Raw genomic sequence first — 42423 nt, forward strand, 5'->3', positions numbered from 1 at the left:
GGGGGGGGGCTTTCCGGGGCCCGCCACCCCCCCCCACTGGCCGCGGCCCCGGTGGGGCCCGGGGGGCCGCGCCGGGGGGCGGGGGCCCCCCGGGCCGCACGCCGCCGCACCAGCGGTGCTCACAGCCGGTCGACGAGCTGCCGCACCTGGTTGGACGGGATCGCGAAGCCGATGCCCACGCTGCCCGCCTCGCCGCCGTCCGACGCGGGCGAGTAGATCGCCGAGTTGATGCCGATCACCCGGCCCGCCGAGTCGACCAGCGGCCCGCCCGAGTTGCCGGGGTTGATCGACGCGTCGGTCTGGATCGCCTGGTAGCTGACCGTCGAGGAGCCGCGGCGGCCGGTCGACGTGCCCGGCACGGTGACCTCGCGGTCGAGCGCGCTGACGATCCCGGACGTCACGGTGCCCTGGAGGCCCTCCGGCGAACCGATCGCCACGACCTCGTCACCGATCTTCACCTGATCGGAGTCGCCGAACGTCGCCGGCGTCAGCCCGCTCACGCCCGACGCCTGCACGACCGCCAGGTCGCTCGACGCGTCGGCGCCCACCACGGTGGCGTCCACGGTCCGCCCGTCGCTCAACGTCACCGTCACCTTCTGCGCGCCCGCGACCACGTGGTTGTTGGTCAGGATCCGCCCGTCCGGGGTCAGCACCACCCCGGAACCGAGGCCCTGCCCCTGCGCCGACACCACGTTCACCTGCACCACGCTCGGCAGCACGCGCGCCGCGACGCCCGAGACGTCCAAAGCGGACGACGCGTTCCGCGCGACCTGGCCGCCGCTCACCGGCGCCTGCGCGGTGGACGAGGCGTTCAGCGCGCCGACCACCCCGCCGGTGGCGCCACCGACCAGGGCGGCGACCAGCGCCGCCGAGGTCACGACCGCACCGGTCCGACGCCGCCAGAACGGCGCCCGCTCCTGCAACGACCCGCTCACGGCGGGGAAGTCCTCTGTCGTCATGGCCCCAGGCTCGTCCCCGACCCTATGCGCAGCCTGAGCGCCGGGTCAGGACTTGCCAAGAATCCCGCGGACGTCGTCGGCCGTCAGCAACGCCGACCCGAACAGCGGACCCTGCGCGCCCGTCACGCCCAGCTCCACCAGCCGCCGCGCCTCGAACTCCGTGCGCACGCCCGCCGCGTACAGCGGCAGCCCCAACGTGCGCGACCACGTGAGCAGCGCCACGGCCGCGCTCTCCTCGATCCGGCCCGCGCCCTCCGCCAGCCCGTACACCGGCGAGCCCTGGAACTTCACCGCGGTCAGCGGTATCCGCCGCAGCCGGTCGATCGGCACGTTGCCGCCGCCGACCTGGTCGAGCACCAGCCGCACGCCGTCCTCGGCCAGGTACGTCAGCTCGTCGACCTGGTCGTCGTTGATCAGCGCGGGCAGCTGCTCGCCCAGCTCGAACTGCAGCAGCCGCGCGGGCAGCCCGCCGTCGCGCAACGCCCGCCGCACGGTCGCCACCAGCTCCGGCTCCTGGCACTCCCGGGCGGTCAGGTCCATGCTCAGCACGGGCGCGGCGTCGCCGAACTCGGCGTGCCAGCGGCCCGCGTCGGCGCACGCCCGCGCGATGGCCCACTGGCCCAGCCGGGCCGCCATCCCGGTGCACGTCGACAGCGACACCAGCTCCTGCGGGTCGAGCACGCCCTCCGTCGGGTGGTCCCACCGCAACCGCGCCTCGACGGCCAGCAGCGCGCCGTCGGCCAGCGAGTGCACCGGCTCGTAGTCGACCCGGAACTCGCCCTGCTCCAGCCCGCCCGCGATGGACGCCGCCAACCGCATCCGGGCCCGTTCCCGCTGGTCGCGCTCCTTGTCGTAGAGCGCCCACTGCGCCTTGCCGTCGTCCTTGGCCCACCGCACGGTCAGGTCGACGCACCGCAGCAGCTCGGCCGCGTCCGCACCGCGCGCGGGCCGCACCACGATGCCGACGCTGGCGGTCACGCCGATGCCGTCGTCGCCCACCCACACGGGTTCGGCGAACCGCTCGACGGCGGACTCGGCGAGCGTCACCACCGTGCGCACGTCCGCGGGGTCGCGGATCAGCACGGCGAACTCGTCCGGCCCGATCCGGGCCAGCTGCCCGACCCCGTCGAACACCGACCGCAGGTGCCCGGCGACCGCGGTGAGGATCCGGTTGCCGACCTCGTGCCCGTAGGCGTCGTTGACCACCCGGAAGCCGTCGAGGTCGAACACGACCAGCGCGAGCGTCGCGGGGCCGCGGGAGCCGACCGCGCCCTCCAGCCAGCCGACGAACTGCGACCGGTTCGCCAGGCCGGTCTGCATGTCGTGCAGGCTCTGCCGCACCAGTTGGGACTGCAGCGCCCGGACCTCGTCCAGGCTCTCGATCATCGTGACGTAGAAGGCGGGCGCGCCGTCGTCGTCGCGCAGCAGGGCGAGGGCGATGAGGACGTTGACCAGCTCGCCGTCGGCGCGGACCAGCCGGGTCTCGCTGCGCACGTGCTCGTGCCCCGCGTGTAAGAGCTGGGCGGCGCGGGAGATCACCTCGCGCTCGTCCGGGTGGACCAGGTCGCGGCCGAGCGTCCCGATCAGCTCCTCGGCGGTGCGGTCCACCATCGCGAGCATGGCGTCGTTGCAGTCGAGGATCACGCCTTCGGCGTCGGAGACCGCGATGGCCAACGCCGAGGTCCGGAACACGGCGCGGAACTTCGCCTCACTCGCCCGGACCGCGGATTCGGTCGACCGGGTGGATCTCAGCTCGTGGTGCTGTTCCTGCTCGTCCAGCGTGCGTTGGCACAGGGCGTCGGTGAACCCGGCGGCGAGCGCGCCCAGGGCGGCCATCAGGCGGCCGGGCTCGACGTCGGCGGCCAGGTGTTCGCCGACGAACGCGAGCGTGCGCTCCAGCGTCTCGGAGGTCGCCAGGCCGTGCTCGACCAGCCCGCGGCCGACCTCGCGCGCCGTCGCGGTCGACCCGTCGTCGCGGACGGCGGCGCGCAGGGTGGCGGTGAGCCCGGTGAGGAGGTCTTCCAGCCGTTCGTCGGGCCACTCGTCGGGAGCGCCGGAGGACGCGTCGGACGGGACCGCGGACGGCGCGATGGCGGCGGCCCACTCGCGTGCGAAGGCGACCCGGGGTTGGCCGGGCTCGTCACCGAGTCTCGCCGCGTCTGCCGTCGTCATTCGGCTCTGGGTGCCATTCGTCGCTCCGACATGCGAATTCCCCGACTATTGTCACTCGAATGGGTTAATGCGGACCGTGGGTCCCGGTCAGCTTACTTCCCACCGGTCGGCGTTCGGCAAGACGATCAGCGCTTCTCTTCAGCGGGGCGTGATCTCGGGGTCGGCTTGACCTCTAGTAAACCTGAGGTTTTAGCGTCGGGTCCATGGCTGTCACTGTGTTGGGCTTGGGGGAGATGGGGAGCGCGCTCGCGGCGGCGTTCCTCGACGGCGGGCAGCGGACCACGGTGTGGAACCGCTCTCCGGGCAAGGCGGACGCGCTCGTCGCCAAGGGCGCGGTGGGCGCGTCGACGGCGGCGGAGGCCGTGGCCGGTGGTGATCTCGTCGTGGTGAACGTGAAGGGCAACGACGCGGCGCGGTCGATCCTGGCGTCGGCCGGGTCGTTGGCGGGGCGGGTCGTGGTGAACCTGACCGACGGGACGTCCGGTGAGGCGCGTGAAGTGGCTTCGTGGGCCGTGGAACGCGGTGCGGAGTACGTCCACGGGCAGATCATGACCATCGCGCCGGCGATCGGTCACCCGGATTCGGTGTTGTTCTTCGGCGGTGACGAGGGCGCTTATAAGCGCTACCGCGACGTGTTGTCGTTGTTGGGTGGCGGCGGGAAATTCCTCGGGGACGATGCGGGCGCGCCGGCGCTGTTCGGGCTGGCGATGAACGGCACGATGTGGGGCACGCTCAACGGGTTCCTGCACGCGGCGGCGTTGTTGTCGAGCCAGGGCGTGGAGGTGAAGCGGTTCGTGGAGGAGGCGGCGGCGTCGTTGACCGGGCTGCTCGGCTACCTGCCGTCGTTGGCGGAGGAGGTGGACCGGGGTGAGTACGCGGTGCCGTTCGGCGCGTTGAAGCACCACCTGCCGGCCGTGGACGACCTGGTGCGGGAGAGCCGGGAGCGGGGGATCGACGTGGAGTTCCCGTCGTACACGCAGCAGTTGCTGCGTGCCGTGGTCGAGGACGGGCACGGTGACGACAGCTACTCGCGGGTGGTGGAGCGGTTCCGGGCCGGGTCGACCGCGTCCTGAGCGTTGGACTCGGGGTCCTGAGCGTCGGACACGCGAGGACCTGAGCGTGGGGCACGCGGGGCCTGGAGGTTCGACACGCGGGGCCTGGAGGTGGGCTCACGGGGGTGAGTCCGCAGTCCAGGCCCCGCGTGCGGTCAGGAGACGGTGGAGAGGACCGAGGCGATCCGGGTGGCGATGCGGTCGTTGTCGGTCGGGGCGAGGCTGAGCCAGCCGTCCTCGTGGACCATCAGGTAGCGGCCCTGGGGGGTGTCGAACCACGTGATCAGGGCGCCGGCCCGCTCACGGCGGTAGCCGCCGCCCACGCTGACCCCGAACTGGCCGCCCGCGACCCGGCTCGCGGCCAGCTCGCTGACCGCGGTCGCGTCCTCGCGCGAGAGCCCGGCCTTCTGCAGAGCCTCCCGCTCGTCCAGCTCGCCGCTGCCCCACGGGTCGTCGCCGTCGTCGTCCGCCTGCTCGTCCTGCAGCGCGACGGCCGCGTTCAAGGTCTCCAGCCGCAGCGACAACGCGCTGCCCGGCCCCGCGGACCCGTCCGGCAGCACCTCGACGATCGACCTGGCCAACGCCGTCGGCCGGATCTCCAAGACCCCGATGGAGCCGCTGTCGATCACCGCCAACGCCGCCCGCTGCCCGTCGGACACGGCCACCGCCCGCACCGACCGGTCCACGTGGGCGATCGCGTCGACGGCCACCTCGTGGTCGCCGAGCAGCCGGAGCAGCGCCACCAGGCGCGGGTCGGGCTCGCCGTACGCGGCGAGCACCTCCTCCCGCAACCGCTTGCGCTCCTCCTCGGAGTCGCCGAGGCTCGGCACGTCCAGCGGGTAGGGCAGCCGGCCGAGGTCGAGGTGGTGCCACAGCACGTCCAGCTCTCGCGGCGTGAGCACGAACTCGGGGTCGATCACGGCTGGTCGCCCTTCTTCTTGGGCTTGGCGCCACCGATCACCGACGGGGGCAGGTTCTCACCCGGCACCTCGAAGATGTCCTCGCCGCGGATGTACGCCGCGGCGCGGTGCTCCTTGTCCTCGCCGCCCTGACCGCCCGCGCCGGCGCCGCCCATCGGCGCGCCACCGGCCATCGGGGTCCCCGCCGCCGCGCCGCCGGGACCGAAGCCGCCGACGGGCATCGGGCCGCGCGGGCCCGCGTTGCCGATCGCGCCGGTCGAGCCGCCCGCGGCCAGCGAGCCGCCGCCACCCGCGCCGCCGGAACCGGTCGGGCCGAAGCCACCGGCGCCACCACCGCCGCCGAAGCCGCCGGGGGGCATGCCACCGCCGGGCATCCGCGCGCCGGGCACGCCGCCACCGCCGCCACCGCCACCGCCGCCGGGCATGCCGGGCAGCGGGGGCGTGCCGGGGCTGCCGGCCGGGACGTAGGTCGGCGGCTTCACGCCGGGCGGCAGGGTGCCGCCACCCTGGCGGGGCGCGGTGTTCGGGTTGGCCGGCTGGTACGGCGGCACGTACCCGCTGCCGCCGGGCGGGGTGTAGCCGCTGTTGGCCGGCGGCGTGTAGGTGTAGTTGCCACCACCGGACGGCGGGGTGTACGGGTTCGCCACCGGCACCTGGGCCGCCGCCGCGGCGGCCGTCGTGCCCTCGGGCCGGTACATCGGCTGCGGGCTCGACGGCATCGACGGAGCCGTCGGCGCCGACGCGCCGCTGGCGTACGTGCCGCTGCCGTACGACCCGGGGGCCGTCTGGTAGGACGCCGCGGCGGGCGAGTACCCGCCCGGCTGCGTGGCGGGCGTCGACTGCGACGGCTGGTAGGCCTGCGCCGGCTCCATCGGCCGCAACGCCTGCATCTGCTGCGCCGGCTGCGTCGCCGTGTACGCCGAGGGGGCCGTGGCGCCGCCCGCGCCGCCGACGCTGTCCGCCGCCGCGCCCGCCAACGTGGCGGTCGACGTGGCCCGCATCAGCGCGACCTGCGGCTCCTCGGTGCGGCCGGTGACCGGGTTGAACGGCGCGCTGAACTGCGGCGTGGTCTGGTCGACCGCCTGCGACTCGCGCTCCATCGTGCTCATGACCGTCACGGCGTGCTCGTGCAGCGCCCGCGCGTGCTCGTTGGCCGCCTGCACGTCCGCGGCGGAGCTGGCCAGGCCCTGGATGCCGCCCGCGGTGAACACGCCGGTGGCCTGGTCCCAGTTGAACTCGACCGGCTCGGGCATGCTGGCCCGCGCGTTCTCCATGATCTGGCTCTCGTCCTGCACCCGCTTGCCGACCTCGACCGCGGTCTCGGCGGTGTGCGTGACCCAGTCGGCCAGGCCCTTGATCGCCAGTCGCGCCGCGTCGGCCGCGTCGCCCGTCCAGCCGGACTCGCTGACCGCGACCCGCTCGTTGATCAGCCGCGCGGCCTCGGTGAGCTCGGTGCCGAACTGGCCCCACTCCGCGCCGATCTCGCCCGTCTGACCGGGGTCGTTGTTGTTGTGCACCGCCTCGTACAGCTCGCGGTGCGACCGGGACGCCCAGTTCTGGGTGTCGGTCAGGACCAGGTCGATCTCCCGCTCTTCCCGGGCCAACCGCCTCGCCTCGTCGGCCCGCAGTTCCACGCGCTCCGTCGCCATCGTCGCCAGCCCCCTAGTTCCCGCTCAGCTTGCGCAGCTCGACGCTGCTCTCGTCGTCGACGGCGGTGAAGTTGCGGATCGCGTTCTGCACCGAGTCGTGCGTCTGCTGGAGCACCTCGCGGTAGGCCGTCATCACGGCCACGAACGACCGAGGGTCGCCGTCCGCGCGGGCTTCGAACTTCTGCGCCAGCCGGTCGCCGACGGGGTTGCGGCCGATGGGCGCGGGACGGGCCAGCCGGCCGGCGCGCTCCAGCCACGAGTCGACCTGGTCCATCTGCTCCAGGAGCATCTTGCGCAGTTCCTCGCCGGTGGCGGGATCGAGCGACACCCGGCCGGAGTTCACGGTCTCCTGGAGGGCCACGACCTGACCGTTGACGGTCGGGACCTCCTGGGGCGGGGCCACTTCACCCCCGTTTTCGGCGATGTACATCGGTATCCCTCGCGAAGGCAGCCTGCTGGACGAAACCGACCGTTCACCGGTGCTCCAACGCCCGGCCAACGCGCGCCCAACGCGGCCCGCCGGAGTGCGGTGACGACTGTGGGAAACTCTTCGACTACACGGTGACAACGCCGAAAGGGCTTGCGGATGCGGGTGAACCTGCTTGGCCCCGTCGAGCTGGTTTCCGCAGGTGGGGAAGCCGTTCGGCTGGGCGCGGCCAAGCGGCGGACGGTCCTGGCGGCGCTCGCGCTGGAGCTCAACCGCGTGGTGTCCGGCGACCGGCTGCTGGAGCTGGTGTGGGACGGCTCACCACCGCCTCAGGCCAAAGCCGCCCTCCAAGGACATATCGCCCAACTCCGCAAGGTCCTCGCCGGCGGTGTAGCGCTCGTCACCCGCGCGCCCGGCTACGTCCTGACCGCCGAGCGCGCGGCCGTCGACGTGTTCCGGTTCGAGGACCTGCTGGTGAGCGCGCGCGAGGCGACGGACGCCGACGCCGTGCGGCTGCTGCGGGAGGCGTTGGCGCTGTGGCGCGGCCCGGTGCTGGCCGACGTGCCCGGCGACCAGCTGCGGGAGGCGGTGTCGGCGCGGCTGGAGGAGCTGCGGCTGGTGGCCGTGCAGGAGCTGGCGACCCGGCTGTCGCGGCTGGACCGGGCGGCCGAGGCGGTGTCCGGGCTGCGCGACGCGGTGGACGCCAACCCGTTGCGCGAGGCGCTGGTGTCGCGGTTGGTGCTGGCGCTGCACTGGACCGGTCGGCAGGCCGAGGCGCTGGCGCTGTTCCACCGGACGCGGGAGCGGCTGGCCGACGAGCTCGGCGTCGACCCGGGGCCGGAGCTGCGCGAGGCCTACCAGACCGTGCTGGCGGGCGACACCGCGCCGTCGACGCCGGTGGACCGCGCGCCCGCCCAGCTGCCGCGCGAGCACCGGGGGTTCGTCGGGCGTGAGGAGGAGCTGTCGGACCTCGGCGCGGCGCTGAGCGGGCAGGACTCGGCGATCGGGCTGCTGGTCGGTCCGGCCGGCGTCGGCAAGACGGCGCTGGCGCTGCGCTGGGCGCACCGGGTGGCGGGCGACTTCCCGGACGGGCAGCTGTTCGTGAACCTGCGCGGGTTCGACGAGACCGAGCCGCTCGACCCGCGCACGGCGCTGGTCGGGTTCCTGCGGGCGTTGGGGCTGACCGACTCGCAGATCGCGGTGGACCTGGAGGACCAGGCCGCGCAGTACCGGTCGCTGCTGGCCGGGCGGCGGGTGCTGGTGTTCCTGGACAACGCGCGGTCGGCCGAGCAGGTCCGTCCGCTGCTGCCCGGCTCGTCGCGGTGCCTGGTGCTGGTCACGAGCAGGCACCGGCTGGACGACCTGGTGGTGACGGAGGGCGCGTCGTCGCTGCCCGTGCCGACGCTGCCGGAGTCGAGCGCCGAGGACCTGCTGACCGCGGTGCTGGGCCGGCAGCGGATCGAGCAGGAGCCGGACGCGGTGGCGGAGCTGGTGGAGCTGTGCGACCGGCTGCCGCTGGCGCTGCGGATCGCGGGCGCCCGGTTGGCGTCCCGGCCGCGGTGGACGATCCAGTCGCTGGTGGACGAGCTGCGCGACGAGCAGGGGCGGTTGTCGGCGTTGTCGCTGCCGGAGGCGGGGCGCGGGGTGCACGCGGCGCTGGCGGTGAGCTACCGGGAGCTGCCGGAGGGCGCGGCGCGGCTGTTCCGGCGACTGGGCCTGCACCCCGGGACGGACCTGGACAGCTACACGGCGGCGGCGCTGCTGGACATCAACGTGGTCAGCGCGCGGACGCACCTGCGAACGCTGGCCTACGCGAACCTGCTGCACGAGTCGACGCCCGACCGGTACTCGCGGCACGACCTGGTGCGGCTGTTCACCCACCACCTGGCGGCCACGGAGTCCGAAGTGGACAACCAGGTGGCGACGAACCGGCTGCTGGACTACTACCTGCACGTCGCGGACCGGGCGCGGGCCCACCTGTCGGACCACGTGCGGCCGTTCGGACCGGCGGAGCACCGGCCGGCGTCGTTCCCGGAGCTGTCCTCGCACGCGGCGGCGCTGGACTGGTTCACGCTGGAGGAGGCGAACCTCGGGCTCGCGCTGGACATCGCGGTGAACGGTGGGCAGCGGGAGCGCACGTGGCAGCTCGCGCTGTGCCTGGACGCGTTCCACTTCCGGCGCGGCAACCGGCTGGACCGCTTGGCGTTGTGCCGGATCGGGTTGGCGGCGACGCGGTCGCTGGGCGATCGGCACGCCGAGGCGACGTTCCTGCTGCGGTTGGGCTCGACGTTGGCCGACCTGGAGCGGATCGACGAGGCGATCGAGGCGTGCACGCGCGCGGCGGCGCTGGCGGACGGCGACCGCCACCTGGAGCTGGCGGCGTTGGCGAACCTCGGGTACTGCCTGATGGCCGACGACCAGCTGGACCGGGCGCAGGAGACGATCCTGGACGCGCTGGAGGTGGCGCGGGAGGTCGGCGACAACCGGTCGCAGGCGAGCATCCAGAACAACCTGGCCAACGTGCTGCTGCGCAAGCACCAGCCGGAGGAGGCGCTGCGGCACGCGACGGAGGCGCTGGGCCTGTTCCCGGCGGCGCCGTCCAAGGCGCACACGGCGACGCTGCACACCGTGGGCGCCGCGTCCCAGCAGCTGGGCCGTGCCGACGAGGCCCTGGAGTCCTACCGCGCGGGGCTGGCGCTGGCGGCCCGCCTGGGCGACCGCTACCAGGAGGCGTTGTGCCACCGGGCGATCGGGGACGTCCTGGAGCAGTCCGAGGGCCCGGCCGCCGCCCGACCGCACTGGCTGGCCGCCCTGCACCTGTACCGCGACCTGCGCCTGGCCGACGCCGACGACCTGGCCCGCAAGCTGGACCTGACCACCTGCCCGACCCTCTGAAACACCAACGGGCGAATCCGCCCTTCTACGTACCCGGTCGGATGACCGCGCCCCTACATTGGTCCACTACGTCGAGGGGCGGCGATGGTGAACGACGAACCCACCTCCCGGAACGCGGTGGACCGGTCCACCGTCGACACGGTGGTGCAGGCCGGTGTGGTGCACGGCGGCGTCCACGTCGCCAAGCGCGGCCTCCGCTGGTGGCACGCGCTGGTCGCGGTGGCGGCGGTCGGGCTGGTGGTCGGTGGCGCGGCCTTCTACGGGTACTGGTCGCGCGAGCCCGACCTCACGGCCACCGCCGCCTACCAGCCGGACGTCGACCTGCCCGCCGCCGTGCTCGGGGAGGACCTGGGGCCGCAGGACTTCCCGAACGACAAGAGCTGCCGGTCGGTCGTCCGGTGGGCGGTCGAGCGGGGCGGCGCCTACGCGAGCGGCACGGTGGTCCGGCTCAACCTGCACAACCAGGGCGGCACGGCCGTGGTGAACCGCATCGTCGTGCGGGTCACCGAGCGACTGGCGCCGCCGACCGGCACGGCGTTCGGCTGCGACTCGTCCGGCTCGCCCGACCGCGTCGTGGTGGACCTCGACGAGGACAGCCCGATCGTGCGCCACCAGACCCGCGACGGCGGTGCGGGCGCCCCTTACGCGTCGGACACCGTGCAGGAGCTGCCGCACGACGCCACCAAGACCATCGACATCACCCCGATCACCACGAAGTGCCTGTGCCGCTGGCAGATCGACGTCGAGTACACCAGCCGCGGCAAGCCGCGCACCGAGACCGTGACCGGTCCGGATGGCGACTTCGCCACCGCCGCCACGACGGGTGTCGCGCACTCGTACTCGTCGATCGGCACGGGGTGGTCGGGCCGCTAGCCCGACCCGCCGGTCAGCACCCGGTGCGGAACCCCGGCGAACCGGGCTCGGTGCACCAGGCGAAGGTCTCGTCGAGGTCGTAGGTGCGCTGAGCCGCCTCGGTCACGAACGCCTGTCCGTCGCCGTCCCGGTCGAGGACCTTGGTGCGCGGCACGCCGTCCGCGGTGTAGTCGACCTCGACCTGCCACTGGTGGACGTTGTCCATCGCGACGACCGTGCCCACCACCCACCACACGTCGCTGCGGTCCGCGGTCACGGTCTGCGGCAGGGCGTCGCCGTCCCGGAGCGGCTCGTGCACCTCGGCCTCGTGCGCGTGGACCTCGAAGTCGGTCCGCCACCCGCCGCTGTCCAGGGGTTGCTTGCACAGGTACAGGTATCGCGGCTGGTCGCCGACCCAGCGGACGTCCAGGCGGCGGATCCGCAGCGCGGTGACGGTGACGGTCTTGAACGACCTGGGTATCACGGTGATCCGGAGGTCGGTCCGGTGCGCGTCGACGCCGCCGGCCGCACGTGCGGCGCGGTAGGGCGGCGCGCAGTCACCGGCGCCCGCGCGTGAGTCCATCGGAGGTCCGCCGACCTCGGGCAGCCCGTCCGGCCGGGTCCTGATCACCTGCGCCCACGACCCGGGGACGCGCCCGGCGTAGAAGTCGGCGGGCTCGTCCGGTGCGGGGTCGATCCGGCGGTCCGGCTCGGTCGACGTCGAGGGCGACGTCGGTGGCGCGGACGGCACCGCCCCGGTCGCGGGCGGGTCGGCGGTGAGGCGGTAGCCGAACCACGCGGCGGCCACGAGCACCACCACCGCCACCACCGCGACCGCCACCCGCCGTGCCCACGTCATCGACCGAACGTAGCGGCCGGTCCGGCGCGGCGGTCCGCAGTTCTGCCTACTCGAACGGGTGGCGCGCCCTCAGCCGGTCGCTTCCGCGGCGGCGCGGCCCGCCACCCGGCCGGAGAACAGGCAGCCGCCCAGGAACGTGCCCTCCAGCGCGCGGTAGCCGTGGACGCCGCCCCCGCCGAAACCGGACGCCTCACCGGCCGCGTAGACGCCGTCGAGCGGGGTGCCGTCGGCCTTCAGGACGCGGGCCGACAGGTCGGTGTGCAGGCCGCCCAACGTCTTGCGGGTGAGGACGGACAGCCGCACGGCGATCAGCGGCCCGGCCTTCGGGTCCAGCAGCGGGTGCGGCTCGACCACCCGGATCAGCTTGTCAGTGATGAATTTGCGCGCCTCGCGCATGGCGTTGACCTGCATGTCCTTGCCCAGCCCCGAGATCACCTGCCGGTCGCGCTGCACGATGGTCCGCCGCAACGCGGCCGCGTCGATCAACGACGTGCCGGTCAGCTTGTTCATGCCGGCCGCCAGCTCCTCGGGCGTGCGGCCGAAGATGAACTCGTCCGACCGCTTCGCGAACTCCTCCACCGGCGCGACCGCGCCCGGCATCGCCCGCCTCAGCACCGCGCGCACGTCCTTGCCGGTCAGGTCGGGGTTCTGCTCCGACCCGGACAGCGCGAACTCCTTGCCGATGATCTTGGAGTTGAGCACGAACCACGAGTAGCCGTGCCCGGTCTTGACGATGTGCTCCAACGCGCCGAGCGCGTCGAACCCCGGGAACAGCGGGATCGGCAGCCGCGAGCCGGTCGCGTCCAGCCACAGCGACGACGGCCCGGGCAGGATGCGGATGCCGTGCCTGCTCCAGACCGGCGCGTAGTTGGCGATCCCCTCGGGGTAGTGCCACATCCGGTCCTCGTTGATGATCTCGCCGCCGGAGTCCTGCACGACCTTGAGCATCTCGCCGTCCACGTGGTCCGGCACGCCCGACAGCATGTGCTCCGGCGGCGTGCCCAGGCGGGCCGGCCAGTTGCGGCGCACCATCTCGTGGTTCGCGCCGATGCCGCCCGAAGTCACGACCACGGCCTGCGCGCGCAGGTCGAACTCGCCGGACACGGTCCGCGAGCTCGGCTCGCCCCGACCGGCCGTGCTGACCTCCAGCACCTCGCCGCGCACGCCGTCCACCGCGCCGCCGGTCGTGGTCAGCCCGGTCACGCGGTGCCGGAACTTCAGCTGCACCAGGCCGCGCGCCACGCCCTCGCGCACCCGCCGCTCGAACGGCGCCACGATGCCGGGCCCGGTGCCCCACGTCACGTGGAAGCGCGGCACGGAGTTGCCGTGCCCGTCGGCCAGGTACCCGCCGCGCTCCGCCCACTGCACGAGCGGGAACCAGCGCACGCCCATCTCGTGCAGCCAGGCCCGCTTCTCGCCCGCCGCGAAGTTCACGTACGCCTCGGCCCACCGACGCGGCCAGTGGTCGGCGTCGCGGTCGAACGCGGCCGAGCCGAGCCAGTCCTGCAGCGCGAGCTCCGCCGAGTCCTTGACCTTCAACCGCCGCTGCTCCGGGCTGTCCACCAGGAACAACCCGCCGAACGACCAGAACGCCTGACCTCCGAACGAGGCCTCCGGCTCCTGGTCGAGCAGGATGACCTTGCGACCGGCGTCGGCCAGTTCGGCGGTGGCGACCAGGCCCGCCAGGCCGGCGCCGACGACGATGACATCAGCGTCATGGGGCATCGGGCGAGTCTAGATCGAACCGCGGCGGCGGACGAGAGTTGAACATAATTCACTTTTGGAGGGGTTGGGTGTCGTACACAGGGGACGTCGGCGAGGTCAGCGCGGTGTGGCGGCCGGTGGCGGAGGTGCCGACCATCGACCGGCCGCTGACCCAGGCCAGGCTGGTCGGCACCGGCGACGTCACGCGCAAGCAGTTCGGATTGTTCGAGTGGCGGATGGCGCCGCACGCCGGCGGTCCGGCGGCGCACTTCCACAAGACGTTCTCGGAGTCGTTCTACGTGATCTCGGGAACGGTCCGGTTGTTCAACGGCGAGACGTGGGTGAACGCGGTCGCGGGCGATTTCCTCTACGTGCCGGAGGGTGGCGTGCACGCTTTCCGCAACGACGCCGACGAGCCCGCGTCCATGTTGATCCTTTTCGCGCCCGCGCCGCCGCGCGAGGAGTACTTCCGGGAACTGGCCGAGATCGGGGAGTCGGGGCGGCAGTTGAGCCCGCAGGAGTGGACCGAGCTGTACGCCCGTCATGACCAGTACATGGTCTGAGCTGCGGGTTCGTCGGAAGTAAAGGCCGTCGGCCGTCCGGTGGGGGGAACCGTTCGGCCGACGGCGGTCGGGCGTGCGTGGGCGCACCTGCAACGTCTCGGGGAGAGGTGCCGCGCGGGCCTGGGGGGAGGTGCCTCGCGGGCCTGACGTCCGGTGCGGCGTCCACGTGCCGACCAGCAGTAGAACGGGCGGTGACCTGCGGGTGTTCCCCGGATGGCCCGGGGGTGTCGGGGGTCACGGGGAGTATCGGCGAGGCCGGGCGCGAGGCTGCGCGGGGGACGTGTGAAGGGCCTGTGCGGGGGCTGTCGACGGGCTGTCCGGGGGCTGTCGGCGAGCTGGGTGGAGGCCTGTGGGGAGCTGGGTGGAGGGCTCGCGGAGAGTTGGGTCGAGGGATGTGCCGGGGGCAGGTGCGGGGTGTCGGGGGGCTGTGCGGTGCTGTGCGTGCGCCGAGTGTCAGGCGTCACCCCGGAGTTCGGTCATCCGGGCTTCCGCGCCCGCGAGCTTGTCCCGCGCGGTCTCGGCGCGGCGCTTCGCCTTGGCCAGCCTGGTCGACGCCTCCTGCTCCGCCTGCTGCGCCCGGCGCAGTTCGGCGCGCAGCGCGGCGGTGTGCTCCTCGCGCTCGGTCAGGGCCTGCTCGGCCTCCGTGACGGCCGCGTCCGCCTTCCGCACGTCCGCCTGAGCCGTGCCGATGTCCTCACGCGCCCGTTCGAGCTGACGTTCCCGCCGTTGCTCGCGGCGCGGCGCCAGGTCGTCGCGCACCGGGGTCGCGGTCTCGCTCAACGGGCCGAAGCCGGACTGCTCGACCGGCTTGACCAGCCGACCCGCCCGGATCCGCGCGCCGAGCACGGCGTCGGCCAGCGCCGCGGTCAACGTCGTCCGCACCTGCTGCACGGCGTCCGGCCCGAGCGGCTGGCCGGCGTCGCCCGCCAACGTCTCCACCCGCCGCACGAGCGCGCTCAGCACGGCCCGCCGACGCGCGCTCAGCTGCCGCAGCGCGCCCCCGCGCAACTCCTCCTGCGCGGTACGCAGCTCGTCACCCAGAGCGAGCGCCTCGGCCAGGTCGGACGCGTCCCGGCGGGCCAGCAGGTTCAGCGCCCAGGCCGACGAGGTGGGCTTGCGCAGGGCCGAGACCTGCTTGGCCAACGCCTTGTCGCCGCGGTCGGCGGCCAGCCGGGCGTGGGCGTCCCTGGCCGCGACGAACTCCGCCGGCGGCAGGGCGTAGAGCTCGTCGGCTATCCGGTCGATCGGCGCGGTGTCCACGATGCCGACCAGTGTGCTCGCCATCGCGTTGATGTGCGATTTGTTACGGATTTCCACGCTTGGCGGGTGGTTCACCGTTGACAGTGTTTGACATTCGGGCCGGTCGGCTCTTGACTGGAGCTGTCGCGGCCGTTCCGGTGTTCTGCGGCACTTCTCGCGTGTTCGCGCAATAGACCGTTCAGTCCAATGTGGACTTTTCTATTGGTCTGTTCGTCCGATTGTTACCCGGGTGCCGGGGAGATGTGCTTGCGCCAATCTTTCCCCACGAAGGGTTTTGCGCCGTGATCAACTCAGGAAGCCGGTGGAGACACCGCACCAGTGCGGCCTTGCTGGCCGCCGTGCTGGGCACCACTGGGTTCGGCTTCGCCGCCGGCTCGGCCGTCGCGCAGGAAGCGCCCTCCGCGCCTGCGCCCGCGGACAAGCAGCTCGACAAGCAGGACCGGGAGCGCATCGCCCAGGCCGAGCAGGCCGGCCAAGCGAACGTCACCCTCCTCGTCGCCGCCGAAGAGGGCAAGCTGGACTCCGCCGCCAACGACCTCAAGGCCCTCGGCGGCGTGGTCGAGTCCACCGAGCGCGACGTCGACTACCTCAAGGTCTCGGTGCCGCGCGACTCCGCCGAGAAGGCCGCCAAGCTCGCGTCCGTGAACTCGGTGGACGTCGACGGCCTCGTCGTCCTGGACAACCCGCGCCCGGACGGCGCGACGACCCCGCTGCCGCAGACGGCGCCGGGCAAGTCGACGCCCAAGAAGAACCCGTACATGCCGACGCAGGACACCAAGGCGGCGCAGTTCACCGACGAGCACCCCAAGTGGGACGGCCGCGGCACGACGATCGCCATCATGGACTCCGGCATCGACCTGGACCACCCGGCGCTGGCGACCACCTCGACCGGTGAGCGCAAGATCGTCGACTGGTACAACGCCAACGCCACCAACTCCGGTGACGGCACCTGGCTGCAGGTCTCCGGCCGCTACAACGGCAAGTTCACCGTGAGCGGCGCGAGCTACACCGCGCCCGCGGCCGGTGGCCCGTTCAGCTTCGGCCTGTTCCGCGAGACCGCGGGCGACCTGGCCGCGGCCAACAGCGAGACCGGCGGCGACATCAACCGCGACGGCGACCGCGTGGACTCCTTCGGCGTGCTGCAGGACATCACGACCAAGGAAGTCCGGGTCGACACCGACGGCGACGGTGACTTCACCGACCAGACCGCGATGATCGACTACAAGTACAAGAAGGACGTCGGCCACTTCGGCGCGGACAACCCGGCCACGCCGGTGCTGGACACCGTGGCGTTCGTGGTGCAGACCGACAAGTCGAACTACGACGCGGCCGGCACGGCGTGGGTCAACCTCGGCATCTCCGCCGCCGCCCACGGCTCGCACGTCGCGGGCATCACCGCGGCGAACAAGATGTTCGGCGGCAAGATGGCCGGCGCCGCGCCCGGCGCGAAGCTGATGGCCGTCAAGGTCTGCCTGTCCACCCCGTCGTGCACCAACAGCGGCCTGATCGACGGCCTGCTGTACGCGGCGCGCAACGGCGCGGACGTCGTCAACATCTCCATCGGCGGCCTGCCGGCGCTCAACGACGGCAACAACGCGCGTGCGGAGCTCTACAACCGCACCATCGCCGAGTACAACGTGCAGGTGTTCATCTCCGCGGGCAACAGCGGCGCGGGCGCGAACACGGTCGGCGACCCGTCGGTGTCCACGGACGCGATGAGCGTCGGCTCCTACATCACCGCCGACACCTGGCTGTCCAACTACGGCTCGAAGACCACGCAGAAGGAAGGCCTGCACGGCTTCTCGTCGCGCGGTCCGCGTGAGGACGGCGGCTTCAAGCCGAACATCGTCGCGCCCGGCTCGGCGATCTCCACCGTGCCGCAGTGGCAGGTGCCCGGCCCGGTGGCGGGCACCTACGAGCTGCCCGCCGGCTACGCCATGTTCAACGGCACGTCGATGGCCGCGCCCCAGGCGACCGGCGCCGCCGCGCTGCTGATCAGCGCGTACAAGGCCGAGCACAACGGCGAGCGCCCGCCGGTCGCGGCGCTGCGCAACGCGATCCAGTCCGGCGCCAAGTGGGTCTCCACCCTCCAGGCGTACGAGCAGGGCGCGGGCCTGTTCGACACCAAGCGCGCGTGGACGCAGCTCAACGCGCACCCGGAGACGCAGGCGGTCGGCACCTCGGTGACCGTGAACACCGCGCTGTCCGGCCTGCTGGCCACCCCGAACACCGGTGTCGGCATCCACGACCGCGAGGGCGTCGTCGTGGGCAAGGAGTACACCCGCACCTACACCCTGACCCGCACCACGGGCCCGGACCGCAACCAGCAGTTCCTGGTGAACTGGCAGGGCAACGACGGCACGTTCTCGTCGAAGTCCCTGGTCAGCCTGCCGCTGAACAAGCCGGTGACGTTCGACGTCAAGGTCAAGCCGACCAAGGCCGGCGCGCACTCGGCCGTGCTGCGGCTCGACAACCCGGGCACCCGCGGCATCGACGTGTTCACCCTGAACACCGTGTTCGCGGCGGACGAGTTCACCGCGGCGGGCAAGTACGCGGTGACCAAGACCGGCACGATCGCGCGCAACCAGTCGAAGAGCTTCTTCGTGAAGGTGCCCGCGGGCACCAGCGCGCTGAAGGTCGACATGGCGGCGGGCGGCGCCGAGGCGGGCAAGGGCCAGGTCCGGTTCCTGCGCTACGACCCGTACGGCGTGCCGTTCGACACCACGTCCTCGACCAACTGCTACAACCCCGACGCGGGCGCCGGCTGTGCCGGTGGCTCGCCGACCAGCCGCACCGTCAGCAACCCGCTGCCGGGCGTGTGGGAGATCGTGGTCGAGGCCCGGCGCACCTCCGACGCCGACGCCGCGCCGTACTCGGTGACCGCGTCGGTGCTGGGCACGACGGTCAGCCCGAACCCGGACACCATCGAGTCGGCCGTCATCGGCACGCCGGTCAACCGCGAGTACACGGTGACGAACTCGCTGGCCGCGTTCACCGGCAAGCTCGTGGGCGGTTCGCTGTCCAGCGCCCGGATCGACCGGCCGACCATCGCGAACGCGGCGGTCCAGCAGTACGACCTGACCGTGGCTCCGGGCTCGACGTCGCTGCGCGCGACGATCGGCAAGACGAGTGACGTGTCGGCCGACCTCGACCTGTTCGTCTACAACTGCACCACCGGCACCTGCGTGCTGGCCGGTCAGGCGGCGGACGGCGACTCCGAGGAGTCGGTGACGATCAACAACCCCGCCGCCGGCGCGTGGCGGGTGGTGGTCGACGGCTACGAGGTGCCCGCGGGCACCACGGAGTACGACTACATCGACCTGTTCGCCGCCGCGGGCCTCGGCTCCGTCGTGGCGACCGACACCGACTCCGACCGCACCGCCGGCGAGACCTGGACGGTCCCCGCCACGGTGACGGCCGGTGGCCAGGCCGGCGCCGGCCGGGTGCTGCGCGGTGAGCTGACCGTGCAGACCTCGGAAGGCGCGATCGTCGGCCGCGGCGCGGTGATCCTGCGGAACGTGGCCTGACGCCACCCGCCTGAAGACCTCAGGGCCATTCCCGCTCGGCGCGGGGGTGGCCCTGAGCTTTTGGCGGGTGCGGTGACCTCTACCCGCGTTCGGTCAGGGTGTGGGGTCGATGTTGGAGAGCGGCTCGTCCACGTCGACCCGGCTGACGCCCTCGACGGAGGTGACCTCCTCGGCCAGTTCGACCGGGACGGTGAGGCGGACGTAGCCGATGGTGGCGTCGGTGGTCTCCACGGTCCCGCCGAGCCGGTCCACGGCGGCGGCCACCTCGTCGGCCTTGCCGGGCTCGGTGGAGACGGTCAGCCCGACGGTCCGCGCGCCGTCGCGCCTGGCCTGCTCCAACGCGGTCTTGGCCCGGGGGCTGAGCTTGGGCGGCGGCACGGGCAGCGACGATACGCCGACGGGGGTGGTGATCGGTTCCGTGCCGAACGAACCGGTGTCCGCGGGTTGCCGCGCGCAGCCCGCCAGCACCAGTCCGGCCAGTACCAGCCCGGTCATCTCGACGAGTCTTCGCATGCGTCCTCCTGCGGCGGATCCTGCCACCAGGACGGAGCGGGAGGTCAGTGCGGTTGCACGGGGTCAGCGCGGCTGGGCGGGTGTCGACTGCTCCGGGCCGCTGAACGCCTGCACGCGCTCCTGGCCGTCCGCGCTCTCGCCGAAGACCCGGTTGTCCGATGAGCCGTTGGCCGCCGGTGCGGGCGCGGTGGTCGTGGCGCGCGGCAGGTCGCGCACCCTGACCTGGGGCAGCGCGCCGGGGTGCCGGGCACGCAGCCAGCCGACCAGGTGCTCGCGCGCGACGCACCGCAGGTCCCACAGCCGCCCGGCGTCCGAAGCGCTCACCAGCGCGCGGACTCGCACGAACGACCCGACCGCGTCGGTCACCTGGAGCACGCACACCCGGCCGTCCCAGAGGTCGCTCGTCTCCAGCGCCTGCCGCAGCTCCTGCCGCAGTTCCTCCACCGGCACGGTCCAGTCGAGGTCCAGCTCCACCGTGCCGAGCAGCGCCGACTGGGTCCGCGTCCAGTTCTCGAACGGCGTCTTGAGGAAGTAGGCGGTGGGCAGGATCAGCCGCCGGTCGTCCCACAGGTGCACGACCACGTAGGTGAGGGTGATGTCCTCGACGCGGCCCCACTGGTCCTCCACGACCACGACGTCGTCCAGCCGCAACGCGTCGCTGAACGCGATCTGCACGCCCGCGAACACGTTGCCCAGCAACGACTGCGCCGCGAGCGCGGCGATGGCGCCGATCACACCGGCGGAGGCCAGCAGGCTCGTCCCGGCCGCACGGGCGGCGGGGAACGTCATCAGCACGGTCGCCGCCGCCAGCACGCCCACCACGACCACGGTGACGCGGCGGACCAGCGTGATCTGCGTGTGCACGCGGCGGGCGTGCCGGTTGTCCGACACGTCGACCCGGATGCGCGCCAGCGTCGCGTCCTCGATCACCACCAGCAGGGCGGCCAGCAGCCACGCGCCGGCCAGGATCAGCGCTATCCCGGTCGCGTGCAGGGCGACCGGCCGCCAGTCGCCGCGCGCCACCACGCCGAGGGAGAACTGCACCGCCACCAGCACCGCCACCGCCAGCGCGGGCCGGTGGGCGTGCCGCGCCAGCCCGGCGAACAGGGCGGAGCGGCGTCCGATGCGGCGGACCACGCGGTGGACGAGGGTGACGGCGAGCAGTGCGACCAGCAGCGAGCCGGCGAACGTGAGCACGGCGACCAGCACGGACGGGCACCTCCCAGTGGTTGAGGTTTCCAGCGTCAGTTTTCAAGCGTCGGGTTTCCAGGGGTTTCCAGCGACGTTCCGGGTTCGAGGGGTGTGCAGCGGCGTTCCGAGGTGCGTACCCACTGGTGCGCCGGTTCAGCCGTCCGAGCGAAATGTGGGACGTTCGCCACTCGCCGCTCCGCCCGTCGGCAGCAGGTGCGCGACCTGGCCGACGAACGCGACCAGCCGGTCCGGCGTGAACCGCTCCTGGTCGGTGATCACCAGCCGGCCGGCCATCTCGGCCAGCGCGAGCATGGTGTGGCCGAGCAGTTCGGCGTCCAGCCCGGTGCTGCCCAACGCCTTCAGCCCCAGCTCGGCCAGCGCGTTGACGTGCGCCAACACCTGCGCCCGCACGACGGCGACCTGCTGCCGGAACTCGACCGGCGTGCCCTCGGGCGGCAGCAGCACGAGCCGCCACCGCTGCGGTGACGCCACGACCGCGTTGATGAACGCGCGCACGGTGTCGGTGTAGACGTCCTCCGGCGAGCGGTCGCCGAAGTCCGCGGTCGGCATCGCGCCGAGCACCTGCGCGGTGGCCCGTTCGGCCTCGCGGTCCAGCAGCGCGGCGATCACCTCGGCCCGGTTCGCGTACAGCTCGTAGACCACCGGCTTGGTCACGCCCGACCGCCGGGCCACGGCCTCCATGGTCAGCGCGTCGAAACCGCCGCAGGCGATGAGGTCGAGCGCGCCGTCCAGCAACTGGTCGCGCCGCTGCCCCGGTGGCAGCCGGGGTGCGTACTTGCGGCGCGTTGTGCTCACCGCCCCATATTGCTACGGTGGCGTAGCTTTCACAAAGCTACGCAGGCGTAGTAAAGCGCTCTCGGAGGCAACGGTGATCGTGGAGTCCGGAGACGTGCGGCTCGCTGTGTTCGAGGAGGGGGACCGGTCCGCGCCGACCGTCGTCCTGGTGCACGGCTACCCGGACACGCACCGGGTGTGGGACGACCTCGTGCCGTTGCTGGCCGAGGAGTTCCACGTGGTCACGTACGACGTGCGCGGGGCGGGCGCGTCGTCCGCGCCACGCGGCCTGGCCGCCTACCGGCTGCCGGAGCTGGCGCGCGACCTGTTCGCGGTGATCGCGGCGGTCAGCCCGGACGCGCCGGTGCACGTCGTCGGGCACGACTGGGGTTCGATCCAGTCGTGGGAGGCGGTCACCACGCCCGGCGCGCCGATCGCCTCGTACACGTCGATCTCGGGGCCCTGCCTGGACCACGTCGGCCACTGGATGCGCCGCCGGCCCACCGGCAGGCACCTCAAGCAGCTGCTGCACTCGTGGTACATCCTGGTGTTCCACCTGCCGTTCGTCGCGCCGTTGTTGTGGAAGCACGTGATCGGCCCGCGTTGGCAGGCGATCGCGCACCGCCTGGAGGGCGTGACGCCGCACGTGTCGCCGACCATCGTGCGCGACGGCGAGCGGGGCATCGCGTTGTACCGGGCCAACTTCGTGCCGCGGCTGCGCTCACCCCGCGCGCGGCGGACCGAGGTGCCGGTGCAGGTGGTGCAGCCGTTGCGGGACAAGTACGTCACCGCCGGCGTGAGCGAGGACGTGGAGCGGTGGGCGTCGGACGTGCGGCGGCGTGCGATCGACGCCGGGCACTGGGTGCAGATCACCCACGCCGACGAGGTGGCGCGCCTGGTGACCGACCACATCACGGCTCACAGTCGCCCTGTTTGAGCTGCGGGAGCACGTCCCGGGCCTGCTGACGGCCGAGGTTCCACGAGCGCCAGTCGTCGTTGTCCACGTAGTAGAACTGCAGGGCGCAGGCGCGCAGGTCGGCCGGGAGTTCGGCGAGGGCGGGCACCACGTCGGGGGAGAGCCGGGCGAGGTACCGGATGTCGATCTTCTGGGTGGCCTGGTAGCGGTCGACGTTGCGCTCGGCGATGAACCGCTCCGGGTTGAGCGCGGCGAGCCCGACCAGCGCGGCGAACCCCGTGCCCAGGACGGCGCGGGCCAGCCACGCGGCTTCGAGCTTCACCCCGGCCGCCAGGACCAGCAGGTAGACGACGCCGAGCCACAGTTCGCAGGCGGAGACGAGGACCCGCAGCACGGTGAAGCCGTAGGCCTGCTGGTAGAGCCACATGCGGGCGAGGGCGGAGGCGACGATCACCAGCGTGAGCACGCTGAGCGAGCCGAGCAGGCCGCGCAGCCAGCGGCGGTCGGTCGGTGAGTCGAGCCGGGCCAGGCGTGCGACGACCGCGATCACGCCGAGGGTGAGCACGGTGACGGCGAGCAGCTGCCAGAAGCCGCTGCGGGCGTAGTCGGCGTAGGTGAGGTCGGGGGTGACGAGGACGTGCTCGTCGCCGGCGAAGAGAGTGTTGATCTGGACGGCCACGAACGCGGCGAAGAGCAGCACCAACGCGCCGACGGGCAGCACCCAGTCACGTCGCGCGACCGTGCGGGGCAGGTCGCCCCGCTCGTCCGGTTGCCGTGGGGAGACGAGGAGGTAGGCCGCGCCGACCGTGCCGAGGCCGACGGCCAGGAACAGCACGATCGGTTGGCCGGAGGACTCGTCGGGGGTGACCGAGTTGAGGATTGCCGCGAACTGGGCGTCGGCGCCGGCGAGGAGCGGGACGAACACCAGCAGGAGGGCGGCGGTCACCAGGACCGGGCGGGCCAGGCGAGGCGTGCCGACTTCTTTGACGCCTCTCGCGACCCACGGCAGGGCCCTGATCGCGGCGACCGGCACCGCGGCCGAGCCGAACACGAGGCCGCGCGCGGTCCACCCCCCGGCGATCGCGAGCGACCCGGCGGCGCAGCCGGCGATGGCGCAGAGCGTGAAGAGCCAGGGGGCGGAGATGAACGCGCCCACGCCGAAGAGTGCGACGGAGAGGACGGCCCAGCCCGGTTTGACCTTGCGCAGCAGGGCGAAGACGAGGATCGCGGTCAGGGACCAGCCGAGGCCGGGTTTGTCGAGGGGCAGCAGGACGGCCGCGCCCAGGCCGGCTGCGGCGCCGGTGAGAAGTACGCGGTTCGGGGTCATGGTGTGGGGCCTCCAGGGCGTGCGTCATTGCCCCGCGGGTTCGGGGTTCGAGGTTCGGGGTTTGTGGCGGGGGTGAAGGGACTTAAAAGATTTAAAGAGTCCTCGCCGGACGGGCAGATCAGCAGGATGACGGGCCGGTGGGTGGTTCGGCGCCGGGTCCGTTGTTGGTCGGGTTTCGTGTCATCCCACCGACCTCCCTACGGGCTACCACACGTATCAAGGGGGGCGACATCAGTGGACGGTGCGGGCATCGGTGAACAGCGCCCCCCTTGACACGCGCGGTAGGGCGGAGCCAGGTCGGCGGGATGACACGAAGCCCTTCTGTTGGGGAAAGGCGTGTCAGTGGACGGGTGGGGGTGAAGGGCTGAGGGTCAGGTGGGGGAGGTGGTTGCTTGAGCTGGTGGGCAGGTGGCGGGGAGGGTGGCGCGGATTCGGCAGCCGGAGCCGTCGACCACGGCGATGGTGCCGCCGTGCAGGTCCACTACCCAGCGCGCGATGTTGAGCCCCAGGCCGGTGCCGCCGCCGCCCGCTCGTTCGCCTCTCGTGAAGCGTTCGAAGACCCGTTCGCGGTCCTGTGGGGCGATGCCCGGGCCGTCGTCGGCGACTTCCAGCACCAAGTCGGCGCCCACGGTGGCCGAGACCCTCACCTCGCCGCCGGCCGGGCCGTGGCGGACGGCGTTGTCCAGCAGGTTGGCGACGACTTGGGCCAGCCGTGCCTCGTCGGCGTAGACGGTGGCTGATGGTGGTGAGACGTCGACGGTGAACCGCACCCCTCGAGCGGCTACCGAAGCCTCGGCGACGACCTCCATCAGCAACGGTTCCAAGGCGAATTCGGCCTTGTCCAACTTGTGCGCCCCGGCGTCGATCCGGGACAGGTCCAGCAGTTCGGTCACCAGGCGGCCGAGTCGTTCGGTCTGCGCCAGAGCCGTTCGCATCGTTGCCGCGTCCGGCTGCGCCACGCCGTCGACGACGTTCTCCAGCACGTTCTGCAAAGCGGTGATCGGGGTCTTCAACTCGTGCGAGACGTTCGCGATCAGCTCACGCCGCTGCTGGTCCGCCGCACCGAGGTCGGCCGCCATCTGGTTGAACGCACCGGCCAGCTCGCCGACCTCGTCACGCGCCGTCGCACGCACCCGTTGGCTGTAGTCACCGGCCCGCATCGCCCGCACCGCCGCCGTCATCTCCCGCAACGGGCGCGTCATCCCGTGCGCGAGGATCTGCGACGTGACCAGGACGATCGCGATCGTGCCGAACGTGGTGCCCGGCGCCAGCCACTGGATGCGGTACCAGAAGTAGGTGAACCCGGCCGCCATCGCGGACACCAGCAGGATCCCGAGCTTCAACTTGATCGACCGCACCGGGTCCAACGGGCGCGGCAGCAGTTCCAGGGTCGTGTCGAACGCCGACCGCAAGGTCACCGCGGCACCTCCAACGCGTACCCGATCCCGTGCACGGTCCGGATCAGGTCCGTGCCCAGCTTCCGCCGCAACGCCTTGATGTGGCTGTCGACCGTGCGCGTGCCCGTGCCGTCGGCCCAGCCCCACACCTCGCTGAGCAGCCGCTCCCGCGACTGCACGGCCCGCGGCCGTTCGGCGAGGTGCACCAGCAGCTCGAACTCGGTCGGCGTCAGGTGCGCCTCCGCCCCCGCGCGCACGACCCGCCGCTCGGCCAGGTCGATCTCCAGGTCGGCCACGGTGATCCGGTGCGCCGCCGCCGACGCCGCCCGCTCCACCCGTCGCAGCAACGCGTGCACGCGCGCGGCCAGCTCGCGGATCGAGAAGGGCTTGGTCAGGTAGTCGTCCGCGCCGACCGCGAGGCCGACCAGCAGGTCCGTCTCGTCGCCCCGGGCGGTCAGCATGAGCACCGGCACGGGGCGCTCGGCCTGGATCCGCCGGCACACCTCCAGCCCGTCGAACCCCGGCAGCATCACGTCCAGCACGACGAGGTCGGGCCGCACGTCACGGGCACGCGAGACGGCCGACGGGCCGTCGTGCGCCAGCTCGACCTCGAACCCCTCGGCCCGCAGCCTCGCGGCCACGGACTCGGCGATGGTGAGGTCGTCCTCGACCACCAGAATCCGGCGTGTCATGCGGCCGACTCTATGTGGAAGCCGTGGAGGTGACCGGCGCGACTTGTGAACGTCCTGTGGAGACCGCGCTGGGGTGGGTAGAGGGCCGAACGGGGGATTCTGGGAGCGCTCCCAGTCGCTGGTTGGTCAGCTGGTGGCGGGCGGGACTCAGGAGGACTGGTCATGCGACGGACGTGGGGCGCTGTGCCGGCGCTCGTTTCGGTGATCTCGGCAGTGCCGGCGGCGGCCGGGACCGGGTACGTGGAACTCGCCGTGCTGCCCGGCGGCACGACGGGGTCGGCGGTCGACGTGAACGACTCCGGCGTGGTCGTCGGTCGCTCCACCAACGCGGAGGGCAGGTCGCGGCCGGTGCGCTGGGACGCCGGAGGCCGGCTCACCGAGCTGACGCCGCCGGCGGGCGCCACTCCCGGGAAGGTCTTCGGGGTCGACGCGGACGGCGCGGCGTACGGCAACACCAGCACGGCCGACCGCAACTCGCAGGCGACCCGGTGGAACCCGGACGGCTCCACGACCGTCTTCGACATCCCGCCCGGCGACACCTGCAGCTTCGCCGTCGCGGTGAACGACAGCGGCACGGTCGTCGGTTACAGCGGCGACTACGCCACCGGCGTCCGCCGTGCCGTCCGGTGGGATCGCGACGGGACGGCCACCGCCCTGCCGGGCCTCGCACCGGCGACCGAGGCGACCGCGATCGACGAGGCGGGCGCCATCGCGGGCACCGCCACCACGGCCGACGACCTCGTCCACTACGTCCGGTGGGACGACGGGGCGCTCACCGTCCTGGGCGTGGTGCCCGACGCCACGTACTCCTCCGTGGCGGACGTGAACGGGCGGTACGTCGTCGCGGAGCTCAACGACCGCGGCGCGGCCGCCGGCACGGCGATCAGCCGGTACAACCGGCCGATCCGCTGGTCGCCGTCGGGTGAGGTGGCGCTGCTGCCGGTGCCGTCCGGGACCTACGACTTCGCCCAGGGCATCAACGACCGCGGCGTGGTCGTGGGCGAGTACGGGGGCCGGCCGGTGCTCTGGCCCTGATCGCCGGCCGTCGGTGGCACGTCCTAGGGTGACCCGGTGGCTGACGCGGTCCTGGAAGCGGTGCTGGAGCGGATCACGTTCGCCAACGAGGAGACCGGCTACACGGTCGCCCGCGTCGACCCCGGCCGCGGCGGCGACCTGGTCACCGTGGTCGGGTCGCTGCTCGGCGCGCAGCCGGGTGAGTCGATCCGGATGCGCGGTCGGTGGGGCTCGCACCCGCAGTACGGCAAGCAGTTCGTGGTCGAGGACTACACGACCGTGCTGCCGGCCACGATCCAGGGCATCCGCCGCTACCTCGGCTCCGGCCTGATCAAGGGCATCGGACCGGTGCTGGCCGACCGGATCGTCACGCACTTCGGCGTGGACGCGCTGGAGGTCATCGAGCACGAGCCGCAGCGCCTGATCGAGGTGCCCAAGCTCGGTCCCAAGCGCACCAAGCTGATCGCCGACGCGTGGGAGGAGCAGAAGGCGATCAAGGAGGTCATGGTCTTCCTCCAGGGCGTCGGCGTGTCGACGTCCCTGGCCGTGCGGATCTACAAGCAGTACCACGACAAGGCGATCGAGGTCGTCCGCGAGGAGCCCTACCGGCTGGCCAACGACGTGTGGGGCATCGGGTTCCGCACCGCCGACCTGATCGCGAAGGCCGTCGGCATCCCGCACGACAGCCCGCAGCGGGTGAAGGCCGGGCTGCAGTTCACGCTGTCCGAGGCGACCAACGACGGCAACTGCTACCTGCCCGAGAACGAGCTCATCGGTGACGCGATCAAGATCCTCCAGGTCGACGCGGGCCTGGTGATCGAGTGCCTGGCCGAGCTGGTGGCGGAGGAGGGCGTGGTCCGCGAGGTCATGCCGGACGGCGAGCCGGGCATCTACCTGGTGGCGTTTTACCGGGCGGAGATCTCGTTGGCGAGCCAGCTGCTTCGGCTGCTCAGGACCGACGAGGAGCGGATGCCGGCGTTCCAGCAGGTCGACTGGGAGCGCGCGTTCGGGTGGCTCGGGGCGTCGCTGGAGGACAAGCAGCGCGACGCGGTCCGGTTGGCGTTGAGCCGGAAGGTGGCCGTGCTGACGGGTGGTCCGGGGTGCGGCAAGAGCTTCACCGTGCGGTCGATCGTGAAGCTGGCGGTGGCCAAGGGCGCGAAGGTGGTGCTGGCCGCGCCGACCGGCCGGGCGGCCAAGCGGCTGACCGAGCTGACCGGGCACGAGGCGCGCACCGTGCACCGGCTGCTGGAGCTCAAGCCCGGCGGTGACGCGGCCTACGACCGCGACCGGCCGCTCGACGCGGACCTGGTGGTCGTGGACGAGGCGTCGATGCTGGACCTGCTCCTGGCGAACAAGCTGGTCAAGGCCGTCGCGCCGGGCGCGCACCTGCTCCTGGTCGGCGACGTGGACCAGTTGCCGTCCGTCGGCGCGGGCGAGGTGCTGCGGGACGTGCTGTCCGCCGAGAGCCCCATCCCGAACGTCCGGCTCACGCACATCTTCCGGCAGGCGCAGCAGTCCGGCGTGGTGACCAACGCGCACCGGATCAACAACGGCGACTACCCCGTCGTGCAGGGGATGCCGGACTTCTTCCTGTTCCCGGTGGAGGAGGCGGAGGAGGCGGCGGCGCTGGTGGTCGACGTCGTCGCCAACCGCATCCCGCGCAAGTTCGGCCTCAAACCGCGCACGGACGTGCAGGTGCTCGCGCCGATGCACCGGGGCCCGGCGGGCGCGGGCGGGCTGAACGCGTTGCTGCAGGAGGCCCTGACACCGTCCACACCGGACCTGCCGGAACGCCGGTTCGGCGGCCGGGTGTTCCGGGTCGGCGACAAGGTCACGCAGATGCGCAACAACTACGACAAGAACGTCTTCAACGGCACGCTCGGCATCGTCACGGCGATCGACGTGGTGGAGCAGAAGCTGACCGTGCGGACCGACGAGGACGAGGACGTCGACTACGAGTTCGGCGAGCTGGACGAGCTGACCCACGCCTACGCCATGACGATCCACCGCTCGCAGGGCAGCGAGTACCCGTGCGTGGTCATCCCGATCACGACCAGCGCGTGGATGATGCTGCAGCGCAACCTGCTCTACACGGCGGTCACGCGGGCGAAGAAGCTGGTCGTGCTGGTCGGGTCGCGCAAGGCGATCGGGCAGGCGGTCCGCACGGTGGGCGCGGGTCGTCGGCACACGGCGCTGGACCACCGGCTGGCGCGGCTGGTGTGAGGCGGCCGGCCCGGAGCGGCGCCGCACGCCGCGGTGCAGGCGGGAGGCGAGGACCGCGCGGGTGGGCGGGTTCCCGCGCGGTCGGGCCGGGTCGTCAGCGCATCGGGAAGGCGATGTCGCAGACCTCGTCGTCGGGGCCGGCGGCGTCGAAGTCCGTGAAGTAGACCTCGCGGGGCGCGTCGTGGACCTCGAAGCCGTTCTCCTTGATCCACGCGGCGACGGCGTCGTAGGCCGACAGGATCTGCGGGAAGACCACCTGCGCCTTGGTCAGCCGCGCGTACGCCTCCCGGTGCGCGGGCTCCACCCGGGCGGCCGACCCGGTCGGCGGCTCGGCCGCGCCGATCGGCACGCACGACTCGACCGGGCCGTCGCTGTCGTCGTTCACCTCGCCGTGGTAGATCACGAACGTCGGGCCGGACACGCCGCCGAAGGCCTCGGCCGCCTGGTGCAGCCGTCCCAGCGAGTCGCCGATCCACGGCGCCAGCGCCGGTTGCAGCACGTGCCGCTGCTCGGTCAAGACCACCTGTTCGGGTACTTCTCGCTGCTTGACCTCGTACATCTCCACCAAACCCCTTCCTCCGGACAACACGACGCGGAGGTGGGCGGCCAGGCCTCGCTGCACGGCCATCCGGTGCTCGACCTCGGCCCAGTACGCGGCGAGCAGGTCGGCGCGCTCGTCCTCGGGCGCGGCGACGATCCGGGCCACGACCGCGAGCGGCATGTCCAGCCTGCGCAGCAACGCCACCAGGCGGGCCGGGACGAGCTGGTCCTCCCGGTAGCGCCGGTAGCCGTTGCCCGCCTCGACCACGGCCGGCCGGAGCAGGCCCTGGCGTTCGTACAACCGCAGTGCCTTCACCGACAGCCGCGACCGGCGGGCGAACTCGCCGATCCCCAGTAGCCGTGCCACCGCCACATCCTCCATGGCGACGACCCTGCGGGCTGCCCCAAGGGACGAGTCAACGCCCGCCGCCGACTACTGGCGGTAACCCTCCACGGTGCGGGGGTCGCGGGGCTCGGCGCCGTCCGGGTCCATGCCCGCCGCCCGGCGCGCGCGGCGTTGGCGCAGGAGGTCCCAGGTCTGGTCCAGGGCCACTTCGAGGTCGCGCAGCCGTCGGGCGTCGCCCTCGCTCAGGCCCTCGCCGATCCGCGATCCCTCCAACCGGTGCTCTTCCTCGACCAGTCGGGTGATCCGCTCGACCAGTTCTTCGTCCGTCACGACTCCTCCTCCATCCGGACCAAGCGCCGGGGTACCTCACCCGCTTCCGTCAAAACCCCTTGTCATCACGCTGAGCAATGGCCGATTGGCGGGTGTGCAAGGGGGTGGTCCGTCCCTCATCCTCCTGCTCAACCCTGCCTAGGAGGAACAACCGTGAAGTCGACCAGACGTTCACTGCTGACACTGGCCGTGGCCGGTGTCGCGGCGGCGGCGGTGGTCACCGGGGGCGTGCCCGGAACCGCCGGTCCCGCACCCGAGACCGTCGCCGTCCAAGCCGGTCCGACCTACGTCTACAAGGTCCACGCGCCGCTCGGCGCCGCCGCCCAGAACCTGCTCGGGCGCGGCTTCGACGTGCTGGAGGACCGTGACGGCGACTACCTGTTCGTGCTCGGTGACGCGAGCACCGGCGGCGGCCTGAAGCAGGCCGGTTTCACCGCCGTCATCGACGAGGTGCTGCCCGCGCCCGAGTGGCAGCCACCCGCGAAGAAGTCGCAGTCCCCGACGTTCGACGCCGCCGACATCAACGAGACCTACTACGGCGGCTACCGCACGATCAACGCCCACTGGTCGCACCTGGACCTGGTCGGGCAGCAGTACCCCGCGCTGACCACGCTGGTCGACTACGGCGACTCGTGGAAGAAGACGCAGGGCGCCGGCGGCTACGACCTGCGCGCCATCTGCATCACCAAGAAGAACGCGGGCGACTGCGCGCTGAACCCGTCCGCGCCGAAGCCCCGCTTCTTCGTGATGGGCCAGCTGCACGCCCGCGAGCTGACCACCGGTGACACGGCGTGGAAGTGGATCGACCACCTGACCACCGGTTACGGGGTCGACGCGGAGGTCACCGCGCTGCTGGACACGACCGAGGTGTGGGTCGTGCCGATCGCGAACCCGGACGGCGTGAACATCGTGCAGCAGGGCGGCAACTCGCCGCGCTACCAGCGCAAGAACGCCAACACCACGAACGGGTCGAACTGCTCCGGCACGTCGTCGTCGCAGATCGGCATCGACCTCAACCGCAACACCGACTCGCACTGGGGCGGCGCGGGCACGTCGTCCAACCCGTGCGACCAAACCTACAAGGGGCCGTCGGCGAACTCCGAGGTCGAGACGAGGGCGTTGCAGGCGCTGTGGCGCAACCTGTACCGCGACCGCCGCGGCACCGGCACCACCGACGCCGCGCCCGCCGACACGACCGGTGTCGTGATCTCCATGCACAGCTACTCGAACCTGGTGCTGTTCCCGTGGGGCTGGACGACGCAGTACAAGACGGGCAACGACGCGCCGATGCGGGCCATGGCGAAGGACATGGCGACGTTGGCCGGCGGGTGGCAGTACGGGCAGCCGGGCGAGGTGCTCTACAACGCGGCCGGCGCGACGGACGACTGGGTGTACGACGACCTGGGCGTGGCGTCGTTCGTGTGGGAGATCGGGCCGTCGTCGGGGTCGTGCTCCGGGTTCTTCCCGACGTACTCCTGCCAGGCGTCGACGTTCTGGCCGAAGACGAAGCCGATGCTGATGTACGCGGCCAAGAAGGCGGCCAACCCCTACGGCGGTGGCGGCAACCCGCCGGTCGGGTGCGCCAAGTCGACCAACGACGCCGACGTCGCCATCCCGGACAACGGGGCGGCGGTCACCAGCACGATCACCATCGCCGGCTGCGAGGGCACCGCTTCGGCGACGTCGCAGGTGGAGGTGCACATCGTGCACACCTACCGGGGTGACCTGGTGATCGACCTGGTCGCGCCGGACGGCACGGCGTACCGCCTGAAGGCGTCGAACAACGACTCGGGCGACAACATCGACACCACGTACACCGCGAACGTCTCGTCGGAGGCGCGCAACGGCGCGTGGCAGCTCCGCGTCCAGGACGTGTACTCGGCCGACACCGGGTACATCAACTCGTGGAGCCTGACCGTCTAGTCACCGGTCCGGGGCCCGCTTGCTTCCGGCACGCGGGCCCCGTCACGGCCCGGGCTCGGGCGCGCTCAGCGCCTCCCGCAGCGCGTCCTTGATGTACCGATCGGCTTTGGCCAGGAGGAAGTCGTGCAGGTGAGCGGGGGGAAGCCCGTCCGCGACCGCTCCCCTGGGGTAGGAGTGCAACGGTTTGCCGCCGACGTCGATCGTCTCCGTGCCCCGGCGCCCGCCGGACATCCAGTCCAGTTCGAGCCGCCACCGCACCTCGCCCGCCGAGCTGCGGCCCACGACGGAGAACCTCTCGGGGTCACCGGCCGTGACGGTGAACGGGAACTTCCCGCTCCACCCGCCACACGGCTCGACCTCGAGCTTCCGGCCGGGGGCGAGGACCACCTGGAAGTCACGCGTGTGCATCCGTGTCGACGCGAGCACGGGATCGACCTTCGGCACCGCGTACGCGGTACGTGGCTCCCTGTCGGTCACCACGACCGCCCGCAGCGCCAGGAGGATGACCGCCTGGGACCCTCGCCCTTCGACGTAGAACAGGAGCTCGTCGTCCACGTTGAGTAGCCGTGGGCGCTTCCCGTCCAGGACGACGAGGTCGTACTCGTCGGCCCAAAGGCGTGGAGAGTCGTGGAAGGCGGTGATGATCAGCGGTGTTCCGATCGCCGCGACGTCCTGGGGGACGTTGATGGTGACATCACCGTGGATCGCTCCCGCCTGGATCACGTGCCCTGCCGCACCCGAGAGGTGGTTGGCCACCCCCTGAGCCTGAACCCCGTCCGGCTCGTCGGTCCTGTCGTCCACGTCGCGCCTCCCCTCCCGAGAATTCATTCAACCGCGTTGGGGCGGGGAACGGCGAAGGGCCCTGCGGGGGAGACGCCCGCAGGGCCCTTCGGGTGGTGCAGGGTGCTTACTTCAGGCCGTTGCCCATCGCGGTGATGAGCTCGCCGTTGGCCGTGTCACCGTCGAGCGCCCAGAAGAACGCGCCGCCGAGGCCCTGGTTCTTGGTGTAGGTCATCTTGCCGCCGATGGTGGCCGGGGTGTCGTAGCTCCACCACTGGTCGCCGCAGTGCGCGTACGCCGTGCCCGCGACGGTGCCGTTGGCCGGGCACTTGGTCTTGAGGACCTTGTAGTCCTCGATGCCCGCCTCGTAGGTGCCCGGCGCCGCGCCGGTCGCCGTGCCGCCCGGGGCGGACTGGGTGACGCCGGACCAGCCGCGGCCGTAGAAGCCGATGCCCAGCAGCAGCTTGGCCGCCGGCACGCCCTTGCTCTTCAGCTTCTGGATCGCCGCGTCGGAGTTGAAGCCCGCCTGCGGGATGCCGGTGTAGGACGTCAACGGCGAGTGCGGAGCCGTCGGGCCCTTGGCGTTGAACGCGCCGAAGTAGTCGTAGGTCATGACGTTGTACCAGTCGAGGTACTGCGCCGCGCCGCCGTAGTCCGCGGCGTCGATCTTGCCGCCGTTGGACCCGTCCGCCGTGATGGCGGCCGTGACGAGGTAGTTGGCGCCGAAGCGGGTGCGCAGGGCCTGGGAGACCGTCTTCATCGAGCTGAAGCCGGAGGTGTCGCAGGTCAGGCCGCAGGCGTTCGGGTACTCCCAGTCGATGTCGATGCCGTCGAACACGTCCGCCCAGCGCGGGTCCTCGACCAGCCGGTGGCACGACTCGGCGAACGCGGCCGGGTTCTGCGCCGCCTGGCCGAAGCCGCCGGACCAGGTCCAACCGCCGAACGACCACAGCACCTTGATGTGCGGGTACATCTTCTTCAGCTTGCGCAGCTGGTTGAACGAACCGCGCAGGGCGCCGGTGTCCCACGTGTCGGCGACGCCGTCGACGGAGTTCGCCGCGGTGTAGGCCATGTCGTAGTCGGCGTAGGCGTCACCGATGGTGCACTGGCCGTTCTGCACGTTGCCGAACGCGTAGTTGATGTGCGTCAGCTTCGCGGCCGAGCCGGAGGTGTGGATGTTCTTCACGAAGTACTGGCGGCCGTAGACGCCCCACTGGGTGAAGTAGCCCAGGTTCTTCCGCGAGCCGACCGGCGGGTTCGACGTGGTCGTCGTCGGACCCGTGGTGGTGGTCGTCGTGGTCGTAGTAGTCGTGGTGGTGGTGGTCGTGGTCGTCGTCGGGTTGGTCCCGCCGGCGTCGCACGACGCGCCGTTCAGCTTGCAGTTGGCTGGCCCGCTGAACGTGCCGGAGTAGGTCACGTTGAAGCCGAAGCTCACCGTGCCGCCGACGCCCACGCTGCCGTTCCACGTGTTCTTCACGGTCACGTGCTGGCCGCTGACGGTGTGCGAGCCGTCCCACAGGGAGCTGACCCGGTGGCCGGTGGGCAGGTCGAACTCGACCGTCCACGACGTCAGGGCCGCCGTGGAGCCGTTGCGGATCGTGTACTTGCCCTCGTAGCCGGTGCCCCAGTCCGAGCCCTTGCTGAAGGTGGCCGAGACGCCGCCCGCACCGCTGGCCGCGGGCGCGACGACCAGCCCCACCACCAACGTGGCGACCGCCACGAACAACGCTGTGACATGCCATCGGATCTTGGACATCGTGCTCCTTGTCAGGAAAGGAGTGCAGGGTTGACCCACGATGTGGTTCAGACCACTTCACGGTCAAGGTCTAGACCATTGGCGTCACTCGAACGGACTAGTGGTAACCCGTTCGGAACCGGTTCCGAAGACGCCCGACCACTAAGGGTGGACGAGCCTAAAGTCTGATGCGCTCCCAGACCAGGGACCGACGTGGGAACCCCGCCGGACGGCCAGACTCGAACCCGCCGAAGGGGTCGGCGACGTGACTGAGGGAGGAACGCGTTGACGGGCAAGAGGGGTATCGCGTTAGCCGCCGTCGTGGGGTTGGCGGTCGTGGGGATCGGGGGGACGGCGGTGGCCGAGCCGGCCGACCGGGGGAGCCGGATCGACCGGCAGGTCGTGCAGCGGGCGTTGGACGCCATGGCGCGCACCGGGGGCCAGGGCGTCCAGGTCCGCGTCAGCGACGGGCGGCACGAGTTCACCGCCCGCGCCGGCACGGCGGAGGTCGACTCGCCGCGCCCGGTGCCGACCGACGGCCGGTTCCGGGTCGGCAGCATCACCAAGACGTTCGTGTCGACCGTCGTGCTCCAGCTGGTCGGCGAGGGCGAGATCGAGCTCGACGCGCCGGTGCACCGGTACCTGCCCGGCCTGCTGCCGGACGGTGACCGGATCACCGTGCGGCACCTGCTGCAGCACACCAGCGGGCTCTACAACTACACGTCCGCGCTGCCGCCCGGCCCGGACGGGGCGCTGGCCATCCGGTACAAGACGTGGACGCCCGCGGAGCTGCTCGCGATGTCGACGTCGCGGCCGCTGGACTTCCAGCCCGGCACGAGCTGGAAGTACTCGAACACCAACTACGTCGTCGCCGGGATGCTGGTGGAGAAGGTCACCGGCCGGCCGTACGGGGTGGCGGTGCAGCAGCGCGTGCTGCGTCCGCTGGGCCTGCGGTCGACGTACGTGCCGGGCAACCGCACCGACATCCCCGGCCCGCACGCCCACGGCTACATCAGGGCAGGCGGGCAGGTCGTCGACATCACCGAGTTCAACCCGTCGGTGGCGTACGCCGCGGGCGAGATGATCTCCACGACGGCCGACCTCGACCGGTTCCTGGACGCGCTGCTGGACGGCCGCCTGCTCCGGCCGGCGCAGCAGCGGGAGCTGACCGCGACGCTGCCGATCGCCGGCGGCTACGCGTTGGGCATCGAGAAGACCGACCTGGACTGCGGCGTGGCGGTCTGGGGCCACGGCGGCGGCATCCCGGGCTACAACAGCCTGGTGATCAGCACGGCGGACACGAAGACCCGCATGACGGCCTCGCTGACCTCCGCGCCGGACCCGGGCCAGATCGAGGGTTACGACGAGCTGCTGAACGAGGTGTTCTGCTGACGCGGTGAGGCGGTGGGGCGTCCGGTCGGGCGCCCCACCGCCCGGCGGGCTCAGTCCCGCCACTGCTGCGCGGGCGCGACGCCCGGCAGCGGCTTGCCGATGAGGGCCACCGGGATGAAGAAGCAGATCTGGCCGATCGCCATGGTCAACGTGGCCAGCGCCTTGTCGTCGTAGTGGGCGGACGCCTGGGCGTACAGGTCGTCGGTGACGCGCTCGCCGTGCGGGTTGGGGGTGAGCACCGCCTCGACGAGGGCCAGCGCGGCCCGTTCGGCGGCGGTGAAGTGGGGCGCGTCCGGCCAGGACGCGACGGCGGTGATGCGCTCTTCCGACACACCCGCCTTGCGGAGGTTGCCGGTGTGCAGGGTGGTCAGGTAGGTGTTGCCGACGAGCTGCCCCGCGCGCAGGTGCACCAGGCTGATGGTGGTCGGCGGGACCGAGCCGTTGCCGACGGCCTGGAACATGATCTTGGCGAGCTCCCCGAGCTCGGGCACGAGCACGGCGGGGTTGGGCAGACGGGACTGGAGCGAGTCCTGGATGGCGGTCATCGTGGAGGTGTCCTCTCGGATTTCGTCGTCTTCACCGCACTGACGCGTCGCGAGGCGCGGACGTGACCGCGCGGTGGACGGCGGCGGCCAGCCGGTCGTGCTCGGGGTAGGACCAGTCGAAGGCGAAGCGGCGGCGGGTGTAGCCGAACGCGATGCCGCCGAGGGGGTCGGCGAACGACTCCGCGCCCGCGGACCCGTTGTGGCCGAACGCCTTCGCGCTCAGGAACGGGTAGCGCAGGCCCTTCGCCTGGAACCCGAGGGCGTACTGCCCCGCCTCGCCGGTGACGAGGTCGCGACCCGTGGAGTGGAGCATGGCGAACTCGTCGAGCGTGTCGGGCTCGAGCAACGGCGCGCGACCGTCCAGGCCGAACACCGCCGCGGCGTACATCCCGGCCAACGCGCGGGCGTTGCCGACGCCGCCGGCGGACGCCTGGCCGAGCGCGCGCACCCGCCGGGTGTTGAGGAACGCCACCTGGTCCAGCGGCGGGGTGGAGTTCAGGCCGTAGCCGATGCCGGTGATGCTGTGCGGTCCCGGGACGTCCGCCCAGAACGCGGCCAGCTCCGCCGGGCTCGCCGATCCCGGCCGCACCTCCCGGAACCGGTCCTCCAGCGCCTCCGGCAGCCCCAGGTGCAGGTCCAGCCCGTGGGGCGCCCGCACCCGCTCCTCGAACCACGCCTGGAGCGACCGGCCCGTGGCCCGGCGGACGACCTCGCCCACGATCGCGAACGTCACGAACCCGCCGTAGCCGTAGGCCGAGCCGGGCCGCCAGTACGGCCGCTGCCCGGCCAGCCGCCGGGCGATCACCTCGTCGTCCGCGAGCTCCTCGGCGGTGAGGCCGCCGTCGACGCCGATCACGCCGGAACGGTGGGTGAGCACGTCCCGCAGCGTGATCCGGCCCTTGCCCGCGGCGGCGAACTCCGGCCAGTGGTGCGCGACGGGCCGGTCCAGCTCCAGCGCGCCGTCCTGCACGAGCAGCGCCACCGCCAACGTCGCGGCGCCCTTGGTCGCGGAGTAGACGCCGGTCAGGGTGTCGCCGGTCACCGCGTCGCCGGTCCCTTGGTCCCCGCTGCTGCCGTCGCCGGACCACAGGTCCACCACCAGGCGACCGTGCGCGTAGACCGCCAACTGGGCGCCGGCCCCGGGGTCGACCGCGTCGGCGAACTCCTCGCGCACGCCCTCGAAACCCTCGGCTACCGTGCCTCGTACCTCGATGTCCCTCATCGTCCGGTCCGCTCCGATCGTCGTGTCACCGCTTCGTCGCGGCCATGACGCGGCGGTGGCCGGGAACGTGACCGGACCGCGCCGGTCACATCGCGGGCGTCGCGTTCGTCATCGGTTCGACCGCCGACCCGAGAGGTGACCATGAACGACAGCGACTTCCTGGCCCGGCGCTTCGAGGAGCACCGCGGGCACCTGAAAGCGGTGGCCTACCGGATGCTCGGCTCGCTGACCGAGGCCGACGACGCCGTCCAGGAGGCCTGGCTGCGGCTGGCCCGCTCCGAGGCCGAGGACATCGACAACCTCGGCGGCTGGCTCACCACGGTCGTCGGCCGGGTCTGCCTCGACCTGCTGCGCTCACGCCGGCAGCGCCGGGAGGATCCGCTCGACGACCGCCTGCCCGACCCGGTCGTCACCGACGAGGTCGCCGACCCCGAGCACCAGGTGCTGGTGGCCGACTCGGTGGGCCTGGCGCTGCTGGTGGTGCTGGAATCGCTCAACCCCGCCGAACGGCTGGCGTTCGTCCTGCACGACCTGTTCGGCCTGCCGTTCGAGGAGATCGCCCCGATCCTGGACCGCACGCCGGTCGCGGCCAGGAAGCTGGCCAGCCGGGCCCGGCAGCGCGTCCAGGGCGCGGCGCCCGCGCCGGACCCCGACCCGGCCGCCCAACGCCGCGTCGTCGACGCCTTCCTCACCGCCGCGCGCGGCGGGGACCTCACGGCCCTGCTCGCCGTCCTGGACCCCGACGTCACCCTGCGCGCGGACGGCGGCAAGGCGCTCGCCGGCATGCGGGTCCTGCACGGCGCCGAGGCCGTCGCCGGGCAGCTCGACACGTTCCACCGCATGGCCACCCTCGCGACCGCGCGTCCCGCGCTGGTCAACGGCTCGGCCGGGCTGGTCAACACCATCGACGGCGAGCTGTTCTCGATCATGGGCTTCACCGTGGCCGACGGGCGGATCGTCGAGATCGACATCCTGTCCGACCCCGACCGGCTGGCCGGCTTCGACCTCGACGGCGTCCTCGGCACGGACCCCGACGGCACGGACCCCGACGGCACGGACCCGGACGGCACGGACCCGGACGGCACGGACCCGGACGGCACGGACCCCGACGGCACGGACCCCGACGGCACGGGGAAGTGACGCCCGACGGCCCGTCCGGGGGCAGGACGGGCCGTCGGGTGGGGAAGAGCGCGGCGACCGGGCGGCGCCGCCGCGCCCTGGTCTACCCGGTGGTGGCCAGGAACTTCTCCACCTGCTCCACGACGAACGCGTGGTCCTCGGCCTGGGGCAGGCCGGACACGCCGACGGTGCCGACCAGGCCGACACCGGCCACGTTCACCGGGAACACGCCGCCGTGCGCGGCGTAGCGGTCGGGGTCGAGGCGTGAGTCCGCTTCGAACGTCTTGCCGCTCGCCCGGAAGGCCTCGCCGACCCGGTAGGAGCTCTGCCCGTAGCGGTCCACCACGCGGCTCTTGCGGTCGATCCACTCGTCGTTGTCCGCCGACGTGCCCGCCAGCGCCGCGTGGAACAGGCGCTGCTGCCCCCGGCGCACCGAGATCGTCACCGGCAGCGACCGCTCCCGCGCGGCGGCCAGCAGGAACGCGCCCAGCGCCAGCGCCACGTCGTTGTCGAACGACGTGAACACCAGTCGCGACTCCTGCTCGGCCAACGTCTCCAGCAAGCTCACAGCGACACCACCTGTCCGGTCCGGGCGGAGGCGAACGCCGCCTCGATGACGTCCAGCGCGCGCACGGCGGACTCCGGCTCGACCGGCAGCGGGCCGCCTTCGGTCAGCGCGGCCACCAGCAGCCGGTAGAACTCGGAGTAGGCGCCGGGCAGGCCGACGACCTCCTCCGCGTCGTCCAGCACGCCCAACCGGCCATTTGTCGACAAATCTTCAAACGGCTTGCCGGCGTCCAGGGCGTCCTCCTGGCGGTCGAGGCCGTGCGAGACGTACGCGCCCGCCGAGCCCAGCACGCGGAACCGCGGCCCGTGGTCCGGCGCGGCGGAACTGGCCCAAAGGTGTGAACGCACCCCGTTCGCGTGCGTCAACGCCACGAACACGTCGTCGTCCACCTCGACGCCCGGCCGCCGCAGGTCCACTTCCGCGTACACGGTCGACACCGGGCCGAACAGCTCCAACGCCTGGTCGACCAGGTGCGCGCCCAGGTCGTACAGCAGCCCGCCCGCCTCCTCGGGCGCGCCGAACTCGCGCCAGTTGTCCCACACCTCCGGCACCCACCGCTCGAACCGCGACTCGAACCGCGTCACCGCGCCCAGCGCGCCCTCGGCCAGCAGCGACCGGAGCGTGCGGAAGTCGCTGTCCCACCGCCGGTTCTGGAACACCGTCACCGGCACGTCCCGGTCCCGCGCCGCCTGGAGCACCAGGCGCGCGTCCGCCGAGGTCGGCGCGAACGGCTTGTCCACCACGACCGGGATGCCTGCCTCGATCGCCGCCATCGCCAGCGGCACGTGGGTGCGGTTCGGGGTGGCGACCACGACCAGGTCCAGGTCGAGCGCGAACAGCTCCTCCACCGTGCCCGGCAGCGCGACGCCGGGGTGGGTGGCCTCGGCGTGCGCCCGGCGGGTGGCGTCCGAGGTGACGACGGCGCTCAGCTCCAGGCCGGGCGTCGACGCGATGAGCGGTGCGTGGAACACGCGGCCGGCGATGCCGTAGCCGAGCAGTCCGGTGCGAAGAGACATGGCAGTGATTAAAGCAACGGCGTGTAGTAAACGCCAGGTGCGATGATGGACCCGTGGCCAACTTGCGCTTCCTGCGGGGGTACAACGACGCGGTGGTGCTCGGCTTGGCCAGATCCGGCGCGGTGACCAGGGTCGAGCTGGCCGACCGCAGCGGGCTCACGCCGCAGGCGGTGTCCAAGGTGGTGAGCAGGCTCATCGACGACGGCCTGCTGGTCGAGTCCGGCACGCGCAACGTGGGCGTCGGCAAGCCGCGCACCCTGCTCAAGCTCGTCGCCGACAGCAGGCTCGCGCTCGGCGCGCAGGTCGAGCGCGACGAGCTGCGCGTCGTGCTGACCGACCTCGCGGGCACCGTGCTCGACCGCGCGGTCGCGCCGCTGCCGCGCGACTTCGACCCGCCGACGTTCGTGGCGGAACTGCACCGGCTGGTCGACGGCCTGCGCAGCGAACGGCTCCTCGGGGTGGGCATCGGGTTCGTCGGCCCGCTGGACCACCGCACGGGCGTGGTGCACTACCCGACCGGTCTGTCCGAGTGGCAGGACGTGCCGCTGCGCGCGTTGGCCGAACGGCGGCTCGGCCTGCCGGTCGTGCTCGACAAGGACACCAACACGGCGGTCGTGGCCGAGGCGTGGCGGCGCGGCGAGGAGCTGCGGGACGCGGTGCTCGTGCTCGTCGGCACGGGTCTGGGCATCGGCATGCTGCTCGACGGCCGCGTGCACCGGGGCGTGCGCACCAACGCGGGGGAGTACGGGCACACCACCATCCAGCTCGACGGCCCGCCGTGCGTGTGCGGGCGCAGCGGGTGCATCGAGGCGCTGCACAACCTCGCCGCCGCCCGGGGCGACCTGGTCGAGGCCACGTCCGTGGTCGGCGTCGCGGTGGCGGACCTGGTGCAGCTGCTCGACATCGACCACGTGGTGCTGGCCGGTCGCGCGGTGCTCGCCGAACCCGCCGCCTACCTGGACGGCGTGCGCGCCAGGCTGCCCAAGGACGAGTGGCTGCCGGTGGACGTGTCGATCACCCCGTTGGGTGAAGACGTGGTCGCGGCAGGGGCGGCGATGCTCCTGCTGAGCGAGTTCTACGGCCGTCCTCGCTGACCAGAGCCGGCCGGATTTGGACATGCCCTGCTCACGGGCACCCGTGCGGGTGATTCACTGTGCGGCATGTATGCGCTCCGGTACGCCGTCGGCACCGACCCCGGCCTGCGCCGTGAAGCGAACGAGGACTCCGTGTACTTCAGCGAACGCCTGTTCGCCGTCGCCGACGGCATGGGCGGGCACGCGTACGGCGAAGTGGCGAGTTCGATCGCGGTGGCGGTGCTGGCCGACCTCGACGTGGACGCCGACGACCCACTCGGCGAGCTGGCCGGCGCGGCGCGGGAGATCGCGATCCGGCTGACCGACCTGGCCGAGGAGAACTTCGACATGCGCGGCATGGGCACCACGCTCACCGCGCTGCTGTGGGACGGCGAGCGCTTCGCGGTCGGGCACATCGGCGACTCGCGCTGCTACGTCGTCCGCGAGGGCGAGCTGACCCAGGTCACCCGCGACCACACCATGGTCCAGGCGCTGGTGGACGACGGGCGGATGGCCGCCGAGCAGGCCGCCGAGCACCCCGGCCGGTCCATGCTCATGCGCGCGTTGCAGGCGGGCAGCGCGCACGACCCGGACCTGTTCTTCCAGGACGTCGAGGCGGGCGACCGGTACCTGATCTGCTCGGACGGGCTGTCGGACGTGGTGGGCCCGGCGCGGATCGCCGAGCTGCTGGCCGCGTCCGCGGACGGTGACGAGGCCGTGCGGACGCTGATCGAGGCGGCCAACGCGGGCGGCGGGCCGGACAACATCACCTGCGTCGTGGTGGACGTGCTGCCGGCGGGCAACTCGTCGTGGCTGCCGAAGTGGCTGACGCGCTAGCGCCTGTTTCACAAGTCTCGTTCGATGAGAGTCGCGCCTGAGGTGGTTCCCGGCGGTGCGGCCGAATGGGCCGCATACCGCTGTTGTATG

Annotated in this window: 35 protein-coding genes; 13 read left to right on the forward strand and 22 right to left on the reverse strand. The window is 72.2% G+C overall.

Annotated elements, in window-relative coordinates:
* Positions 1 to 119 precede the first annotated feature (119 nt).
* Positions 120 to 959 (reverse strand): S1C family serine protease, encoded by an 840-nt coding sequence (locus ABTZ99_RS35190; RefSeq protein ID WP_498784590.1) that lies wholly within the window; start codon positions 957 to 959, stop codon positions 120 to 122.
* 45 nt (positions 960 to 1004) lie between these two features.
* The gene (locus ABTZ99_RS35195; protein ID WP_499617598.1) at positions 1005 to 3131 is read right to left on the reverse strand and encodes a putative bifunctional diguanylate cyclase/phosphodiesterase; all 2127 of its coding nucleotides are present in this window, start codon (positions 3129 to 3131) and stop codon (positions 1005 to 1007) included.
* 203 nt (positions 3132 to 3334) lie between these two features.
* Between ABTZ99_RS35195 and ABTZ99_RS35200 the strand changes: the two genes are divergently transcribed.
* A complete protein-coding gene (locus tag ABTZ99_RS35200) occupies positions 3335 to 4204 on the forward strand; it encodes an NAD(P)-dependent oxidoreductase (protein WP_499617600.1) in 870 nt (289 codons plus the stop codon).
* Positions 4205 to 4338: 134 nt separating this feature from the next.
* On the opposite strand, the gene ABTZ99_RS35205 is transcribed toward ABTZ99_RS35200, so the two are convergent.
* From ABTZ99_RS35205 to ABTZ99_RS35215, 3 genes are read right to left on the reverse strand one after another with little or no spacing between them, the layout of a single operon-like run.
* Entirely contained in the window at positions 4339 to 5103 is a 765-nt protein-coding gene (locus tag ABTZ99_RS35205; protein WP_498784596.1) for an ESX secretion-associated protein EspG, read from the reverse strand.
* On the reverse strand, positions 5100 to 6752 hold the full coding sequence (locus ABTZ99_RS35210; protein WP_498784598.1) for a PPE domain-containing protein: 1653 nt from the start codon (positions 6750 to 6752) through the stop codon (positions 5100 to 5102). The genes ABTZ99_RS35205 and ABTZ99_RS35210 overlap by 4 nt, the downstream gene beginning before the upstream one ends.
* 13 nt (positions 6753 to 6765) lie before the next feature.
* Complete coding sequence (locus ABTZ99_RS35215) at positions 6766 to 7182, reverse strand: hypothetical protein (protein ID WP_498784600.1); 417 nt, start codon at positions 7180 to 7182, stop codon at positions 6766 to 6768.
* Between the two features lie 156 nt (positions 7183 to 7338).
* Here ABTZ99_RS35215 and ABTZ99_RS35220 point away from each other — a divergent pair, with 156 nt between their 5' ends.
* Positions 7339 to 10074 (forward strand): AfsR/SARP family transcriptional regulator, encoded by a 2736-nt coding sequence (locus tag ABTZ99_RS35220; protein WP_498784602.1) that lies wholly within the window; start codon positions 7339 to 7341, stop codon positions 10072 to 10074.
* 84 nt (positions 10075 to 10158) lie between these two features.
* Positions 10159 to 10947, forward strand: a complete 789-nt coding sequence (locus ABTZ99_RS35225; protein ID WP_499617603.1) for a hypothetical protein — start codon at positions 10159 to 10161, stop codon at positions 10945 to 10947.
* Between the two features lie 13 nt (positions 10948 to 10960).
* Here the strand turns inward: ABTZ99_RS35225 and ABTZ99_RS35230 are convergent, their stop codons facing one another.
* Together ABTZ99_RS35230 and ABTZ99_RS35235 are read right to left on the reverse strand one after the other, a co-directional pair.
* Complete coding sequence (locus ABTZ99_RS35230) at positions 10961 to 11785, reverse strand: hypothetical protein (RefSeq protein ID WP_499617605.1); 825 nt, start codon at positions 11783 to 11785, stop codon at positions 10961 to 10963.
* Positions 11786 to 11854: 69 nt separating this feature from the next.
* Positions 11855 to 13510, reverse strand: a complete 1656-nt coding sequence (locus tag ABTZ99_RS35235; RefSeq protein WP_499617607.1) for an FAD-binding dehydrogenase — start codon at positions 13508 to 13510, stop codon at positions 11855 to 11857.
* Between the two features lie 68 nt (positions 13511 to 13578).
* On the opposite strand from ABTZ99_RS35235, the gene ABTZ99_RS35240 reads away from it, so the two are divergent.
* Positions 13579 to 14052 (forward strand): cupin domain-containing protein, encoded by a 474-nt coding sequence (locus ABTZ99_RS35240; RefSeq protein ID WP_498784610.1) that lies wholly within the window; start codon positions 13579 to 13581, stop codon positions 14050 to 14052.
* A gap of 453 nt (positions 14053 to 14505) precedes the next feature.
* Here the strand turns inward: ABTZ99_RS35240 and ABTZ99_RS35245 are convergent, their stop codons facing one another.
* On the reverse strand, positions 14506 to 15336 hold the full coding sequence (locus ABTZ99_RS35245; RefSeq protein WP_499617609.1) for a hypothetical protein: 831 nt from the start codon (positions 15334 to 15336) through the stop codon (positions 14506 to 14508).
* A gap of 257 nt (positions 15337 to 15593) precedes the next feature.
* Here ABTZ99_RS35245 and ABTZ99_RS35250 point away from each other — a divergent pair, with 257 nt between their 5' ends.
* Positions 15594 to 18839, forward strand: a complete 3246-nt coding sequence (locus tag ABTZ99_RS35250) for a S8 family serine peptidase (RefSeq protein WP_499617611.1) — start codon at positions 15594 to 15596, stop codon at positions 18837 to 18839.
* Between the two features lie 93 nt (positions 18840 to 18932).
* Here the strand turns inward: ABTZ99_RS35250 and ABTZ99_RS35255 are convergent, their stop codons facing one another.
* From ABTZ99_RS35255 to ABTZ99_RS35265, 3 genes are all read right to left on the reverse strand, one after another.
* Complete coding sequence (locus ABTZ99_RS35255) at positions 18933 to 19352, reverse strand: hypothetical protein (RefSeq protein ID WP_498784616.1); 420 nt, start codon at positions 19350 to 19352, stop codon at positions 18933 to 18935.
* A gap of 63 nt (positions 19353 to 19415) precedes the next feature.
* Positions 19416 to 20561, reverse strand: a complete 1146-nt coding sequence (locus ABTZ99_RS35260; RefSeq protein WP_498784618.1) for a mechanosensitive ion channel family protein — start codon at positions 20559 to 20561, stop codon at positions 19416 to 19418.
* Positions 20562 to 20696: 135 nt separating this feature from the next.
* The gene (locus tag ABTZ99_RS35265; RefSeq protein ID WP_499617613.1) at positions 20697 to 21359 is read right to left on the reverse strand and encodes a TetR/AcrR family transcriptional regulator; all 663 of its coding nucleotides are present in this window, start codon (positions 21357 to 21359) and stop codon (positions 20697 to 20699) included.
* 94 nt (positions 21360 to 21453) lie between these two features.
* Between ABTZ99_RS35265 and ABTZ99_RS35270 the strand changes: the two genes are divergently transcribed.
* A complete protein-coding gene (locus ABTZ99_RS35270) occupies positions 21454 to 22275 on the forward strand; it encodes an alpha/beta fold hydrolase (RefSeq protein WP_499617615.1) in 822 nt (273 codons plus the stop codon).
* Here ABTZ99_RS35270 and ABTZ99_RS35275 read toward each other — a convergent pair.
* The 3 genes from ABTZ99_RS35275 to ABTZ99_RS35285 form a co-directional block, all read right to left on the reverse strand.
* The gene (locus ABTZ99_RS35275; RefSeq protein ID WP_499617617.1) at positions 22250 to 23581 is read right to left on the reverse strand and encodes a DUF4153 domain-containing protein; all 1332 of its coding nucleotides are present in this window, start codon (positions 23579 to 23581) and stop codon (positions 22250 to 22252) included. The two genes, ABTZ99_RS35270 and ABTZ99_RS35275, sit on opposite strands and share 26 nt — an antisense overlap.
* 371 nt (positions 23582 to 23952) lie before the next feature.
* The gene (locus tag ABTZ99_RS35280) at positions 23953 to 24999 is read right to left on the reverse strand and encodes a HAMP domain-containing sensor histidine kinase (protein ID WP_498784626.1); all 1047 of its coding nucleotides are present in this window, start codon (positions 24997 to 24999) and stop codon (positions 23953 to 23955) included.
* Positions 24996 to 25670 (reverse strand): response regulator, encoded by a 675-nt coding sequence (locus ABTZ99_RS35285; protein WP_498784628.1) that lies wholly within the window; start codon positions 25668 to 25670, stop codon positions 24996 to 24998. The genes ABTZ99_RS35280 and ABTZ99_RS35285 overlap by 4 nt, the downstream gene beginning before the upstream one ends.
* Before the next feature lie 162 nt (positions 25671 to 25832).
* Between ABTZ99_RS35285 and ABTZ99_RS35290 the strand changes: the two genes are divergently transcribed.
* Together ABTZ99_RS35290 and recD2 are read left to right on the forward strand one after the other, a co-directional pair.
* Entirely contained in the window at positions 25833 to 26705 is an 873-nt protein-coding gene (locus ABTZ99_RS35290) for a hypothetical protein (RefSeq protein ID WP_499617619.1), read from the forward strand.
* 36 nt (positions 26706 to 26741) lie between these two features.
* On the forward strand, positions 26742 to 28907 hold the full coding sequence (gene recD2 / locus ABTZ99_RS35295; RefSeq protein WP_499617621.1) for an SF1B family DNA helicase RecD2: 2166 nt from the start codon (positions 26742 to 26744) through the stop codon (positions 28905 to 28907).
* Between the two features lie 94 nt (positions 28908 to 29001).
* On the opposite strand, the gene ABTZ99_RS35300 is transcribed toward recD2, so the two are convergent.
* Both ABTZ99_RS35300 and ABTZ99_RS35305 read right to left on the reverse strand, forming a co-directional pair.
* Complete coding sequence (locus tag ABTZ99_RS35300; protein ID WP_499617623.1) at positions 29002 to 29814, reverse strand: MerR family transcriptional regulator; 813 nt, start codon at positions 29812 to 29814, stop codon at positions 29002 to 29004.
* Between the two features lie 66 nt (positions 29815 to 29880).
* Entirely contained in the window at positions 29881 to 30123 is a 243-nt protein-coding gene (locus ABTZ99_RS35305) for a DUF2630 family protein (protein WP_498784637.1), read from the reverse strand.
* Positions 30124 to 30276: 153 nt separating this feature from the next.
* Between ABTZ99_RS35305 and ABTZ99_RS35310 the strand changes: the two genes are divergently transcribed.
* Positions 30277 to 32046, forward strand: coding sequence for a M14 family zinc carboxypeptidase (locus ABTZ99_RS35310; RefSeq protein WP_498784639.1), 1770 nt, complete (start codon positions 30277 to 30279; stop codon positions 32044 to 32046).
* 42 nt (positions 32047 to 32088) lie between these two features.
* Here ABTZ99_RS35310 and ABTZ99_RS35315 read toward each other — a convergent pair whose 3' ends face one another.
* Both ABTZ99_RS35315 and ABTZ99_RS35320 read right to left on the reverse strand, forming a co-directional pair.
* Positions 32089 to 32847: a hypothetical protein gene (locus tag ABTZ99_RS35315; protein ID WP_498784641.1), complete on the reverse strand. Its 759-nt coding sequence runs from the start codon at positions 32845 to 32847 to the stop codon at positions 32089 to 32091.
* A gap of 106 nt (positions 32848 to 32953) precedes the next feature.
* Entirely contained in the window at positions 32954 to 34582 is a 1629-nt protein-coding gene (locus ABTZ99_RS35320) for a glycosyl hydrolase family 18 protein (protein WP_499617626.1), read from the reverse strand.
* 264 nt (positions 34583 to 34846) lie between these two features.
* Between ABTZ99_RS35320 and ABTZ99_RS35325 the strand changes: the two genes are divergently transcribed.
* On the forward strand, positions 34847 to 35953 hold the full coding sequence (locus ABTZ99_RS35325) for a serine hydrolase domain-containing protein (protein WP_498784645.1): 1107 nt from the start codon (positions 34847 to 34849) through the stop codon (positions 35951 to 35953).
* 50 nt (positions 35954 to 36003) lie between these two features.
* Here ABTZ99_RS35325 and ABTZ99_RS35330 read toward each other — a convergent pair whose 3' ends face one another.
* Positions 36004 to 36498, reverse strand: coding sequence for a carboxymuconolactone decarboxylase family protein (locus ABTZ99_RS35330; RefSeq protein ID WP_498784647.1), 495 nt, complete (start codon positions 36496 to 36498; stop codon positions 36004 to 36006).
* A gap of 31 nt (positions 36499 to 36529) precedes the next feature.
* Positions 36530 to 37720: a serine hydrolase domain-containing protein gene (locus ABTZ99_RS35335; protein WP_499617628.1), complete on the reverse strand. Its 1191-nt coding sequence runs from the start codon at positions 37718 to 37720 to the stop codon at positions 36530 to 36532.
* 141 nt (positions 37721 to 37861) lie between these two features.
* Here ABTZ99_RS35335 and sigJ point away from each other — a divergent pair, with 141 nt between their 5' ends.
* On the forward strand, positions 37862 to 38860 hold the full coding sequence (gene sigJ / locus ABTZ99_RS35340) for an RNA polymerase sigma factor SigJ (RefSeq protein WP_499617630.1): 999 nt from the start codon (positions 37862 to 37864) through the stop codon (positions 38858 to 38860).
* An 82-nt stretch (positions 38861 to 38942) separates the two neighbouring features.
* Here the strand turns inward: sigJ and ABTZ99_RS35345 are convergent, their stop codons facing one another.
* Positions 38943 to 39407, reverse strand: coding sequence for a heme-degrading domain-containing protein (locus tag ABTZ99_RS35345; protein ID WP_498784653.1), 465 nt, complete (start codon positions 39405 to 39407; stop codon positions 38943 to 38945).
* On the reverse strand, positions 39404 to 40423 hold the full coding sequence (locus tag ABTZ99_RS35350; protein WP_499617632.1) for a Gfo/Idh/MocA family protein: 1020 nt from the start codon (positions 40421 to 40423) through the stop codon (positions 39404 to 39406). Before ABTZ99_RS35350 ends, ABTZ99_RS35345 begins: the two co-directional genes overlap by 4 nt.
* A 53-nt stretch (positions 40424 to 40476) precedes the next feature.
* Here ABTZ99_RS35350 and ABTZ99_RS35355 point away from each other — a divergent pair, with 53 nt between their 5' ends.
* Positions 40477 to 41517: an ROK family transcriptional regulator gene (locus ABTZ99_RS35355; RefSeq protein WP_498784657.1), complete on the forward strand. Its 1041-nt coding sequence runs from the start codon at positions 40477 to 40479 to the stop codon at positions 41515 to 41517.
* A 66-nt stretch (positions 41518 to 41583) separates the two neighbouring features.
* Entirely contained in the window at positions 41584 to 42333 is a 750-nt protein-coding gene (locus ABTZ99_RS35360) for a PP2C family protein-serine/threonine phosphatase (protein WP_498784659.1), read from the forward strand.
* Positions 42334 to 42423 lie beyond the last annotated feature (90 nt).

This window comes from Actinosynnema sp. NPDC002837, assembly GCF_040295345.1.
In the GTDB taxonomy this organism is placed as follows: Bacteria; Actinomycetota; Actinomycetes; order Mycobacteriales; family Pseudonocardiaceae; genus Actinosynnema.

Excerpts from the sequence above, each read along its gene's own strand:
- ABTZ99_RS35190 (WP_498784590.1), bottom strand. The coding sequence starts at position 959 with ATGACGACAGAGGACTTCCCCGCCGTGAGCGGGTCGTTGCAGGAGCGG.
- ABTZ99_RS35195 (WP_499617598.1), bottom strand. The coding sequence starts at position 3,131 with ATGACGACGGCAGACGCGGCGAGACTCGGTGACGAGCCCGGCCAACCC.
- ABTZ99_RS35200 (WP_499617600.1), top strand. The coding sequence starts at position 3,335 with ATGGCTGTCACTGTGTTGGGCTTGGGGGAGATGGGGAGCGCGCTCGCG.
- ABTZ99_RS35210 (WP_498784598.1), bottom strand. The coding sequence starts at position 6,752 with ATGGCGACGGAGCGCGTGGAACTGCGGGCCGACGAGGCGAGGCGGTTG.
- ABTZ99_RS35215 (WP_498784600.1), bottom strand. The coding sequence starts at position 7,182 with ATGTACATCGCCGAAAACGGGGGTGAAGTGGCCCCGCCCCAGGAGGTC.
- ABTZ99_RS35220 (WP_498784602.1), top strand. The coding sequence starts at position 7,339 with ATGCGGGTGAACCTGCTTGGCCCCGTCGAGCTGGTTTCCGCAGGTGGG.
- ABTZ99_RS35225 (WP_499617603.1), top strand. The coding sequence starts at position 10,159 with ATGGTGAACGACGAACCCACCTCCCGGAACGCGGTGGACCGGTCCACC.
- ABTZ99_RS35230 (WP_499617605.1), bottom strand. The coding sequence starts at position 11,785 with ATGACGTGGGCACGGCGGGTGGCGGTCGCGGTGGTGGCGGTGGTGGTG.
- ABTZ99_RS35235 (WP_499617607.1), bottom strand. The coding sequence starts at position 13,510 with ATGCCCCATGACGCTGATGTCATCGTCGTCGGCGCCGGCCTGGCGGGC.
- ABTZ99_RS35245 (WP_499617609.1), bottom strand. The coding sequence starts at position 15,336 with ATGGCGAGCACACTGGTCGGCATCGTGGACACCGCGCCGATCGACCGG.
- ABTZ99_RS35255 (WP_498784616.1), bottom strand. The coding sequence starts at position 19,352 with ATGCGAAGACTCGTCGAGATGACCGGGCTGGTACTGGCCGGACTGGTG.
- ABTZ99_RS35275 (WP_499617617.1), bottom strand. The coding sequence starts at position 23,581 with ATGACCCCGAACCGCGTACTTCTCACCGGCGCCGCAGCCGGCCTGGGC.
- ABTZ99_RS35285 (WP_498784628.1), bottom strand. The coding sequence starts at position 25,670 with ATGACACGCCGGATTCTGGTGGTCGAGGACGACCTCACCATCGCCGAG.
- ABTZ99_RS35290 (WP_499617619.1), top strand. The coding sequence starts at position 25,833 with ATGCGACGGACGTGGGGCGCTGTGCCGGCGCTCGTTTCGGTGATCTCG.
- ABTZ99_RS35320 (WP_499617626.1), bottom strand. The coding sequence starts at position 34,582 with ATGTCCAAGATCCGATGGCATGTCACAGCGTTGTTCGTGGCGGTCGCC.
- ABTZ99_RS35330 (WP_498784647.1), bottom strand. The coding sequence starts at position 36,498 with ATGACCGCCATCCAGGACTCGCTCCAGTCCCGTCTGCCCAACCCCGCC.
- ABTZ99_RS35335 (WP_499617628.1), bottom strand. The coding sequence starts at position 37,720 with ATGAGGGACATCGAGGTACGAGGCACGGTAGCCGAGGGTTTCGAGGGC.
- sigJ (WP_499617630.1), top strand. The coding sequence starts at position 37,862 with ATGAACGACAGCGACTTCCTGGCCCGGCGCTTCGAGGAGCACCGCGGG.
- ABTZ99_RS35350 (WP_499617632.1), bottom strand. The coding sequence starts at position 40,423 with ATGTCTCTTCGCACCGGACTGCTCGGCTACGGCATCGCCGGCCGCGTG.
- ABTZ99_RS35360 (WP_498784659.1), top strand. The coding sequence starts at position 41,584 with ATGTATGCGCTCCGGTACGCCGTCGGCACCGACCCCGGCCTGCGCCGT.